36 protein-coding genes and 2 tRNA genes are annotated in these 41901 nt (G+C 68.5%); 22 read left to right on the top strand and 16 right to left on the bottom strand.

Going from position 1 to position 41901, the window contains the following annotated elements; all coding sequences use genetic code 11:
• Positions 1-580: 580 nt before the first annotated feature.
• The 10 genes from ABTU82_RS04715 (at position 581) to ABTU82_RS04670 (ending at position 11639) form a co-directional block, all read left to right on the top strand.
• Positions 581-1390 carry an inositol monophosphatase family protein gene (locus tag ABTU82_RS04715; RefSeq protein ID WP_407172037.1) on the top strand — a complete coding sequence of 270 codons (810 nt, stop codon included), beginning with the start codon at positions 581-583 and terminating at the stop codon, positions 1388-1390.
• Between the two features lie 236 nt (positions 1391-1626).
• Entirely contained in the window at positions 1627-2901 is a 1275-nt protein-coding gene (locus ABTU82_RS04710) for a M23 family metallopeptidase (RefSeq protein ID WP_407172035.1), read from the top strand.
• Between the two features lie 64 nt (positions 2902-2965).
• A tRNA-Thr gene (locus ABTU82_RS04705) sits at positions 2966-3037 on the top strand.
• A 34-nt stretch (positions 3038-3071) separates the two neighbouring features.
• Positions 3072-3148 (top strand) — tRNA-Met (locus tag ABTU82_RS04700).
• Positions 3149-3700: 552 nt separating this feature from the next.
• Complete coding sequence (locus ABTU82_RS04695) at positions 3701-4750, top strand: LacI family DNA-binding transcriptional regulator (protein WP_205781291.1); 1050 nt, start codon at positions 3701-3703, stop codon at positions 4748-4750.
• A gap of 104 nt (positions 4751-4854) precedes the next feature.
• Complete coding sequence (locus tag ABTU82_RS04690) at positions 4855-6159, top strand: ABC transporter substrate-binding protein (protein WP_407172034.1); 1305 nt, start codon at positions 4855-4857, stop codon at positions 6157-6159.
• A gap of 75 nt (positions 6160-6234) precedes the next feature.
• On the top strand, positions 6235-7119 hold the full coding sequence (locus tag ABTU82_RS04685; protein WP_407172031.1) for a carbohydrate ABC transporter permease: 885 nt from the start codon (positions 6235-6237) through the stop codon (positions 7117-7119).
• Positions 7120-7123: 4 nt separating this feature from the next.
• Positions 7124-8029: a carbohydrate ABC transporter permease gene (locus ABTU82_RS04680; protein WP_407172029.1), complete on the top strand. Its 906-nt coding sequence runs from the start codon at positions 7124-7126 to the stop codon at positions 8027-8029.
• The gene (locus ABTU82_RS04675) at positions 8026-9060 is read left to right on the top strand and encodes an NAD(P)-dependent alcohol dehydrogenase (protein ID WP_407172027.1); all 1035 of its coding nucleotides are present in this window, start codon (positions 8026-8028) and stop codon (positions 9058-9060) included. The genes ABTU82_RS04680 and ABTU82_RS04675 overlap by 4 nt, the downstream gene beginning before the upstream one ends.
• The gene (locus tag ABTU82_RS04670) at positions 9057-11639 is read left to right on the top strand and encodes an alpha-L-rhamnosidase (RefSeq protein ID WP_116648615.1); all 2583 of its coding nucleotides are present in this window, start codon (positions 9057-9059) and stop codon (positions 11637-11639) included. Before ABTU82_RS04675 ends, ABTU82_RS04670 begins: the two co-directional genes overlap by 4 nt.
• Before the next feature lie 118 nt (positions 11640-11757).
• Here the strand turns inward: ABTU82_RS04670 and ABTU82_RS04665 are convergent, their stop codons facing one another.
• The gene (locus ABTU82_RS04665; RefSeq protein ID WP_407172025.1) at positions 11758-13275 is read right to left on the bottom strand and encodes an amidase; all 1518 of its coding nucleotides are present in this window, start codon (positions 13273-13275) and stop codon (positions 11758-11760) included.
• A gap of 305 nt (positions 13276-13580) precedes the next feature.
• Here ABTU82_RS04665 and ABTU82_RS04660 point away from each other — a divergent pair, with 305 nt between their 5' ends.
• Positions 13581-14519 (top strand): helix-turn-helix domain-containing protein, encoded by a 939-nt coding sequence (locus ABTU82_RS04660; protein ID WP_407172023.1) that lies wholly within the window; start codon positions 13581-13583, stop codon positions 14517-14519.
• 10 nt (positions 14520-14529) lie between these two features.
• Here the strand turns inward: ABTU82_RS04660 and ABTU82_RS04655 are convergent, their stop codons facing one another.
• The 11 genes from ABTU82_RS04655 to ABTU82_RS04605 form a co-directional block, all read right to left on the bottom strand.
• On the bottom strand, positions 14530-15579 hold the full coding sequence (locus tag ABTU82_RS04655; protein ID WP_407172021.1) for an amidohydrolase family protein: 1050 nt from the start codon (positions 15577-15579) through the stop codon (positions 14530-14532).
• Positions 15576-17369: a thiamine pyrophosphate-requiring protein gene (locus tag ABTU82_RS04650; protein WP_407172019.1), complete on the bottom strand. Its 1794-nt coding sequence runs from the start codon at positions 17367-17369 to the stop codon at positions 15576-15578. The genes ABTU82_RS04655 and ABTU82_RS04650 overlap by 4 nt, the downstream gene beginning before the upstream one ends.
• Positions 17366-18850 carry an aldehyde dehydrogenase family protein gene (locus tag ABTU82_RS04645; RefSeq protein WP_407172017.1) on the bottom strand — a complete coding sequence of 495 codons (1485 nt, stop codon included), beginning with the start codon at positions 18848-18850 and terminating at the stop codon, positions 17366-17368. The genes ABTU82_RS04650 and ABTU82_RS04645 overlap by 4 nt, the downstream gene beginning before the upstream one ends.
• Before the next feature lie 35 nt (positions 18851-18885).
• The gene (locus tag ABTU82_RS04640; protein WP_116648621.1) at positions 18886-19692 is read right to left on the bottom strand and encodes an ABC transporter ATP-binding protein; all 807 of its coding nucleotides are present in this window, start codon (positions 19690-19692) and stop codon (positions 18886-18888) included.
• 8 nt (positions 19693-19700) lie between these two features.
• The gene (locus ABTU82_RS04635; RefSeq protein WP_116648622.1) at positions 19701-20531 is read right to left on the bottom strand and encodes an ABC transporter permease; all 831 of its coding nucleotides are present in this window, start codon (positions 20529-20531) and stop codon (positions 19701-19703) included.
• On the bottom strand, positions 20528-21340 hold the full coding sequence (locus ABTU82_RS04630) for an ABC transporter permease (RefSeq protein WP_116648623.1): 813 nt from the start codon (positions 21338-21340) through the stop codon (positions 20528-20530). The genes ABTU82_RS04635 and ABTU82_RS04630 overlap by 4 nt, the downstream gene beginning before the upstream one ends.
• Before the next feature lie 46 nt (positions 21341-21386).
• A complete protein-coding gene (locus ABTU82_RS04625; protein WP_116648624.1) occupies positions 21387-22403 on the bottom strand; it encodes an ABC transporter substrate-binding protein in 1017 nt (338 codons plus the stop codon).
• Positions 22400-23467, bottom strand: a complete 1068-nt coding sequence (locus tag ABTU82_RS04620) for an amidohydrolase family protein (RefSeq protein WP_407172013.1) — start codon at positions 23465-23467, stop codon at positions 22400-22402. The genes ABTU82_RS04625 and ABTU82_RS04620 overlap by 4 nt, the downstream gene beginning before the upstream one ends.
• A gap of 128 nt (positions 23468-23595) precedes the next feature.
• Complete coding sequence (locus ABTU82_RS04615) at positions 23596-24450, bottom strand: IclR family transcriptional regulator (RefSeq protein ID WP_407172011.1); 855 nt, start codon at positions 24448-24450, stop codon at positions 23596-23598.
• Between the two features lie 75 nt (positions 24451-24525).
• Positions 24526-25863 carry a D-alanyl-D-alanine carboxypeptidase family protein gene (locus ABTU82_RS04610; RefSeq protein ID WP_407172009.1) on the bottom strand — a complete coding sequence of 446 codons (1338 nt, stop codon included), beginning with the start codon at positions 25861-25863 and terminating at the stop codon, positions 24526-24528.
• 98 nt (positions 25864-25961) lie between these two features.
• Positions 25962-26462, bottom strand: coding sequence for a MarR family winged helix-turn-helix transcriptional regulator (locus ABTU82_RS04605; RefSeq protein WP_407172007.1), 501 nt, complete (start codon positions 26460-26462; stop codon positions 25962-25964).
• Between the two features lie 100 nt (positions 26463-26562).
• Between ABTU82_RS04605 and ABTU82_RS04600 the strand changes: the two genes are divergently transcribed.
• Together ABTU82_RS04600 and ABTU82_RS04595 are read left to right on the top strand one after the other, a co-directional pair.
• A complete protein-coding gene (locus ABTU82_RS04600; RefSeq protein ID WP_407172005.1) occupies positions 26563-26916 on the top strand; it encodes a DUF7882 family protein in 354 nt (117 codons plus the stop codon).
• A complete protein-coding gene (locus tag ABTU82_RS04595) occupies positions 26916-27251 on the top strand; it encodes a hypothetical protein (protein ID WP_116648630.1) in 336 nt (111 codons plus the stop codon). Before ABTU82_RS04600 ends, ABTU82_RS04595 begins: the two co-directional genes overlap by 1 nt.
• A gap of 70 nt (positions 27252-27321) precedes the next feature.
• Here the strand turns inward: ABTU82_RS04595 and ABTU82_RS04590 are convergent, their stop codons facing one another.
• Positions 27322-28275: a manganese catalase family protein gene (locus tag ABTU82_RS04590; protein WP_407172003.1), complete on the bottom strand. Its 954-nt coding sequence runs from the start codon at positions 28273-28275 to the stop codon at positions 27322-27324.
• 127 nt (positions 28276-28402) lie between these two features.
• Here ABTU82_RS04590 and ABTU82_RS04585 point away from each other — a divergent pair, with 127 nt between their 5' ends.
• Complete coding sequence (locus tag ABTU82_RS04585; protein ID WP_407172001.1) at positions 28403-29293, top strand: aldo/keto reductase; 891 nt, start codon at positions 28403-28405, stop codon at positions 29291-29293.
• A gap of 15 nt (positions 29294-29308) precedes the next feature.
• Here ABTU82_RS04585 and ABTU82_RS04580 read toward each other — a convergent pair whose 3' ends face one another.
• Complete coding sequence (locus ABTU82_RS04580) at positions 29309-29470, bottom strand: hypothetical protein (protein WP_407172000.1); 162 nt, start codon at positions 29468-29470, stop codon at positions 29309-29311.
• 146 nt (positions 29471-29616) lie between these two features.
• Between ABTU82_RS04580 and ABTU82_RS04575 the strand changes: the two genes are divergently transcribed.
• From ABTU82_RS04575 to glmM, 4 genes are all read left to right on the top strand, one after another.
• Positions 29617-30789: an alcohol dehydrogenase catalytic domain-containing protein gene (locus ABTU82_RS04575; protein WP_116648632.1), complete on the top strand. Its 1173-nt coding sequence runs from the start codon at positions 29617-29619 to the stop codon at positions 30787-30789.
• 350 nt (positions 30790-31139) lie between these two features.
• The gene (gene rplM, locus ABTU82_RS04570) at positions 31140-31586 is read left to right on the top strand and encodes a 50S ribosomal protein L13 (RefSeq protein ID WP_116648633.1); all 447 of its coding nucleotides are present in this window, start codon (positions 31140-31142) and stop codon (positions 31584-31586) included.
• A 27-nt stretch (positions 31587-31613) separates the two neighbouring features.
• On the top strand, positions 31614-32084 hold the full coding sequence (rpsI, locus tag ABTU82_RS04565) for a 30S ribosomal protein S9 (protein ID WP_183042348.1): 471 nt from the start codon (positions 31614-31616) through the stop codon (positions 32082-32084).
• Positions 32085-32098: 14 nt separating this feature from the next.
• Entirely contained in the window at positions 32099-33457 is a 1359-nt protein-coding gene (gene glmM, locus ABTU82_RS04560) for a phosphoglucosamine mutase (protein ID WP_116648635.1), read from the top strand.
• Between the two features lie 72 nt (positions 33458-33529).
• Here the strand turns inward: glmM and ABTU82_RS04555 are convergent, their stop codons facing one another.
• The gene (locus tag ABTU82_RS04555) at positions 33530-34225 is read right to left on the bottom strand and encodes a hypothetical protein (protein WP_116648636.1); all 696 of its coding nucleotides are present in this window, start codon (positions 34223-34225) and stop codon (positions 33530-33532) included.
• 463 nt (positions 34226-34688) lie between these two features.
• On the opposite strand from ABTU82_RS04555, the gene ABTU82_RS04550 reads away from it, so the two are divergent.
• Positions 34689-35231, top strand: a complete 543-nt coding sequence (locus ABTU82_RS04550) for an NADPH-dependent FMN reductase (RefSeq protein ID WP_116648682.1) — start codon at positions 34689-34691, stop codon at positions 35229-35231.
• The gene (locus tag ABTU82_RS04545) at positions 35228-35743 is read left to right on the top strand and encodes a flavin reductase family protein (RefSeq protein WP_116648637.1); all 516 of its coding nucleotides are present in this window, start codon (positions 35228-35230) and stop codon (positions 35741-35743) included. Before ABTU82_RS04550 ends, ABTU82_RS04545 begins: the two co-directional genes overlap by 4 nt.
• Positions 35744-35755: 12 nt before the next feature.
• Here ABTU82_RS04545 and ABTU82_RS04540 read toward each other — a convergent pair whose 3' ends face one another.
• Positions 35756-36688 (bottom strand): Ppx/GppA phosphatase family protein, encoded by a 933-nt coding sequence (locus tag ABTU82_RS04540; RefSeq protein ID WP_116648638.1) that lies wholly within the window; start codon positions 36686-36688, stop codon positions 35756-35758.
• A 70-nt stretch (positions 36689-36758) separates the two neighbouring features.
• On the opposite strand from ABTU82_RS04540, the gene coaA reads away from it, so the two are divergent.
• Positions 36759-37712: a type I pantothenate kinase gene (gene coaA / locus ABTU82_RS04535; protein ID WP_116648639.1), complete on the top strand. Its 954-nt coding sequence runs from the start codon at positions 36759-36761 to the stop codon at positions 37710-37712.
• A 363-nt stretch (positions 37713-38075) separates the two neighbouring features.
• A partial coding sequence (locus ABTU82_RS04530; protein WP_407171996.1) for a choice-of-anchor G family protein occupies positions 38076-41901 on the top strand: 3826 nt, incomplete at its 3' end.

The following is a 41901-nucleotide window of genomic DNA, read 5'->3' as shown; positions in this document are numbered from 1 at the left end:
GGTTCCGGCGGTACCGCCGGGTCGTGCTGCTCCAACTCAGGATGGATCGCGCGGCTCGGCGAAGGGCCCGCGGAATCTCGGGGGTGTGACTCCGCGGCGGGTCTGCTCATCCTGAGTTCGGGCCGGGGGCCGGGGCGCGGGCTAGGGCGGCAGGGCCCCGGGGGGAGTGAACCGGGCGGGGCGGGGGCTGGGGCGGCAGGGCCCGGGGTAGGGGGACGCGGTCCGGGGGTGTTGCTATTTCGGTTCCGGCGGTACCGCCGGGTCGTGCTGCTCCAACTCAGGATGGATCGCGCGGCGCGGCGAAGAGCCCGCGGAATCTCGGGGGTGTGACCCGGCGGCCCGTCTGCTCATCCTGAGTTCGGGCCGGGGGCCGGGGGCCGGGGCGAGGGCTAGGGCGGCAGGGCCCGGGGGGTCCGGAGGCCCGGGGGTCCGGAGGCCCGGGAGGAGTGAACCGGCCGGGGGTGGGGCGGGGGCTGGGGCGGCAGGGTCCGGGGGAGCGGCCGAGGGTAGGAGGGGACCGGGCGGGTCGCGGGGAGGGATGAACGAGGACGGATGCTGCGCGCCGCACTAGCGTGGAGGCATGACCTCTCCGAGCGAGCTGCTGAGCCTGGCCGTCGACATCGCCCTCGAAGCGGGGGAGCTGGCGCACCGGCGCCGCACCGAGGGCGTCACGATCGCGGCGACTAAGTCGGCGCTCGCCGACATCGTCACCGAGGCCGACCGGGAGGTTGAGACGCTCGTGCGCGACCGGATCGCCGCCGCGCGCCCGGATGACGGCTTCTTCGGCGAGGAAGGCGGCGCGGGGCGGGGCAGCACGGGGATCACCTGGGTCGTCGATCCGATCGACGGCACCGTGAACTACGCCTACGGCATCCCGGCCTGGGCCGTCAGCATCGCCGCCGTCGAGGTGGCGGACGGCGACGGCGAGCCCGACACGGCGACCTGGACCGCCCTTGCCGGCGTCGTCTACAACCCGGTCGTCGGAGAACTCTTCCGCGCCTCCCGCGGGGGCGGCGCCTGGCTGGGAGAGCGCCGACTCCACGTCAACGACGAGGTCGGCCCGGCCGGGGCGCTGCTGGCGACCGGTTTCGGCTACGACCCCGCCACCCACGCAGCGGCGCTCGAGCAGCAGGCGCGCATCATGCCGATCGCGCGCGACATCCGCCGCATCGGTGCCGCCTCGCTCGACATCGCCTACGTCGCCGCGGGGCGTCTGGACGGCTATTACGAGCGCGGACTCCAGCCCTGGGACCACGCTGCGGCCGCGCTGCTCGCCACCGAGGCCGGCGCCGTGGTGGCGGGGAGTCCGGGCGGTGTTCCGGGGCGAGAAATGACGATCGTCGCCGGACCAGGGCTTTTCCCGCGGCTCGACGCCCTGATCGACTACTGAGCCCGTCGGCCGGGGTCGCCCACATGGCATTCCCAGGGCGTCCGATGTAGTGTTTACCCGATCGTTATCTTCGTCGCCCGAACGGCGGAGACGCCCCGAAAAGCCCGATTCCGTCGCGCCTGCGACACGACCCGAGAGCACTCTGCGCGTTGTCCGAAACCCCCGAAGTCGAGCCCGCTCGCACGCGACGGTCGACTCGCCCCTCCGCGGCGCCCGCGGCCGCCGAGCCGCGGCAGTTGACGCGAGCCGAGCTGCGTCGCCTCGCCCAGGGTTCGCCCGCGGCTGAGACCGCGATCGAGCCCCGACCCGCCGCATCCGCCCCTCTCGCCCCCGCGCGCCGTCGTGTGGCCCGCGCCGCCGAGGCTCCGGCCACACCCGTTTCCGCCTCGGAGGCCGTCGTCGCCGTCACGGTCGCGCCGACGCCCACGCTGCTGCCGACGTCACCGATCGTCTTGCCCGCCGCATCGCGTCGCTCACGCGTGCGGCCCCCTCGTGAGACCCCCGCGGTCTTCGAGCTGCTGACGCCGGGCGACGCGTCGAACGGCCCCATCGCCTTCGCCGCCGCCGCAGCCGATGAAGCGCTCGCCGCCGATGAAGCCCTCGCCGCCGACATCGCCTCGGCAGAGGCCGCCGCCGAGGCCCAGGCGCAGGAGGCGCTCGACGAGTTCGAGGCCGCTGCCCGTCTGTTCGCCTTCACCGGCGAGACTCCCGTGCAGGTCGCCGCCGAGGCTCTCGCCGATGACGTTCCCGTCGAGGCCCCGCGCGTGCCCGCACGTCGCCAGGGGCTCCTGTCATTCAAGCGCGTCGCGACCGCCTCTTTCTCCATCGGCGTCTTCGGCGTCGTCGGGCTCATGGCCGTCGGCATGACGACCCCGGTCGGGGCGGTCGCCGCGGCCCAAGGCTCGTCGTTCACCAGCGCGAACCTCCTCGTCGCCTCGGACCTCGCGCGCGAGCCGGGCGAGATCCAGGCCTATGTCGCCCCCGCCGACGTGCAGGCCGGTTCGCTGGAGCGCACCGACGGCTACGAGGCCGCGTCGATGGCGAAGATCGCCGCCGACTCGGGCATCACGAACTTCTCCGACTTCTTCGTCAATGACCCGACGGCGGCCATCCAGTGGCCGTTCTCGGTGGGCGTGCCGATCACCTACGGCTTCGGCATGCGCTCGGGCAAGATGCACGAGGGTGCCGACTTCGTGCCGGGCGCCGGCTCACCGGTGCAGGCGATCGCCGACGGCACGGTGCGGATCGCGACCGAGTCGGGCGGCGCGTACGGCGTCACGGTCGTCATCGATCACATCATCGACGGCGAACTCGTCTCGAGCCGCTACGCCCACATGCAGTACGGGTCGCTGAAGGTCTCGGCGGGCGAGAAGGTCACCGTCGGAACCGTCGTCGGCAACACCGGCAACACGGGCCGTTCGTTCGGCGCGCACACGCACTTCGAGATCCTCGCGGGCGGCACGACCGCCATCGACCCGATCCCGTGGCTCCGGGAGCACGCCGGAGGCTGACTCGATTTCTTGAGGATGCCGCGGCTCTGGTATTCTCTTCTAGTTGCCCAGCATCGCTGGGTACGCCCCGATAGCTCAGTGGTAGAGCACTTCCATGGTAAGGAAGGGGTCGACAGTTCAAACCTGTCTCGGGGCTCGAAGCATCCATGTCACTCCACCGGATGCTGTGCGGCGGGGTAGCTCAGTTGGTGAGAGCGCACGACTCATAATCGTGAGGTCGCGGGTTCAAGCCCCGCTCCCGCTACCAAGTTGGTTTTACTCGAACGAACGACCTGAAGATGAAGGTCGGAGCGTCCCGTCTCAACGGCACTGGAGATCGATCCGGTGCCGTTTTTGTTTCGTCTCCTGCCGGGGCCGCGGCCCGTGGCTTGCGCTCGGTGCGTCGTGTCCTCGTCTAGATGACTTCTGCGAAGCGTCGTCCCGGGAGCATCGATTCGACAGCGTCCAGCGGAAGTCGAGCAGCAACGGCGATGCATCGCTGTCGGATGCCCCGTCGAATCGCGAATCTGCTCCTTGCTCATCTGCACGCATGATGACTTCCTCTCTCGTGGTCGGTCGTCGCTCGTTCCCAGCGGGTCGGGAGCGTTCAGCCTCACCGGCATCGGATATTCATCCGGTGCCGTGTGATTTTCTCGCCTTCTCGCACATTCCTCGCCGCCATCCGAGAGTCGCGTGCGTTGAAGCGCTTCAGTCTCGAGCGTTGCGAACGGTATTCTCGGGTTCGAGAGGGTGTCGACGACCGTGCCGCGTGGCTCCGGCGTCACCCCGGCCACGCCAACGCGGAGGGTACATTCGGCTCATGACGATGCCACGGCTTCGACCGCCGAGTATGACCGACGTCGCGCGCCGCGCCGGCGTCGCACTCGGCACCGTCTCCAACGTCCTCAACTATCCCGAGAAGGTCAGCCCCGAAACGGTTCAGCGCGTACGGGACGTCATCGACGAACTCGGCTTCGTGCGCAACACCAACGCCCGCGACCTCGCGGGCGGCCGATCTCGAACGATCGGGCTCTCCGTCATCGACATCAGCAACTCGCTCTTCGTCGACATCGCTCGCGGCGCGCAGAACTTCGCTGAGGAGACCGGCCTGAACGTGATGATCGCGAACAGCGACAACAAACTCGAGTCGCAGGACGCAAGCCTCAGCTTCTTCGACGGGTCGCGCGTCGCCGGCATACTTCTCGCGCCGATGCAGGATTCGCGGGCATCGATCGACCGCGTTCGGCGGCACGGCCGGCCCGTCGTGGTGTTGAACTACGACGACGGCGACGACGACACGTGCCGGGTCCTCGTCGACAACGAGCTCGTCGGCTACCTCGCCGCGCAGCATCTCATCAGCCTCGGACGTACCAGGTTGGCCTTCATCGGCGGGCGGGACAATCTCCAGCCCGTGCACCTGAGGCGCGCGGGCGCGCGACGCGCCGTCGAGGAGGCGGGCGGTCGTGTGACGCTCGAGGAGATCCCCACCGAGACCCTCGACCCGCCCAGTGGCGCCGAGGTGGGTCGGGCCATCATCGGGCGCCCCCCGGCGGATCGACCGGACGGCGTCATCGCCGTCACCGATCTGCTCGGGATGGCGATCATCCAGGTCTTCAACGGGGCCGGCGTCGCGGTTCCCTCCGACATCGCCGTGATGGGATGCGACCACAACTCGGCGGCCTGGGGTGGCACGATCTCCCTCACCTCGGTGCAGATGCGTGGACTCGAGATGGGGCGCGAAGGCTTGCGTCTCCTCATCGACGAGATCTCGACGTCCCGCGACGAGCATGTCCACCAGACCGTGATGCTGGAGCCGGCCATCGTCGCGCGGGAGAGCACGGTCGGTCGCAGCGCCGTGGTGCAACGCTAAACTGAAGCGCTTCAATTCTGTCTTGACAGGGCAGGGTCGCGGCATCCATACTCTCCAATTGAAACGCTTCAATGTTCGGAGCGTGGCCCTTTCAAGGAGGAACTGTGACCACAGCATTCGCACGCCGCTCGACCCGACGGGTGGCCTTCATCGCAACGGGAGCCGTGACCGCTCTCGCGCTCACCGCCTGCGCCGGCGGCGGCGGCACCGGGGGAGCGGACGCCACCCAGTTCGGCTTCCTCGTCAACACCGAGAACACCACCATCCCGGATCTGCTGACGAACCTGAGCGAGAACGCCTGCTCGGCAGAGAACGAGGCCCTCCCGCTCACGGTGGAGACCGTCCCGCAGACGCAGCTCGACCAGCGACTGCAGCTCCTGGCCGGCCAGAACGCCCTCCCCGCGCAGTACGCAGCCGGCAACGCGCCCGCGCTCACGAAGGAACTCGCCGCCGGCGGACAGGTGCTCGACTTCGAAAAGACGCTGACCGACCTGGGCGTCATCGACCAGGTGGAGCCGGCGGCGGTCTCGACGATCGAGGCGCTGTACGGCGGGTTCAACGTGCTCCCTTACCAGTACAACATCGAGGGGATCTGGTACAACAAGCAGATCTTGGCCGACAACGGTATCGACGTCCCCGCGACGTGGGACGAACTCACCGCTGCCGCCGCGGAGCTCAACGGTGCCGGTGTGCAGCCCTTCTCCGCCTCCGGTGAGCAGGGGTGGCCCATCACCCGCCTCATCAGCGGCTACATCTTCCGTGACCTCGGACCGGACGCGCTGCAGAAGGTGGCAGACGGCGACGCTCAGCTGACCGACCCGGAGTACGTCGCCGCGGCGCAGGCGGTCGCCGACCTGGGCGCGGACGGATACTTCGGCCAGGGCGTCGGATCCATCGACTACGACACGGCCTTCAACACGTTCCTCACCGGCAACGCCGCGATGTTCTACATGGGCAGCTGGGCGCTGGGCGACTTCGCCAACGAGGAGCGCAACCAGATCGGCTCCGAGAACATCGGCTTCATGCCCTTCCCCGCCGTCGATGGCGGCGCGGGAGACGCGAGCCAGACCCCCGCGAACGTCGGGCTCCCGATGACGTTCAGTGCGAAGGCCTACAACGACCAGGTCGGTGACTGGCTCACGTGCATCGCGAACAACTACGGAGCCGCCTCGCTCAGCGAAGCGAGCACCATCTCGGGGTTCAAGGTCAACGGTGACGTCGAGGTCGACGAGCTCACGCAGGTCGTGCAGGACCAGATCGCCGACACCGACCAGTCGGTGCTGTGGTTCGAGGCGCTGTTCAACTCCAAGGCGACCGAGACCAGCCAGAAGAATGCGGCGCAGCTGGTGACCGGTGCCATCTCGGCCGAAGACTTCATGAACCTCGTTCAGGCGGACCTCGGCAGCTGACACGCGGCGGGGTGGGGCGGCGGTTCGCCGCGCCCCACCCCGCATCCCGCACCGCGAGCAGAAAGAACTCCCGCAATGCAAAACATCCTCGGCGACCGGCGCGCCATCGTGACGCTGCTCGGCCCGGCCCTGTTGGTCTACACCCTGGTCATGCTGGTCCCGGTGTTCTGGTCGCTCGGCTACACCCTCTTCGATGGCAACGCCATCTCTGGGTTCACCTTCGTCGGCTTCGACAACCTCGCCCGATTGTTCACCGACCCGCGGGTGGCCGACGCGCTGCGCTTCACCATCCAGTACGCACTGGTCATCACCGTCGGCCAGGTCGCCCTCGGCTACCTTCTCTCCCTCTTCTACGTCTTCATCCTGAAGAACCGGGGGTCGGTCGTTCGCACCCTCGTCTTCTTCCCGGTGGTCGTGCCGACGGTGGCCGTCGCGCTGCTGTTCCAGAAGATGTTCGAGGTCGCTCCTCAGACGGGTCCGGTCAACCTCCTCCTCAACGTCTTCGGAGTCGAATCCGTCGACTGGTTCGGAAGTGCCGGCTCGGCATTCGCCGTCCTCGTCATCATGGACCTGTGGAGGTCGATGGGCTTCTACGCCGTTCTGCTCTACACCGGGCTTCTCGACATCCCCGATGACATCCTCGAGTCGGCACGCATCGACGGCGCCAGCACCTGGCGGGTCATCCGCTCCATCGTGCTGCCGCTTTCCCTCCCGGTGCTGCTCTCCTCGCTGATCTTCTCCATCAACGGCACCTTGAAGGTCTTCGACTCGATCGTCGCACTGACCAACGGCGGTCCGGGCACGGCGACGACGCCGCTCACGCTGTACATGTACTCCACCTCGTTCAGCTACGGCGAGTACGGGTACGGCGCGTCGATCGCGCTCGTCCTCACGATCCTGTGCCTTCTGGTCACCGTGTTCATCTTCCGCTCCTCGCGTCGCGACCTGACGAAGGGCTAGGACCATGGCGACGATCACTGTTACAACCACTCCGAACAGCCGCCCGCCCCGTGACCGGGCCATCCGCGGAGGGTCCCGCTCGCGACGCTTCCTCCGCCGGCTCCCCGGCAACATCGTCATCGTCGTCCTCGTGGCGATCATGGTGCTGCCCCTGCTGTGGCTGCTCGTGAACTCGTTCAAGACCCAGGACGAGTTCCTCAACGCACCGACTCTGTCGCTCCCGTCCTCGCTCAATTTCGACAACTACGTCGAGGCCTGGACCACCGGCAACCTCGGGCAATACCTGCTGAACAGCGTCATTGCCGTCTTCCCCTCGCTCTTCCTCATGCTCCTGCTGGGAATCGCGGCCGGATTCGTGCTCGAGGTGATGGTGTTCCGCGGACGAGGGGCCATCCTCCTGATCTTCCTGGCCGGAATCATGGTGCCGGGCCAGATGATTCTGCTGCCGCTGTTCTCCGTCTACTTCCAGGCCGGCCTGACCGGCACCCTGTGGCCGCTGATCATCACCTACACCGCGACGGGGCTGCCGCTGACGGTGTTCATGATGGCCACCTACTTCCGAGCCATCCCGCGCGAAGTCTTCGAAGCGGCGACCCTCGATGGCGCATCGGTCATCCGCGCGTTCTTCTCGATTGCGCTCCCGATGGCACGCAACGCCATCTTCACCGTCGCGCTCGTGCAGTTCTTCTTCATCTGGAACGACCTGCTGATCGCCCTGACCTTCACGAACTCGAGCAGCCTGCGCACCGTGCAGGTCGGATTGCTCAACTTCACCGGACAGTTCGGCGCGACACAGTACGGACCGCTCTTCGCCGCGATCTGCATCAACGTGTTCGGCATCCTCGCGATCTACCTCGTCCTGAACCAGCGCATCATGGCGGGACTGGCCAGCGGCGCGGTGAAGGGATGACCCGGGCCACCCGCGTCGCGATCATGACGGGGGTCGAGACGACCTCGATCGAGGACCGGATGCTTCGGCCCCTCGATCGCGGAGAGGTGCTCGTCCGCGTCGCGTCCGTCGGCGTCTGCGGATCCGACGTGCACTGGTACCGGGACGGTCGCATCGGAGACACCGTGGTGACCGACCCGCTCGTTCTCGGGCACGAAGCATCCGGCACCATCACCGAGGTAGGAGCCGGAGTCGATCCCTCGCGGGTCGGAACCCGCGTCGCCATCGAACCGGGCATCCCGTGCCGGGAGTGCGACCAGTGCTCGGCCGGTCGGTACAACCTCTGCCCTTTCGTGCGGTTCTTCGCGACGCCACCCGTCGACGGCGTATTCGCGACCCACGTGATCACGCAAGACGCGTTCGCGCACGCCGTGCCCGATTCCCTCACCGACGACGAGGCGGCACTCATAGAACCGCTCTCCGTCGCGGTGTGGGCGAACCGAGCCGGCCGCGTCTCACTCGGCGACCGGGTACTGGTGACCGGCGCGGGGCCGATCGGCCTTCTGGTGCTCCAGGTGGCTCGCAGCGCGGGGGCCGTGGTCACCGTCACCGACATCTCGGATGATCGGCTCGCTCTCGCATCCGAGCTGGGTGCGGATCGAACGGTGAACGCGTCGACGCCGTCGGACGCGAACCGTTACGACGTGCTCATCGAGTGCTCGGGGGCGGCATCCGCCATCGATTCCGGGATCCGTGCCCTCGCACCGGCGGGGCGTGCCGTTCTGGTGGGCATGGCCGCGAGTGCGTCGGTCGCGGTGCCTCTCGACGTCATCCAGTCGCGCGAGCTCCAGATCACGGGCACGTTCCGGTACGCCAACGTCTATCCGGCCGCCATCCATCTGGCCGCGAGCGGTCGTGTGCAGCTGACACGACTCGTCACCAGCGTGCACGACCTCGACCACGTCGATGACGCGCTGATGGCCTCCTCCCGAGATCCGCTCGCGCTCAAATCCATTGTTCGACCCCAGGCTCAGGAGAGTCCTTCAGCATGACCGTTCTCGTCACCGCCCCGACCTTCGACCATCTGCCCGGTGCCTTGGGCATCGGCAACCCGCGGCCCCGCATCTCATGGAAGACGTCCGCGCCGGCAGGGTGGCGGCAGGCCGGGTACGAGATCGAAACGCGGCGTTCCGACGAGGACATCACCGTGACCCGCGTCTCGAACCCTGACTCGGTGCTGGTGGAGTGGCCGGGGGCTCCGCTGCGGTCACGCGAGCGTGTCGAGGTCCGCATCCGTGTCACCGGTGCCGACGGAGTCGCGTCGCCGTGGTCCGAGTCGGCCGCTGTCGAAGCGGGGCTCCTGCACAGCTCGGATTGGGAAGCCGCGCTCATCGAAGCGCCGTGGTCGGACGACCCGGAAGCCCTCCGGCGACCGCCACGGATGCGGCGCGACTTCCACATCGCCGACGACGTCGTCTCGGCGCGGCTGTACGCGACCGCCCACGGCCTCTACGAAGCGGCGATCAACGGCGAACGGGTCGGAAACGACGCTCTCGCCCCCGGGTGGACGGTGTACGGCTCCCGCCTCCGGTACTACACCTATGACGTGACCCACTTGCTTCACGCCGGAGACAACGCGATCGGCGCGTGGCTGGCGGACGGATGGTTCCGCGGACGGATCGGATTCCACAGCGGCTATCCGAACTGGTACGGGTCGGAGATCGGGCTCATCGCGCAGCTCGAGATCACCCTTGCCGACGGCACACGTCAGATCGTGACGTCCGATGGCGAGTGGACCGCTCAGCGCAGCCCGATCCTCACTTCCGGGCTGTACGAGGGCGAGGAATACGACGCGCGAGCGGATCACGCCGACTGGGCGCGGGCAGGTTTCCGCTCCGACGATGCGGTCGCGGTCCGCGTCGCCACGCATGACGCGACGCTGCTCGTCGCGCCCGAGGGCCCGCCCGTGCGCTGCACGGAGGAGTTCCTCCCCCTCAGCGTCACGCCGACCGCGAGCGGCGCGCTGCTGTTGGACTTCGGACAGAACATCGCCGGACGACTGCAGATCCGCGTCGCAGGCGACCCGGGGCGCCGCATCACCCTGCGCCACGCCGAAGTACTCCAGGACGGCGAGCTCTACACCCGGCCCCTTCGTCGCGCCACCTCCACCGACGTCTACACGCACGGCGGCGGCGAGGCGACGTGGGAACCGAAGTTCACCATCCACGGTTTCCGCTACGCCGAGGTCAGCGGCTGGGAGGGTGAGATCGCCCCCGGCGATGTCGTCGCGCGGGCCTACCACACCGACATGGAGCGAACAGGATGGTTCGAATCATCCGACCCCCTCGTGAACCGCCTGCACGAGAACATCGTCTGGTCGATGCGGGGCAACTTCGTCGACATCCCCACCGACTGCCCGCAGCGCGACGAGCGCCTCGGCTGGACGGGCGACCTGCAGGTCTTCGCCCCCGCCGCCTCGTTCCTCTACGACTGCTCCGGCATGCTCAGCTCCTGGCTTCGCGACGTCGAAGCGGAACAGCTCCCCGACGGCACCGTGCCATGGTACGTCCCGGTGATCCCCGGTGGTCCCGAGTGGACGCCGATCCGCCCCGGCGCCGTGTGGGGCGACGCGGCCGTTCTCACCCCGTGGACCCTCTACCAGCGGTTCGGCGACGCGAAGGTGCTCGCCGATCAATATGCCAGCGGCTCGGCGTGGATCGACCTCGTCGAGAAGCTCGCCGGTCCCTCTCGTCTGTGGAACACCGGCTTCCAACTCGGTGACTGGCTCGACCCGGACGCTCCGCCGAACGACCCCGCCGACGCCAAGACGGACCGCTACCTGGTGGCTACCGCCTACTTCGCGTGGTCGTCCGAGCATCTCGCGAAGACAGCGGGCGTGCTCGGCAAGGACGACGAAGCGGCCCGGTACGCCGACCTGTCCGCGCAGGTGAAGGCGGCCTTCCGCGCGGAATACGTGAACGCCGAGGGAATGCTCACGAGCGACGCGCAAACCGCGTACGCGTTGGCGATCGAGTTCCACCTCTACGCCGACGACGCCGAGCGCGACCGGTGGGGCGCGCGGCTCGCGCACCTCGTGCGCAAGAGCGGCAACCGGGTCTCCACGGGCTTCGCCGGAACGCCGGTCGTCACGGACGCGCTTACCCGCTCGGGCCACACCGATGTCGCGTACGACCTGCTCCTCGAGCGCGAATGCCCGTCGTGGCTCTACACCGTGCTCAGCGGGGGGACGACGATCTGGGAGCGGTGGGACAGCCTCATGCCGAACGGCAGGGTCAACCCGGGCGGTATGACGTCGTTCAACCACTACGCGCTCGGCGCCGTCGCCGACTGGCTGCACCGCACCGTGGCGGGGATCGGTCCGCTCGAGCCGGCGTATCGCTCGATCCTGTTCCGTCCGCGTCCCGGTGGTGGTCTGACGTCCGCGAAGGCGGAGCACGAGACGCCCTACGGCCGCGCGTCGATCGAGTGGGTGGTGCAAGACGCGACGATCAGCGTGAACGTCACCGTTCCCACGGGGGCCACCGCGGTGCTCGATCTCGAAGGCGACGTCATCCGGCACCTCGAGTCGGGATCTCACGCGTTCTCGGCGGCAGTGGCCACGCGCGTCTGAACGGGAGGGCGGCCGGTGCCGCCCGCCCGTTCAGACGAGCACGTCAGGCGGAGCGTTCGAGGTGGTCGGGTTCCCGGCGACTCGTTCGTTCGCGAATCGCCGGGAACCCTGTCGGGCACTACGGTGTCGTGCTGGGGCGCACCCTCTGGGGGTGTGCGGCCTCGTAGGCGTACGCGAGGCCGATGATGGTCGCCTCATCGAACTGCTTGCCGACCAACTCCGCACCGACGGGGAGGCCCTCGCTCGTGAAGCCCGCCGGGAAGCTGATCGCCGGTGCCCCCGCGGATGAGGCGAGGAAGGCATTGACGGCGCCCCAGTTCGAGACGCCGAGGGCCGAGGGCGCCTCCTTGGCGCTCGGGTAGAGGAGCGCGTCGATGTCGTTGTCCTCCATGAAGGCGGAGAACGCGTCGATGAACGCCGTCGTCGGCTGAACGACCTCACGCTCGTACGAGGGGTCGGTCGTGTCGGGCCCGCCCACGAGCGCCTGGAGAGAGGCGCTCACGTCGGTGACGATGCCGCCGTTGCGGGTCATCTCCGCGAACGTGACGCCCTCCTGGTCAGGCCCGTAGTCCTGCAGATACGCGTCGAATGCCGCTTCCATCTCCCAGTCGTTCTGCATGGCGGACTCCGATGTGAAGCCGAGCTCGGAGATGTGCGACACAACGGCTCCCGCCGCGACGAGGTCGGCCTCCATCCGCGCCATGACCTCGTTGACCTCCTCCGCTTCCGGCGATTCGCCGAACGCGTCGTCCAGGACGACGATGCGAGCGCCGTCGAGAGCGTCGGGGTCGAGTGCGTCGAGATAGGAATCCGGGCGCGTCGCGTCGGAGCCGAGGGCGACCGGGTCATCCGGGTCGTCGACACCGGCGATGAGATCGAGCGCGCTGGCGATGTCGCTCACCGAGGTCGCCATCGGGCCGACGGTGTCGAGGCTCGTCGAGACCGGCGCGATCCCCGACCGACCGATCAAGCCCTTGGTCGGACGGATGCCGACGCTCGATGTCGCCGACGCCGGCACTCGAATGGAGCCGCCGGTATCCGTACCGAACGCCAGTGGTGCGAAGTTGGCCGCAACGGCCACCGCGCTTCCGCCACTGGAACCGGACGGGTTCTTGGACAGGTCGTACGGGTTCAATGTCTGACCGCCGAAGGAGCTCGTGGTGGCGAACCCGTACGCGAACTCCTGGAGGTTCGCCTTGCCGAGAATGATCGCCCCGGCATCCCGGAGCTGCGTGACGATGAAGGCGTCCTCATCCGGCGTCGACCCGCCCAGCGCTACCGACCCGACGCTCGTGGGCATGTCGGCCGTGTCGATGTTGTCCTTGAGGATGACCGGGATGCCGAACAGCGGTCCTCGTGAACCGGACTCACGACGTTCCTCGTCCAGAGACGCCGCCGTGTCGACGGCATCCGAGTTCACGTACACCATGGCGTTGAGCGCAGGGCCTTCGTCGTCGTACGCGTCGATCCGATCGAGATAGGCGCCGACGAGCTGCTCGCTCGTCACCTCACCCTTCTCGAGCGCTGCCTGGATCTCGACGATCGTGGGCTCGGTCGTGATGTACGCCGCGACCTCCTCCGTCGACATCGCCGGGTCGGTCGTCTGTGCCGCGGTGCAGCCGGCGAGAACCGCCATGCTCCCGCATCCCAGCGCACACAGCACGATCCGCAAGCGTCTCTGCTGAGACTTCGTCTTGTTCATTCTTCTCCGCTCCCTCTTTCGCTCGTCCGAGGTCTGGCGTCCGGTGGACCCTGCTCGCCGACGAGCGGCGTGCGGACCACGTTAGGGAGCGACGGTGCGGCGGCGGATGACGATTCCTGCAGCCCATATGACGCTGTCTGCATGAATCGGATGCTGCGGTTCTCGCCGGCTGCCGTCCGGATACACGCCCGGGACATCCGCGACATCACGGCGAAACAGCCATGGGCGAAACTCTCAGCGTGCGCCAGATCCGAGTCCAGACCGTCGACGCCTGGCACCAGATCGCCAGCGAGCGCATCGTCGCGCTGTCGTTCACCCCTACCGAAGAGCGCTTCCGCGCGACGTTCGCGCAGACCGTTCTGAGCGAGGACGTGTCCATGCACGACCTGTCGACGACCGGACTGATCGTGGATCGCTCCGAGAAGTCCGCGGCGGCGGATCCGCACGAGGACGTGTTGTTCGTCCTGCAGCGCAGGTCGTCGGGTGTGCTCGCGCAGAACGGCCGCGACGTTCACCTGACGCCCGGATCGCTGGCGTTGTTCGATCCCTCGTGCGCCTACTCGTTCGATCACTCGGCGGGCAACCAGCGTCAGCTCACACTGCGCATGAGCCGACGCCGTCTGGGCGTCGACGATCGGACGATCGCGCGACTGTCGGCAACCCCCATACCGGGGGACCACCCGCAATCCGTGCTCGTCCAGGCGTACATGCGTGCGCTGTGGAAACGAGGCGCCGCCGCGTCACGCGATGTGGCGAGTGCGAGCGGGGACCTTGCGATCGAACTGATCGGTTCGCTCCTGAGCTCACTCCTGTCCTCCCACATGGAGGCACCCCGAGCGTCGGAGTACGAGCGCATGATCCGGTATATCGATGCGCACTTCGAGCGCCACGACCTCGACGTGGCCGCGCTCGCCGATGCTCACCACGTCTCGGTCCGGAATGTCTACAACGTGTTCGCGAGGAGGAGAGAGACGCCCGCGGCCGCTATCCGCTCCCGGCGGCTTCAGCACGCGGCCCAGCTCCTTCACGACCACCCGCGCTCGACCCTCGTCGATATCGCCATCCGATCGGGGTTCGGTGACGCGGCGACCTTCGCCCGGGCCTTCCGCCGACAGTTCGGTCACAGTCCGTCGACATGGCGACGAGAACCCCCCGCACGTCGCGCGACCAGCACCTAGAGCGGCGGCGTCAGAAGTCGAGCGAGAACACCTTTCGCGCGGTCCGTTCGAAGAAGTCCGCCTTCTCGTCGTCGCTGATCGGCAGGGCTTCCTGCGCGTCCACCTCTGCGGCGTCGTACTGGTAGGGGTAGTCCATCGCGTACATCACGCGGTCGGCGCCGATGACGTCGCGCGTGAACATGATCGCCGGCGCCCAGGGCATTCCCGACGTGGTCAGCCAGATCTGGTTCGAGAAGTACGCCGACGGCGCCTGGCGGAGCGGTTTGATGCTCTCGTACCTCCCCGAGGCGACCTGCTTGGCGTGCATGTGGTCGATCCGGTGCAGCCAGAACGGGAGTCCCTCGCCGAGGTGCCCGACGACCACGCGGAGACCGGGGTGGCGGTCGAGCACGCCCGAGGTGATGATGCGCAGCAGGTGCAGACCCGCGCTCGCACCGAATCCGTGGACGGCGCCGTCCAGCCCCGCCTCTCGATAGGGCGCGATCATGCTGTCGGGCGGCGTGTTCGGGTGCAGGTACAGCGGCACGTCCAGTGACTCCAGCTCGGAGAGCAGCGGAGCGAAGCGGGGATGGTCGATGTACGAGCCGCGGATGTGGTCGTTGAGGATCAGCCCTTTCAGGCCCAGCTCGGTCACCGCGCGCCTCAGCTCGATCACCGCCGCATCCACGTCTTCGAACGAGACCGCCGCGAGCGCGGAGAACCGGGTGGGGTGCTCTCGGCTCAGTGTCGACAGGCGGTCGTTGCTGAGACGGGCGATGTCGATGCCTTCCCGCGCATCGAGCACCTGGGTGCCTGGTGCGGTGAGGGCGAGCACCTGGTGGTCGATTCCCGTAGCGTCCATGTCGGCGATCCGTTCTTCGGCCGCGCTCTGCAGCCGCGCCACGACCGCCTGCGGCTGCTGATGCGTCGACCCGAGGAAATACCCCATCAGGCTCGAGAATCCGATGTCGTCGATCGTCCGCTCCGACAGATGCCGGCGGTAGAGGGAGATGAGCTCGGGGGGTGCCCAGGCCTCCTCGGTCGCGATGCGCAGGTGGGTTCGGCGGTTGTCGTCGGTCACGTCGTGTGCCCTTCCCCGAGCGGCGAGGTGTCGGCGCCCGGTGTCGTGTTCTCGTGAGTCGTCGTCGGCTCGGATGCTTGGTCGGAGATCGCGTGCATGCGCACCGTCACGACCGCCGAGATGCCCTCGGCGGTCTTCGCAAGGCCCGTGCGGAGCACCACGTCGAGTTCCAAGATGTCGGTGACGAGCCCGCTCCAGGCATCGCCTGCCGCCGCGGCGACACCGCCGAAGTCGGCGCTCTGCTGCAGGTTCACCCACAGCCGGTCCGTCCGGGCGGCCACTCCGTCCGGGTGCAGGCGCTCCAGATTGCGTTTCGTCGCGTTCCACCCGCCGTTGTCGAGCACGACGGTGAGTACCGGCAGACCGTAGTGACGGGCGATCCAGTAGGTCGATGACGGCGCGCTGAAGAAGAAGGTGCCGTCTCCGACGATGCTCACCACCGTGCGATCGGGCGCGGCGAGCTTCACCCCGAGCGCCCCGCCCCCCGACCAGCCGAGCGACGTACCGCGGTTGCCGTACAGCGTTCCGGGCAGCTCGCGGGGCAGGTGCTTCCACACGGCGGGTGCCGCGGAGATGGCTTCGTTGACGACGATCGCCTCGTCGTCGAGCAGGTCGTGGAGTGCGCGGGCGACGGTTGCGGCGGTCAGCCTCCGGGCGTCCCGGTCGGCGTCGGCCTCGTCGTCCCATGCCTGGCGTATGCCTCGGCCGGCATCGGCGCCGCGGGCGGCGCGGAGCTCTGCGGCTTCGTCGGGTGACGGCGGACAGCGATCGAGCAGCTGTCGTAGAACCAGCCCGCTGTCGGCCCCGACGAACCGCTCGGCGGGCACGTACCAGAGGGGCAGTGACTCCTGCAGCGGGTCTTCGTTGACCACGAACACCCGGGCGTCCGGGCGCGGGCGACCGATCGCGTCGACCCAGGGCACGTCGGTGTCGATCGCGAGGATCACGTCGGCCTCGCCCAGGAGCCGGTGGGGGTCGTCGCCGCCGTGGAGCGGATGCTGCCGGGGGAAGCTGAGCACCTCCGCGTTGTGTTCGACGACGACGATGCCGAGCCTCTCGGCCAGGTCGACGAGCGCGGCGACGGACCCTCGATCGCGACCGAGGTAGGTCGTGATGATCACCGGTGCGGTCGCCGCGGCCAGCGCCGCGAAGATCTCGTCCGCCGCATCCTCGGATGCGGGGTTCGGGGCGACGGGTGCCCACTTCGCGGCATCGATGGGCGCCGGGAGGGCGCGGTCGGCCAGCGCCTCGCGAGCGGCGGTCACATACACCGGGCCGGCGGGGGCGCTCCGGGCGATCTGCAGCGCGCGGTGCACGATCTGGCCGGTGTTCGCCGCGGTGCGGATGTCGTAGCTCCACTTGACGTAGGGCCGGACGATCCCGTGCTGATCGGCCACGTCCTGCAGGTGGTTGACGAAGGAGTTCCGGCTGCCGGGGAGCTCCCCTTCGAGGGTGTAGGGGGTCAACCCGGCGAACACGAACACCGGCACTCGCGACCTCGCGGCGTTGTGCACGGCGCCACCCAGGTTCGCCGTGCCGACGTCGGTGTGCACGAAGACGGCCTGCGGCTCACCGGTGACGAGCGCGTACCCGTGCGCCGCGCTCAGTGCGCTGTACTCGTGAGGACACAGGATGACGACGGGCGTGTCGATCCCGTTCTCCCGGTCCTGCGCCAACGCCTCGATGATCGCGGGGTGGTCGCTGCCGAAGTTCGCGAACAGGTGCGTCACACCCGCGGCGCGCAGCGCATCGACGATGAGCGCGCCGGCCGTGCTCGTCTGCGGCGTCATGAGGCGGCCGCGACGGGGATCGGCTGCACATCGACGCTGTGGAACTGCAGGTACTCGTCGATTCCGTGAGGGGATCCCTCCCACCCGATGCCGCTCTGCTTCCATCCGCCCATCGGGATCTCTCGCGTCCCGGTGTGTGAGAACATCGCACTGTTGACGAACGTCACCCCCGCCTCGATCCGGGCGGCGACGGCGAGAGCGTGCTCGCGCGACGTCGACCAGACCGATGAGCACAAGCCGTACTCCGTGTCGTTCGCGAAGTCGATGGCCTGCTCCTCGGTATCGCAGACGACCACCGGGAGGATCGGTCCGAACTGCTCCTCGCGCACGATCTCGTCGCCCTGCTGGGCGTCCAGCACGAGCGCGGGCAGGAGGAAGTTCCCCTCATCCCAGGTGGAGGGGTCCAGCGGCGAGCCGAGCACGCGCACGTCGCGCCCCGCCGCACGCGTGCGCTCCAGCAGCTCGCTCACCCGCGCGAACTGCCCCGGGTTGTTCACCGGCCCCATGTCGGAGCGCTCGTCCTGGGCGTCGCCGACGGTCATGGCCGACACCCGAGCGACGAGCAGCCGTTCGAACTCCTCGGCGACCTCGCGCTGCACGTACACGCGCTTGGTGGCGAAGCACACCTGCCCGGCCCGCCGGTAGGCGGACTGCGCGATGCGTTCCGCGGCGAGGGGCAGATCGGCGTCGGCGAGCACGATCGCCGGGTCGTTGCCGCCCAGTTCGAAATGCACGGGAAGCAGCGAGTCCGCCGCCTGGCGCATGATGTGTCTCGCGGTGGCCCCGCCGCCGGTGAACGAGATCTTGCGTACGCGTCGGTCGTCGACGAGGGCCCGCACCACCGGGGCGTCGCCGTTGACGATGGCGATGACGCCCTCGGGGAGCTCTGCCGCGGCCAGGGTCGCGAGAAGCGAGACGGCCAGCGGAGCGAACGGTGACGGCTTGAGCACGACGGCGTTTCCCGCCGCGATCGCCGGGGCGAGTTTGTTGGCCGTGAGCAGCACGGGCGCGTTCCACGGCACGACGCACGCCACGACCCCGTAGGGGCGGCGTTCGACGCGCACGAACTCGTCGGTGCGCGGATCGCCGATCGTCTTCGACGCCACGGCGTCTTCGAGGTAGTCGGCCACGTCGCGGAAGGAGCCGGCGGATGCGGCGACCTCGCGCCGGATGGTCGAGACGATGCTGCCGTTCTCGCGCGTGGCGAGATCGATGAGCCGGTCGGCGTGGGCGTCCACGGCGTCGGCGATGCGGCGGAGCCGCTCGACGCGATCCGCGACCGTCGTCGCCGCCCATCCGGGCGCGGCCGCGGCTGCGGCGTCGACCGCCCGCGCGGCATCCTCCGCCGTTCCGTCTGCGACGACCCCCACCAGGTCCGACGCGCGCCCCGGGTTGCGCACCTCGAAGGTCGCCGCCCCGTACGTCGCGATGCCGCCGATCAGGTGGCCCTGCACAGCATCCTGGGTCGTCGTGTGGATCATGGTCGTCTCTTCCTCGCTCTTCGTGTGACCCCGCATCAGGAGCTCGCCGGCATGACGAGCGACAGCAGATGGCTGCGCAGATCGAGGAACGGGCGGCTCGCTCGCGTGTCGACCTGGGAGCGCTCCGCCCCCAGCTTGACGTCGACGACCTCCCGCACCACGCTCGGGTTCTTCGAGAGCACGACGATGCGATCGCTGAGGTAGATCGCCTCGTCGATGTCGTGGGTCACGAGCACGACGGTGATGCCGAGCTCGCGGCGCACCTTGAGGATGAGGTCTTCCAGGTCGAACCTCGTCTGCGCGTCGACGGAGGCGAAGGGCTCGTCCATCAGCAGCAGCTCGGGGCGGTACGACAGTGCCCGCGCGATGGCGACGCGCTGCTGCATGCCGCCGGAGAGCTCCCACGGGTACTTCTTCTCGACATGGCCGAGTCCGACGCTCTCGAGCGTCGCGGTCACACGCGCCGCGCGCTCGGAGCGCGCGACACCGCGGGCGGCGAGCGGCAACGCGATGTTCTCCCCGTTGGTGAACCAGGGGTAGAGCGACCTGCTGTAGTCCTGGAAGACCAGACCGAGCTGCTCGGGCACCTCGGTCAGGGTGCGCCCCTCGAAGCTCACGGCACCCGAACTCGGGGAGGCGAGGCCGGAGATGCAGCGCAGGAGCGTGGTCTTGCCGGCACCGCTGGGGCCGACGATGCAGACGAACTCGCCCTTGTCGACCTCGAACGACACCGAGTCGATCGCCATGTTGGCGTGATCGGTGCCCTCGTCGTAGATCTTGCGGAGGTTGTCGACGGCGAGCACCGTCTCGGTGGCCGTGGGAAGCGCTGGTGCGATGGTCATGGTGCTCCTTAGGAAGAACCGAGCGCGCGCGACCGGTAGTACCAGCGCAGCGCACGCCTCTCGATGAAGACGAACAGGAAGTTGAGGCTCGTTCCGATCAACGCGAGCACGAGGATGCCGGTCCACATCTTCTTGATGGCGAACTCGGCCTGAGCCTGCAGGATGAAGAAGCCGATGCCGGAGTTGGCGGCGACCATCTCGCTGACGACCATCAGCACGATGCCCACCGTCAGGCTGGCACGGAGCCCCGCGGCGATCTGCGGTCCCGCGCCCGGGAGGACGAGCCGGAAGTACGTGCGCCAGCCGCCGAGGCGAAGCGCCTTCGCCGTGTCGAGCTTGACGGTGTCGACCCCGCGCATGCCGTCGAGGGTGTTCAGCAGGGTGGGCCAGATCGAACCCAGCGCGATGAGGGCGACCTGCCGGGCGTCACCGATGCCGAAGATGGCGATCATGGCGGGCAGCAGCGCCGGCGCCGGCAGCACGTAGAGGAAGTAGATCAGCGGGTTCGCCGCCACCCGGAGGTACTTCAGGCGCCACATCAGAGACCCGCCGATGATGCCCAGCAGGGTGCCGAACAGGTAGCCGATCAGGAGGTTCCGCAGGCTCACGACCGCGTTCGTCCACGCGCCGAAGACCACCCACTGGTTCCACGTGTCGGCGAGGATGGCGCTGAGCGGGGGGAAGAACGGCGATGTGGAGTTCGCCGTCGCGATCCACCACGCGGCGATCAGCAGCAGGGGGAGCCACACGGGGGTCAGCGCCTGGCCCACCCGTCGCCATCCGTTGTTCGTGCGCCGCGGGCGCACCGTCGGTACGACGCTCGTCGTCATCCTGGTCATGCCGCACCCACCTTGTTCGACGCGCGGATGTTCCGCTGGGACTCGTGCCAATGCATGACGCGTTTCTCGAGGAGGAAGAACGCGCCCGTCAGAGCGATGCCCAGCACCCCGGCCACGATGATGTACGCGTACATGGTGGGGTAGGCGACCACGCCCGAGTTCTGGGCGAGCAGGATGTTCCTGCCGATCCCCGCCGCCCCGCCGACGATCTCCGCCACGATGCAGAGGATGAGCGCCTGCGCCGACGCGATGCGCATACCGGTCACGAGGTACGGGGCGGCACTGGGGATGCTGATGGCGAGGAACCGTCGGGGTCCGCGGATCCCGAGCGCCTTCGCGGTGTCGAGCACGATCGGATCCATCGACCGCACCCCGTAGATGACCTGGATGAGGAAGGGCCAGAACGCCGCGAAGCACACGAGGAACACCTTCATCGGAAGGGTCGACCCCGCCACCAGGATCACCAGCGGCAGGATCGCGATGGCGGGGATCGCCTTGAAGATCTCGATCACGGGCGCCGCGCTGCGCTGCGCGAACCCGTTGAAGGCGAGCGCCGTGCCGATGATCAGCCCGAGACCGATCGTGATCAGCATGCCGATCACCCAGCCGATGAGCGTCGCGCCGATCGCGGGCCACACCCGCCCCGACGCGAGCTCCGACCCGAGAGCCGCCATCGTGCTCGACATCGTCGGGAACTGCGCGGGACTGACCACGCCCCCAACGGTGACGGCCTGCCAGAACAGCAGCACGATGCCGACGGTGACGACGGGCAGTGCCCAGTTCAGCCATGCATGCGGGTTCTTGCGCATCTGCCTCTCCTCTCCTCGGTGCGTGATCGCCTGCAGGAATCGCGGATCACTCGACAGCGCCGGGCCAGACCACCGTGCTGACGTCCAGGGCCTCCAGCGCCGCCTGCGCCGACTGGTCGGTGCTGAACTTCACCAGGAGGTCGCGTGCGGTCTCGAACGCGGTCAGGTTCAGCGCCGGGTCGCCGCCGACGTTCCAGCGGGCACCTTCGGCCTGCTCGGCCGTGATACCGAGGCCGTCGACGAGAGCGGCTTTCGCCGCATCCGGATCTTCCGTCGCGCCGAGCATGGACTCGGTCATCGCATCGGCGAAGGCGCGGACAGTGCGCGGGTTCTGGTCGATGAAACCCTGCGACGTGTTGAACAACGTCGTGGCCGTATCGACGAAGAGCTCGCGGTTGTTGTACCCGAGCTCGACGCCGCCGGCCGCGAGGGCCTCGGCGGCGAAGGGCCACTGCATGATGGCCGCGTCGACGTCTCCGTTCTCGAGCGCCGCCGCCATCTGCCCGAACGGCAGCTGCACGAGCTCGATGCTCGACGTGTCGGCGCCCGCGCGGTCGGCGAGCTCCCACATGGTCAGCGTGTTGTGCGAGGAGAGTCCGATGGTGGCGACCCGCTTCCCCTCGAGGTCGGCGAAGTCGGTGATCCCGGAACCCGGCGCCGCGATCGTCAGCGTGCCGTCGTCGTCGGGCTGGATCTGGCCCTCGATGGAGGTGATCGCCCGGATGGGGATGCCGTTCGCGTTGGCCGTCACCACGTGCACGACCGTGGCGAAGCCGACGTCGTACGTACCGCTCGCGAGGCCCGAGACGATCGCGGCGATGTCGGTCTGGGGTGTGATCTCCAGTTCGAGCCCGTGCTCGGCGAAGATGCCCTCCTGGATGCCGTAGTACAGCGGCGCGAACTGCGTCGACGGGTTGATCGCGACGGTGAGCGTCGCTTTCTCCGGGGCACCCGACTCCTCGCCGGATCCCGGCTGCGCCCCTGCGGAGCAGGCGACGAGGGATGCGGCGGCGATGAGCCCGATGGCGGCGGCGGCGAACTTTCGTGCGGTGGGTCTGCTCATGAGGAAACCTTCGATCCGTAGGTGCGGGGGTGAGAAGCGTCGCCCAGTCGGAGAAGGGCGGTGACGTTGCCGTGATAGATCCGTTCGCGATCCGCGTCGTCGAGGATGTCCATGTCCTGGAGGTTCGCGATGGTGTCGCGGATGTACCCGGGGCCCTTCTCCGGGTCGAACGGGGTGTCGGAACCGAAGAGCGTGTGATCGACCCCGAAGAACTTGATCGCCGTGCGCATCGAGTCGCCGGCGCCGAAGTAGGCGGTGTCGACGTAGAACTTCTTGAAGTACTCGATGGGCCGAAGCGTCAGGGGGTAGCCCTCGATGTCGGCCGCCTGGTCGGCGGGCGTACGGGCCCCGAGCTGGTCCCATCCCGGCCCGACCCGTCCGGCGAAGTGGGGGATCATCGCTCCGCCGTGGTGGATGAGGATCTTGATGTCGGGCAGCCGGTCGAAGACCCCGGAGAAGACCAATCGCGACATGAAGGCGGACAGGTCGTACTCCCAGCCGAGCGTCCACCAGATCTCGAACTTCGAGCGCTCCTCGGTCTTGTAGTCCGACCAGCTCGCGTCGCGGCAGGGGTGCACCTGGATCATCTTGTCGCCGCGTCGGGCGATCGCCTCGTAGAACGGGAAGAAGCGTTCCTGGTCCATCGGACCGCCGTGCACGTGCGTGTAGATCTGCACGCCGACGGCCCCGAGTTCGTCGAAGGCGCGCTCGGCCTCGGCGATGGCGTTGTCGACGTCGTCGAGCGCGACCGCCGCGCAGAACCCCTCGAAACGATCGGGGTTGTCGGCGACCAGCTCGGCCATCCCGTCATTGGCGATCCGGGCCAGCTCCGCCGTCCGCACTCGCGGGCCGAGATCATCGAGCGGCGGCGCGGCGGTGTTGATGATCTGTCGGTAGTCGCTGCCGAACATGTCCATGACGCGGAAGCGCTCGTCCATGTCGAAGAGTGCGGGGACTCCGCTGACCCGTTTCTGGATGTTCCGAGCCACCGCGCTGTCGGAGATCGCGAACAACCGCTCGGCGTAGGCGGCCGGCAGCACGTGGCAGAAGGCATCGATCTTCATCGAATCGGTCCTTTTCTTCCCCGTGCGTCGGTGCACCGGGATAGTCAGCGAGCTAAGCAACCTCGCCGGGGCTGGTAAAGGCAGAAGGCCCGCGGATTCCGTGATGCGGAATCACCGGGCACGCGGCATCACCGGGTGAGGTCGGACCGGATGCCGGCGGCGCACCCGCGGAGCGCGATGACCATCTCGCGGACGCGGCGGGCAGGCAGACGCGGGCTCGGCGCCGACATCGCCACTGCGGCGATCGTGGCGCCCCCGCGATCGCGCAGCGGAACGGCGACGGCGCTGAGCCCTGACACGCTCTCTTCTTGGTTCACCGCGTATCCGCGCATCAGGATCACGGCCAGTTCGTCCAGCAACTGCGTGAAGGTGCGGGTGCGCGGGGTGAATCGCCGCAGGCCCCGCGGGTACAGCTCTCGCAGGGTCTCCTTCGGAAGCTCCGCGAGCAGCAGCTTCCCGCCCGACGTCGCGTAGGCGGGGAGGAGCGTCCCCGTGAGCACGTGCGTGCGCACCCGCTGGTCGGCTTCGAATCCCGCCACGAACCTCACCGACGCGCCCTGCAGCACCAGCAGATTGACGGTCTCGCCGAGCTGCGCGGTGAGACGGGCGAGGTGCGGTTCGCTCACTTCTCGAAGGTCGATGGCCCGGGTGCTCGAGAAGCCCAGTTCGATCAGCTCCGGTCCGACGCGATAGGCGCGCGTGATGCGGTCCTGCGTCACGAATCCACGGTGCTCGAGGGTGCTCAGAATGCGGTGCGCTGTCGACGCTGCCACCCCGAGCCGGCGAGCGGCTTCGGTGACGCGCAGGTCGGGGGAGTCGCGCAGAAGAAGGAGCAGCTGCAGGGCGTGATCGACGGCGCCGACGGGATGGCGCGGTCCGGGGGTGCGCTCTAACGTCATCGTCGTGCTCGTCTCATCATCGATCTGCGAGAGCCGGTCGGGGTCCACGGTCGTCGGTGATCGCGCGGTCAGGCTGTCGCCCACGAGGGCGGTGGCGTACGGGTCGGAGGATGATACCAGTCCACCCCGCGCGACGGTGTGGGACCCCGCTCGCTGCGCTCAGCCGAGCTGGTCGGGGTGCGTCAGACGCCACCACTCGCTCGGGGGGTCGATCTCGCCCTGGATCGTCACGGGTGCGGTGGCGGTCTGCGGCCCGGCGGTCCACGTGACGGTGCCGACGACCTCGCCGTCCTCGTAGGTGACGGGCGCCGTGGTGTCCATCGTCACGGTGATCGGTGTGTCCGACCACGTGAAGATCGCGGCGTCCTCGGCGATGACCATCCGCGCCGACGATCCCCACGCCGTGGTGAGCGAGCCGACCTGCTCGCCGGCCGTGGCGACCGGCACGGTGTGGAACCCCTTGCGAAGGCTCTCGAGCGTCGCGACCACGCTCTCGTTGATCGCCGCGCTGGAGTAGCCGCCGAGGGCGACGCCCGTGACGCTGAGCGGCGCAGCGGCCCCGACGTCGAGGCTCGCCGTGTACAGGAGGTTGTAGGTGCCCTCGCCGAGGTTGCCTGTCTTGAGACCGGTGATCCCGGCGGTTCCGAGCAGCCCGTTCGTGTTGTGGACGGTGCCCGCTCCGCCCAGAGTCATCGACGGGGTCGCCGCGATCCGGGCGATGACGGGGTTCGCCGCCGCGATCTTGCCGAGAGCGAGCAGGTCGGTCGGCGTGCTCGTGTTGCGGCGGTCGAGGCCGGTGGGTTCGACGAGGGTCGTGCGGTCGAGGCCGTTCGCGGCGAGCCATCGTCGTGCGGCGCCGACGAACGCGCCCTGCGATCCGAACGCCCACGTCGACACGACCTCGGCGTAGTTGCTCGCCGAGGGGATCAGCATCGTCGCGAGGGCGTCGCGCAACGACATCTCGCTGCCGGTCGGCATCGCCGCGATCGTCGCACCGCGAACGTAGTACTCGTCGTAGAGGTCGTTGTCGGCCTCGTCGAAGGTGAGGGTCGGCCCGACGTCGTCGGCGCCGTCGAGGGGCCACGCGTCGAGCACGACGAGCGCGGTGACGAGCTTGCTGATGCTCGCCATCGGTCGAACGTCGTCCATGCCGCTGGTCAACCACACGCCGCCGGTGTCAGGACCGAGGTACTCCTCGGCCCCTGAGACGCTGATGGCTGCCGCGCCGTCGCGAAAGAGCTGGATCGCGGCGGCCGACCCGGCGGAGGCGGTCGGCGTCTGCGAGGTCACCGTCGGCGACGCCACCGGAGCGTTCAGCGCCCAGCCGACGTACGCCGTCGGCGTGCCGATCACGATCACGAGAACGGTGAGCGCGGCGACCAGGCCCCACCGTCGGCGCCTGCGTCTGCGCTGCGGGTCGATGTCGTGCTCGGAGGCGGCGGGATCACGGTTCCACAGCTCGTCGAGTCCGACCAGTCCGTCTGGCGGCGTGGTCATTGCGGGCCCCCGTCCGTCACGCTGCTTCGATCATGCACCACGTCGGCGGCGAGGGGGAGGCGCGGATCATCGCCGAGGGCGAGTGCGGGCTGCTCGGGTCAGTGGGGCTCGGCCGAGACCTGATCGACGGCGTCGGTCATCCGCTCCAGGAAGGCGACGATCGCCTCGGCCTCGGGTTCACCGACCTCGCGGGTTGCGCGCATCATCCGCTCGTGCATGTCGCCCAGCGTCGCCCGCACCGCGTCGTCGGCGCTTTCCGTCGCCGCGATCGTCACACTGCGGCGGTCGGTCGGGTGCGGACGGCGGGTGATGTAGCCCGACGACTCCAGCCTGTCGAGAAGAGCTGTCGTAGACGCCGTGGATACGCCTAAGTACTTCGCTACGTCGGTCGGGGTCGCCGCGCGCCCCTGCGTGTGGCGTCTGATGATGAACCGCAGGGCCGCGAGTTCGTTCTCGCCCATCGACATCGCCGCGCGCGTACGCCGTCGCATCGCTACTTCGGCCGCCTGATAGAGCCGAAGCGCGTGAAGCAGGCGGCGACCACGCGCGACCTGCTCCTCACTCGAGTACCAGAAGGCGCCCGTGTCGTTCAGCGTCATGGAACCATCCTCGAAATCGGCTTTGCCTAATTGCTAGCCTAACTAGTAACGTAATCAGCGAGCAACAAGCAGGGCGAGATAGCAGGGAGAAGGGTCAGTCATGGCGAAGCTTTATTACGGCAACAGCGCCGATCCGATCGAGATGCCGGACAGACTCCTGGCGCACGTGAAGGTCGTCCTGGCGACGAAGCTGCGTCGCAGCGAGAGCTTCACCCTGTCGTGGCAGCACCCCGACGACTCCGTCGGCGCACGGTCCACCGTCTGGATCCAGCCCTCCATCCCCCTGCGTTTCGTCTTCTCCTCCGCCGAGCCCGAGGCACTGGATCCCTCCTTCCTCACAGAGCTCGCGACTGCCGCCAACTCCTCGGGTGGTCTGACGATCGACACGAGCATCGAGGTGCCGGCCGCTCAGATCGCCCCCGACCGGCCTCGCGCCGTCGTGCGGGCGGCCTGATGACCACCGTCGCTCCTTCCCTGCGCAGCTTCGCCGCCCTGCGGTGGTCGGAGGTGGAGCCCGACTTCCACGTCGGCGCGCGGGACGGTGAGTTCGTCGGGTACGTCGACACGAACGCCGACGGCACCTTCGTGGCCTTCGACGGCCACTCCACGGCTGTGGGCCGGTTTCGAACGCTCGCCGACGCGAAGGCCTCGCTGCTGACGACCGACCACCCCGCCAATGTGCGTCGAGACAGACTCGCGCGCCACGTCATGCTGGGCGTCGCCACAGGCGCCGGATCGATCGCCGCCGGCCTCGCGCTCACCGCAGGAGTTCTCGCACCTATCCTCTGATCCCCCTCAGGTCACGCGACACGAGACCCGGTCTCCCTCACCAGGGCGACCGGGTCTCGTGTCGTCGGGGTCAGCTCTTCATCGCCCCGAACGTCATGTCGATGTCGGCCATCTCCATCGCGGCGGTCGCCTCGATGAGGTCGCGCAGTTCCTTGTCGGCGCCGGGAGAGAACTCCTCCGGGCGCTCCGGGGCGATCTCCAGAGGGGCTCCCTCGGGAGCCTGCTGCGACGCATCCAGGTCGGTGCCGTCATTCGACGGCGACATGCCTTGGAAGATCTTGCCGGCCTCGGACTGATCGCCCAGATCGAACGAGAACTGCTTGCTCTGCAACCCGAGGTCGACGAGGCGTTTGACCTCGGGGAACTGCTCGGCGTTCGTCTTCGGGATCGGCAGCGATGTGCGCCAGTTGACCCCCAGCGTCTCGAGGGCCTTCGCGTAGGCGTTCTCGTGAGCCTGGTCTCGCACGATCAGATACGAGATCGTCGAGCGGGCGGTCTTGTTGTCGGTCATCTCGTACATCCGGCACTTCTGCAGACGCCCGGTCGACTCCAGCATGAGGTTGTAGAGCAGGTCGAGCACGAGGTTGCCGGAGTTGTAGACGTAGCTTCCGCTCCAGGGGTTCCCGGCGGAGTCGACGGGGAGGGCACCCTGCGCCCCCACGAGGTAGTGATGGATGTTGCCGTGGTCGAGTGCGATGTTCAACGGCGTCGCCCCGGCAGCCCCGGGCTTGTCCACCGGGTCGGACTTCTTACCGTTGTACTGCGGTGAGCCTTCGAGCAGCCGGGAGATCGTGGTGCCGATGAGCTCGACGTGCGAGATCTCCTCTGTGCCGATGCCCTGGATGAGGTCCTTGTAGGGCTTCCCCGACGGTCCGCGGAAGTTGATGCTCTGGAAGAGGTACTGCATCATGGTGCGCATCTCGCCGAACTGACCGCCCAGGCCCTCCTGCAGCGCGTTCGCTGCGGCGGGGTCGGGCTCATCCTGCTCGATGGGATTGATCAGGCGCTGGAGGTGGAAGTACACGATGTTTCCTTTCGCAGGGGGAGGAAGCCAACGATCCGCTTCTTTCCCGGATCGTTCAGCCGCCTAGCCGAGCCCCCCTGTGGTCGACTACTGTCAACGGGCCGATCGGGCGATGAAGGAGAGTGCGATGAAGACACGGATGCTGGCGCGACGCGAGGTCTCGGCCATCGGTCTGGGCGCGATGCCGCTCTCGATGAACAACGACGACGTGTACCCCACCCCCGATGAGGCCGTGGCCACCGTGCATGCCGCTCTCGACGCCGGCGTCACGCTGATCGACACCGCAGACATCTACGCGCCGGCCTGGAACGAGATGGGGCACAACGAGCGCGTCGTCGCCGAGGCCGTCCGCACGTGGGCGGGCGACGCATCCGGAGTCTTCCTCACCACGAAGGGCGGGATCACCCGCTCGGACGGCGAGCGGTGGGGGCGCAACGGTTCCCTCGACTACTTGCGCTCCGCCGTCGAGGCGTCGCTGCAGAACCTCGGCGTCGACACGATCGAGTTGTACCAGTACCACCGGCCCGACCGGTCGCTCGTCTACGCCCGCATCATCGAGAACCTCGCGACGCTGCGCGACGAAGGACTCATCGGGGCGATCGGCATCTCGAACGCCAGCGTCGAGGAGATCGAGATCGCACAGGACGTGCTCGGGGAGGGAGGGCTCGCGAGCGTGCAGAACGAGTTCTCGCCGCGGCATCCCGGGAGCATCGACGAGCTGCGCCACTGCTCCGATAACGGCATCGCCTTCCTGCCGTGGAGCCCGCTGGGCGGAACGGGCGGCGGCGCACGCCGCGTCGGCGACCGGTTCTCCGCCTTCGCCGAGGTCGCTCGTGCCCACGATGTCAGCCCGCAGCGGGTGGTGCTCGCCTGGGAGCTCTCTCTCGGCGAGACGGTCATCCCGATCCCCGGTGCGCGCCGCGCCGCGTCGATCGTCGACTCGGCCGCGGCGGCCGACCTCGTGCTGAGCGACGAAGAGATCGCGCGCTGCTCGTTCTCGGTGGGTATCGACGCCTGACCGCGGCGTCTGCCGTCAGATGAGGCTGTCGGTGGCGTCGTCGTCGGTCTGATCGGCGCGCTCGCGGATCTCGTCCTCGTCCAGGGGGATGGGCGAGGTCGCGGGCGCTTCCGGCGGCTCGACGTCGGGCCCAGGGAGGCGCTCGTCGTCGCCGGCGGGCGAGGTGCTCTCGGTCATCGTGCTTCCTTCTCTCGGGTCGTGCACAACAGCCGCGTGAGCGGCCGGGTGTTTCCGACACGGCGCGGGCTGTCAACCCCCTGGGGGCTTCGTGTGCCCCGGCAGAGGGTGAAGACACACCCCCCAACGAATGGATGTGCCCTGACATGAAGGCTCTCACGTGGCAGGGGCGTCGCGACCTCGCCGTCGTCGACGTTCCGGATCCTCGGATCGAACACCCCACCGATGCGATCGTGAAGATCACCTCATCGGCCATCTGCGGATCGGATCTGCACCTCTACGAGCTGTTCGGTCCGTTCCTCGACAAGGGCGACATCCTCGGTCATGAGCCGATGGGCGTCGTCGTCGAGGTCGGGACCGCCGTGACGAAGCTCAAGGTCGGTGACCGCGTCGTCGTGCCGTTCAACATCTCGTGCGGCGAGTGCTTCATGTGCCGCCACGGTCTGCAGTCGCAGTGCGAGACGACGCAGGTCACCGAGTACGGCAGCGGGGCCTCGCTCTTCGGGTTCACCAAGCTGTACGGCCAGGTGCCCGGCGGGCAGGCGGAGCTGTTGCGCGTTCCTCTCGCCGACTACAACTCGGTCGTCGTCGGCGGCGACCTCCCCGACGAGCGATACCTGTTCTTGAGCGACATCCTGCCGACGGCCTGGCAGGGCGTGCAGTACGCCCAGGTACCCGACGGAGGAACGCTCGCGGTCGTCGGCCTCGGCCCGGTCGGCCAGTTCGTCGCGCGCATCGGCGCGCACCTCGGTTATCGCGTCATCGCGTCCGACCCCGTCGCCGAGCGCCGCGCGCTGGCCGAGAAGTACGGCGCGCAGGTCGCCGAGCCCGACGACATCGCGGCCTTGGTGAGCGAGGCCACCGAGGGCCGTGGCGCCGATGGCGTCGTGGATGCCGTCGGAATGGAAGCGCACGGCAATGCGATGGTCTCGGCGTTCCAGAAGGCGACGGCGCTGCTTCCCGACGCCATCGCGCAGCCGCTCATGGACAACGCCGGTCTCGACCGGCTCGCCGCGCTGCACTCGGCGATCGATCTCGCTCGACGCGGCGGAACGGTCTCGATCAGCGGGGTGTACGCCGGTGATGCCGACGTCATGCCGATGAAGACGATGTTCGACAAGCAGCTCACCCTCAAGATGGGTCAGTGCAACGTCAAGCGGTGGGTCGATACCCTGCTCCCGCTCGTCGAAGACCCGGCCGACCCGCTCGGTACGGCCGATCTCGTGACGCACACGGTGGGGCTCGACGACGCGCCCCACATGTACGAGGTCTTCCAGAAGAAGGAGGACGGATGCATCAAGGTGGTGGTGAAGCCCTGAGCGGGCGGTGGGCGCGCAGCAGCTCGACGCGGCCCATCGAGATCGCGCACCTGCCGCCCCTTGCGCCGCGCCAGCCGGACGCGGGCGCGGAGGGCGGGGGAGCAGAGCCCGCGACGGAGGGTGAGGAACGCGGCACGCTCCGAGACGGACCGCGGTGACGTCGCGTGTGCCGATGAGGTTTGGATGCTGCGGACGAATGCCGTAGTCTGTCCCTTTGGTGCCTCCGCCTGTCGGAGGTCACTGCGAACGTGAGCCCTCCACCGGCCTGTTCCCCGCGTTTTCGCGCGAGGCAACGACCACCGGAGCGGGATTCACGAACTCCTCCGTTCGATCCAGAAAGCAGTATCACTGTGACGCGCACATTTACCCCCAAGGCTGGCGAAATCCAGCGCGAGTGGCTTGTCATCGACGCGACCGACGTCGTGCTCGGTCGTCTCGCCTCGCACGCGGCGGTCCTCCTCCGCGGCAAGCACAAGGCCACCTTCGCCAACCACATGGACGCCGGTGACTTCGTCATCGTCATCAACGCCGAGAAGGTCGCCCTGACCGGCCAGAAGCTCGAGAAGAAGAAGGCGTACCGCCACTCCGGCTACCCGGGCGGCCTCAAGTCCGTCACCTACGGCGAGCTGATCGAGAAGAACCCCGAGCGCGCGGTCGAGAAGGCCATCCGCGGCATGCTCCCCAAGAACAGCCTGGGTGCGCAGCAGCTCCGCAAGCTCAAGGTCTACCGCGGCGCCGAGCACCCCCACGGTGCACAGCAGCCCAAGACCTACACCTTCGACCAGGTCGCCCAGTAGGCGCGAGAGACTTAGAGGATAACTATCGTGTCGGACATCGACCCCACCAACTACTCCACCGAGACGCCGCTCGACCAGGCGGCAGCCGAGGCCCCGCGCCCCGTGCTCTCCGTCCCCGGCGCGGCCGTCGGTCGCCGCAAGCAGGCCATCGCCCGCGTGCGCATCGTGCCCGGATCGGGAACGATCACGGTCAACGGCCGCTCGTTCGAGGACTACTTCCCGAACAAGCTCCACCAGCAGCTGATCAACGACCCGTTCACGGTGCTGAACCTCACCGACGCCTACGACGTCATCGTGCGCGTCTCCGGCGGTGGCCCCTCGGGCCAGGCCGGTGCCGTGCGTCTGGGTATCGCTCGCTCGCTGAACGAGATCGACCTCGAGAACAACCGCCCGGCTCTGAAGAAGGCCGGCTTCCTGTCGCGCGACGCTCGCGTCAAGGAGCGCAAGAAGGCTGGTCTCAAGAAGGCCCGTAAGGCGCCTCAGTACTCGAAGCGCTGAGTCCGGCTGCCCGTATGCCGCTGTTCGGCACGGACGGGGTGCGGGGGCTGGCCAACGGCCCCCTCACCGCCGATCTCGCACTTCACCTGGCCCAGGCGACTGCCGTCGTCCTGGGCCAGGGCCGTTCTGCCGAGGCGCGCCGCGCCGAAGGCCGCCGGCTCACCGCCGTGGTCGCACGCGATCCGCGGGTCTCGGGGGAGTTCCTCTCCGCCGCCGTGGCGGCCGGCCTCGCATCGTCGGGTGTCGACGTCCTCGACGCCGGTGTGCTTCCGACACCGGCTGCCGCCTACCTCATCGCCGACATCGATGCCGACTTCGGCGTCATGGTCTCGGCGTCGCACAACCCTGCGCCCGACAACGGCATCAAGATCTTCGCGCGCGGGGGAGTGAAGCTCCCCGACCTCGTCGAGCAGCGCATCGAGGCCGCGCTCGACGCCGAGAAGCTGCAGCCCACCGGTGCGGGTGTGGGCCGTATCCGTGTCTTCGCCGACGCGGAAGACCGCTACGTCGTGCACCTGCTCGGTTCGCTTCCGCACAGGCTCGACGGCATCCACGTCGTGCTCGACTGTGCGCACGGAGCGGCCTCGGGGGTCTCGCCCGAGACGTTCAAGGATGCGGGCGCGACGGTGACAGTGATCGGTGCCGACCCCGACGGCTTGAACATCAACGACGGCGTCGGCTCGACCTACCTCGACCACCTCGCTGAGACCGTCGTGCGCCTCGGCGCCGACGTCGGCATCGCGCACGACGGCGACGCCGACCGCTGCCTCGCCGTCGACGCGCAGGGCAAGCACATCGACGGCGATCAACTCATGGCGATCCTCGCGGTCTCGATGAAAGAACGCGGCGTCCTCGCATCCGACACGCTCGTCGCGACGGTCATGAGCAACCTCGGCCTCCACCGCGCGATGGAGGATCACGGCATCCGCGTCTTGCAGACCGCGGTGGGCGACCGCTACGTCCTCGAGGCGATGACCGAGGGGTCGTACTCGCTCGGAGGCGAGCAGTCGGGACACGTCATCATGAGCGAGCACGCGACGACCGGTGACGGTCTGCTGACCGGCCTGCACATCGTGGCCGAGATGGCGCGTCAGAACAAGACGATGGCGGAGCTCGCGTCGATCATGACGGTGTATCCGCAGGTGCTCGTGAATGTCCGCGGTGTCGATCGCACCCGCGTGGCTACGGATGAGGAGCTGCAACGCTCGGTCGAAGAGGTGCGCGCCGAACTCGGCGACACCGGGCGCGTGCTGCTGCGCGCCTCGGGCACCGAACCGCTCGTGCGCGTGATGGTCGAGGCCGCCGACGAGAAGTCCGCTCGCGAGTACGCCGACCGTCTCGCGGCCGTCGTCAGCGACCGACTGGCTCTCTGAGTCCCGCGCCAGATCCGCCGGCACCCGACGACCGTCGGGCTCCGGCGGTTCTGCGCGTTTCGGCGCCTGTCGCTAGTCGACCGGCTCGGTGAGCCCCTCGATCATGGCCAAGTAGGCGAGAGCGGCCAGCGTCCACTCGACGGGCTCGCCATCCATACCCGGCGCGATGAGGACCTCCGACGCCGACGGAGCGCCCATCCGGCGGTGCGTGACGATACCCTCGACGATCGCACCTCCCGCCGTGGCGAGGTGCTGCCAGTGCACCCCGGGTCGCGTCTGGCGACCGAGGCGCTCGCACGCGTCGGCGTAGAACTCGGTCATCGTCTCGCGGAAGGCGCGGTCCGACTCGCGCAGGGCCTCCGCGACGCGCTCTCTACGCCCCGGGGGGAGGCTCGGAAGCGTCGCGGCCAGGGCCTGGCAGGTCTGCCAGCGGGCAGAACCCGCGGTGTCCTCGACGTTCTGACGCAGTGTCAGCCGGACCGTCTCACGGAGCACCGCATACGATCCGTCGCGGTCACGCGACCCGTCGGGGCGCAGCATCCGATGCCCGTGCTCGGCGATGGTGCGCTCGACGACATCGAGCGTGGCTTCGAAGATCCCCTCCGATCCGTCGCTCTCGCTCAGCAGCTGCACCATCAGACTCGTGAGCAACTCTTCTTTGCCGCCGAACGCGGCGAAAGCAGAGCTGCGAGGCACCCCGACCTGCCGGATGAGTTCCTCCATGTTGAGGTGATGGAGGCTCACCGTGACGCCGCCCTCCGACAGCATCGCGCTCCCCGCGCGAAGCACGCGCGACCGGAGCTCGGCCCGGGGGAGACGTCGGGAGCGCGAGTTCTGGACTGTGAGTCCTGAGTCTTGTCTTGTCGCGCTCTCTCCCATATCGTCGAGACTACCGACGGGATGCGCACCGTGCTCCGCACACGAAATCGCATCGCACCGGGGGGTCGTCGGTGTTCGCACCGCGTGCCCGGGAAGCTCGCGGAAGACGCGACTCCCGGGCACGTGCGGGTGCGCCCGAGAGACCCGAGGATGACGTCGTGTTTCGCGTCTGGCCCGTCGTCGCCCCGACGTGCTTATAGTGGAGGGGCAACGTAAGCCGTTGTGGGCCACCGGGCCAAAAGATCTCGGTGGAATGTGAGAGACGTCGACGTCGTCGAGTCCGCATGGTCCTCGGCTTCGATCTTCTCGTCGTCTCCTTTCCTGTTCCTCCGGCGGAAGTGCGAGATTTCGAATGACGGTAAAAGTAGCGGTGGTCGTGGGCAACCCGAAGCCGCAGTCCAGAACACTGAAAGTGGCGACCACCCTGGTGGACCGCCTGCTCGAGCCCGGGTCGTTCGACCTGACGGTGATCGACCTCGTCGATCACCAGGCCGAGATCTTCGCGTGGCCGAGCGACGAGCTCGCGCGGCTGAACACCCTGGTCGCCGAGAGCGACCTCGTCGTGTTCGCGTCTCCCACCTACAAAGCCACCTTCACGGGCCTGTTGAAGTCGTTCCTCGACCGCTACCCGGCCAACGGCCTTCGCGGCGTCGTGGCGATTCCCGTCCTGACGGGGGCCGACCAGACCCACTCGATGGGGCCGACGTACACGTTCGCTCCGCTCCTCGCCGAGCTCGGAGCCGTCGTTCCCGGCCGGGGCTTCTACTTCGTCTCGAGCCAGATGGACCGGCTCGACGAGCTGGTGGAGGCCGCCGCCGAGGAGTACCGATCCAATTTCGGCCGCGTCGCCGCTCTCGCGACGTCGGCATCTCGGAAGGAGGAGGTGGCACGATGACGATTTCGCCGCATCCGTCCGCCGCCATCGATCAGCGGACTCTCCGCGACACGCTCGGGCACTTCGCGTCGGGCGTCACGATCATCAGCGGGATCGACGACGCCGGACCCATCGGCTTCACCTGCCAGTCGTTCTACAGCGTCTCGATGGACCCGCCTCTGGTGTCCTTCAGCGTCATGAAGACGTCCACCACCTACCCGCGCATCCGCGAGACGGGCGCCTTCGCCGTCAACGTGCTCTCCGACCACCAGCACGGGATCTCGTCGCAGTTCGCGCGCAAGGGGACTGACAAGTGGGCCGGGGTCTCGTGGCGTCCGACCGCCGCGGGCAACCCGGTCATCGACGACTCGTCGATGTGGCTGGACTGCGAGATCTGGGCCGAGCACGAGGCCGGCGATCACCTCATCGTGATCGGCCGGGTGGTCGAGACGAGCCCCGCCGAATGGCATCGGCACGAGCCCCTGCTGTACTTCAAGGGCGCGTACCGGCATCTGCGCGGCCTCGCCAGCTGAGACCGGTTTCGCTCAGCCCTGGGCGAGCGATTCGATGTAGCGCAGCAGCACTCCCTCTCGAAGCGCCCAGGGCGACACCTCGAGCTCGTCGACGTCCATGGCCTTCATCGCCTGGTGCAGCACGACCGCGCCGGCGACGATCTGGAACGTGCGGTCGGGGGTGATCCCGGGAAGCTCTTGGCGCGCCTCGGCGGGGATGCGCGCGAGACGGGGGATCCAGTCCTTCAGCGCCGTGCGCGGCAGCACCATGCGTTCGATGCCCGACCAGCCCGGCACGGGGAATCCGGCGAGCTTCGCGAGCGAACGGATGGCCTTCGACGAGCCGACGACATGGTCGGGGCGGGGGAGTGCGGCGAACCTCTCGGCGACGGGGGCCAGGACGGATGCGGCGTGGTTGCGCAGCGCCTCGATCTCGCCGTCGCGAGGCGGGTCGTCGGGGAGGAACTGCACCGTCATCCGCCCGGCGCCCAGGGCGACGGACTCCGCGAGGTCGGGCAGCTCGTCGGCGCCGCCGGCGATCTCGAGCGAGCCTCCGCCGATGTCGAAGAGCAGGATCTGACCGGCCGACCACCCGAACCACCGACGCACGGCGAGGAAGGTGAAGCGCGCCTCGGTCTCGCCGCCGAGCACCTGCAGAGGCTGTCCCAGCGCGGCCTCGATGCGCGCGATCACCTCGGCGCCGTTGACGGCGTCGCGGACGGCGGAGGTCGCCGTGGCCAGCAGCTCGTCGACGCCCTCGGTCTCGGCGCGAAGACGTGCCCGGGTCACGGCTTCGACGAGGGCGCTCACGCCCTCTTCGGAGATCGCGCCGTCGGGAGTGAGGTACCGCATCAGGCGCAGGACCGTGCGGTCGCTCGTCCGAGCGGTCGGGCGCCCTCCGGCCCGGGCCGTCGCGACGAGCAGATGGACGGTGTTCGAACCGATGTCGAGAACCCCGAGACGCACCCTCCGACCTTACCGGCGCCGCGTCGGCTCGCCGCGCAGCGCGTCGGCCGGCCGGGGGTAGGGTCGGAGGGTGTCCGCCGCCGAGACCGCTGCACCCGCGCCGTCGCTGAGCCCGTATCGCGACATCGCCCGCGCCGAGTGGGCACGGATGGCCGCCGGCATGCCGCAGCCGCTCACCGAGACCGAGGTCGTGCAGCTGCGCGGAATCGGAGACCGGCTCGACCTGCGCGAGGTGCGCGAGGTGTACCTGCCCCTCAGCCGACTGCTCAGCCTCTACGCCACCGCCACCCGACGGCTCGGCGCGGCGACGAGCGACTTCCTCGGCGAGCCCGATGCCACCACTCCGTTCGTCATCGGCGTCGCCGGCTCGGTCGCCGTCGGCAAGTCCACGATCGCGCGCCTCCTGCGAGAGCTCATGAGCCGATGGTCGGACACGCCCCGGGTGGAGCTCGTCACCACCGATGGCTTCCTCTACTCCAACGACGAGCTCGAGCGCCGCGGCATCATGCACCGTAAGGGGTTCCCCGAGTCGTACGACCGCCGCTCCCTCGTCGACTTCGTCCGTCGCGTCAAGAGCGGCGATCCCGTGGTGCAGGCGCCGTTCTACTCGCACATGCGGTACGACATCATGCCCGACGCGCACGTGACGGTGAACCGACCCGACGTGGTCATCGTGGAGGGGCTGAACGTGCTGCAGCCGCCGCCCTCCCCGAACGAGGTGGCCGTGAGCGACCTGTTCGACTTCTCCATCTACGTCGACGCGCAGGCGGCCGACATCGAAGCCTGGTACGTCAGCCGGTTCCTCGCACTGCGTCAGGGAGCTTTCGCCGATCCCACGTCCTATTTCCGTGTCTTCGCCGAACTCAGCGACGACGAGGCCGTGCAGACGGCCCTGAAGTACTGGAACGAGATCAACCTCCCCAACCTGGAGGAGAACGTTCTGCCGACTCGTCATCGGGCGACCCTGGTGCTGCAGAAATCCGCCGACCACTCGGTCGAGCGCGTGCTTCTGCGCAAGGTCTGACGGCGCAGCATCCGCTCGACAGACAGCGGCGCGCGCGAGGCTGCGACGCCCGTCGAGGGCCCGCGCGCCCGCGGGATTTCGCCGCGACCCAGTAGTCACTACGGGGATGACGGATGCGGCGCGCCTCAGTAGTACCGGGACTCGGGATTACCTACGGGCCTGCCCCGGCTGCTGTTCAGGTCGCTCACAGCTTCACCTACGTTCGGGGCTAACGCCGCGCGCTCGCCCACACAGATGCGCGGAGACCGTCGATGACGACCGGAGCCGGGAGCAGCACACATGAGTCTCGATCGCACACGCGTCCCCAAAATCAGGCAGAAAGTCCGCGCCCGCACTCGGAGCCTCGCTCTGCGGGCGACCGCGATGGTCGGCGTCAGCGCGCTGGCCGTGTTCGGTGGAGCCACCGCGGCGCAGGCCGCGCCGGGCGATTCGTCGAACGCCAGCGGCACCTTCCTCGGCGGCTCGATCCTCGACCTGATCGATCTCGACGCTCTGGTCAACCTCGAAGGCGCGCAGGCGAGCAACGACGGCACGCCTCCCGAGGTGGTCGACGTCAACACGCTCGATCTCGGTGCCCTGGGCGTGGTGAACGTGACGGCGGAGGGCGGGATCCAGATCCCGATCAGCTTCGCCGACGCGGGTGTTCTCGGGCAGTACGCCAGCGCCGACTCGGACGGTTCGTCATACGGTTCGTCCGGCGCCGTCGGCTCCGACGGTGTCGTCGGCGCCGGCCCGGTGCCCGGCTCGCCTCCCGGGCCCCTGACGCTCGACCTGACCGCAGCGGCCGGTGCGCTGGGGCTGCCGCCCGCGCTCGTCAACGATGTCGCCGACGTCGACCTGTCCGTCGGCGTCGTGTCGGCCCAGGCCGAGCTCGTCGGCGCCACGGGCGTCACCCGCGACTACACGATCGCCGACACGACGCTCACGCTCCAGAGCAACACCGTCTCCGGCCTCGCGGGCACCGTCAACTCGGCCATCACGCCGGTGCAGACGACCGTCGACGGGCTGCAGGCCACGATCAACGATCTCGTGAACGGGGTTGCCGGGTTCGCTCTCTCTTCGGACCTCACGGTCGATACCGCGAGCCTCACCGGCGCCGTCTCGAGCCTGTTGACCGGCCCGATCACGAGCCCCGACTACCCCGGGGTGGTCGTCAACCTCTCGACCGGGGTCATCTCGATCGATCTCGAGCAGATCGTCGATCTCAACAACCTGGGTGTCGGGCAGGAGATCCTCAGCGGCGCAACCGTCCAGTACATCGAGGAAGCGGTCTTGGATGCGATCGACGGCACGCTCGCCGACGTCACCCAGACCCTCGTGGAGGCGATCCGCGGTTTGACCGTCACCGGCGGCGTCGACATCGATCTCGGCTTCCTCGGCACGCTGGACGCGCTCGCCGTGAACACGACGGTCGGCGCCCTCGCCGACGGCAGCACGGCCGGCATCACCCTGCTCGGTCTCCCCGTACCCGCCCCGGGGCTGATCGGGGCTGTGGTCGGCGTTCTCACCGCGCCACTGGACGCCGTCATCGACTCCGTCGCAGGAGTGGCCACCGCAGCGCTCCAACCCGTCAACGACGTGCTGCTCGAGGTGATCGATCTCGTCCTCCCCGGAGTCATCAGCCTGACGGCGAACAACCAGTCGGAGGCGGCGGGCGAGTACTCCATCACCGCGCTGATCCTGACGGTGCTGCCGGCGGTCGGCGGCGGCGTGCTCACGATCGACCTCGCGAATGCAACGGTCGGCCCGAACGCGATCGACGCCAACCCCGACGTCACGATCACCGCGCCCACCCCCGGTCAGGTCTTCACGGTTCCCGACGCGGACGACACGGCGGACGTGACCGTCACGGGTACGGGAGCGGACGGCGCGACCATCAGCGTCGCGATCCCCGGCCAGACGACGCAGCCCGCCGACGTCGTCGACGGCGTCTGGACGGCGACCTTCCCCGACCTGCCGGTCGGCACCTACACCGCTACGGCGACGCAGGACGTCGACGGTTCCGTCGCATCCGTCTCCTTCTCGGTGGCTGCGGCTCCCGACGTCGTCATCACCGCTCCGGTCGACGGAGACCAGTTTTCCGTCGCCGGCCCCCTCGACACGACCGACGTGGTCGTCTCGGGCACCGGCGCGGTCGACTCCATCGTCGAGGTCGAGCTCAGCAACGGCGACAGCGAGCCCGTCACCGTGGGTCCGGAGGGCACCTGGACGGTGACCTTCGAAGGCCTCCCGGTCGGGGCTTACACCGCCACCGCCACCCAAGAGATCGACGGCTCGACCGACACGGTCGACTTCTCCGTCGTCGAAGCGGCCGACGTGCAGATCCAGCAGCCGGTCGACGGCGCGGAGTTCGTCGTCGACGGCCCCGGTGACGTGACCGACGTGACCGTGTCGGGCATCGGTGCCCCGGGAGCGTCGATCGAGGTGACGATCCCCGGTATCGGAACGGAGACGGCCGAGGTCGACCAGGACGGCGAGTGGGAAGTGGTCTTCGAAGACCTTCCTGTCGCCGAGTACACCGCGACCGCCGTGCAGGATGTCGACGACTCGACCGATTCGGTGACGTTCGAGGTCATCGCGGCCATCGACGTGACGATCCTCGCTCCGGTCGACGGCACGAGCATCTTCGTGGACGACGACGGCGACACCATCGACGTGACGGTCTCGGGTACGGGCCAGCCCGGCGAGACGGTCACCGTGACCATCCCCGATCAGGCGACGCCCGCAGCGGTGACCGTGCTGGCAGACGGAACGTGGTCGGTGACCTTCCCGAATCTCCCCGTGGGCGACTACACCGCCACGGCGACCCAGAGCGACGGATCGACCGACACGACCTCGTTCGCGATCGCGCCCGAAGACGACGTGGCCATCGCCACGCCGACCCCCGGCCAGGTGATCGTGGTGCCCGACGCGGGTGACACCACCGACGTGCTCGTCTCGGGAACCGGACAGCCGGGGGCGACCATCACCGTCGTCCTCGACGGTGGCGAGTCTCTCACCGACGAGGTCGATGGCGACGGCAACTGGAGTGTCCTCTTCGACGACGTGGGCGAGGGCGGACACACCGCGGTCGCGACCCAGGACGTCGATGGATCGACCGACAGCGTGGACTTCTCGATCGAGGAGGCCGACGACGTGGTGATCGAGGAGCCGGCGGACGGCGAGACGATCCTCGTCGACGGACCGGCCGACATGGCGGTCGTCGAGGTCTCGGGCATCGGGCAGCCGGGTGCGGTCATCACCCTCACCGGCGACATCCCGACGCAGACCGCGACCGTGAACGAGCAAGGGGTATGGACGGCGACACTGCCGGCTCTCGGGCTCGGCGAATACACGGTCACCGCGACACAGGACATCGACGGGTCGACCGACACGGTGACCTTCGAGATCGACGACCGCGCCGACGTGACGATCATCGATCCGGATGACGGCGACGTGATCCTGGTGCCGGACGCGGGCGATACCACCACCATCACCGTGACAGGAACGGGCAACCCCGGCTCCACCGTCACCGTGACGATCCCGGGTCTCGACCCGGTGGACACCGAGGTGGGAGAAGACGGCACGTGGACGGTCGATGTGCCGAACGTCCCCGAGGGCGAGCAGGTCATCACCGCGACCCAGGACGATGGGTCGTCGACGACGGTGACCGTCTCGGTCGAGGCCGCGGACGACGTCACCATCACGTCGCCCGACCCCGGTGAGGAGTTCACCGTCGACGGTGTCGACGACACGACGGACGTCGTGGTCACCGGAACCGGGCAGCCGGGAGCGACGGTCACCGTCGCGCTCGAGGGCACCGATCTCGAAGAGGTCGCGGTCGTGCTCGAGAACGGCACCTGGACCGTCACGTTCGAAGATGTCGAGGTCGGTGACTACACCGTCGTTGCCACGCAGGACGTGGACGACTCGGAGGCCGAGGTCGACTTCTCGGTGGCCGCCGAGGGAGCGGTCGACGCGATCGACGCCGACGCTGACGGTATGGATGCCGACGGTGTGGACGCCGATGGCATGGATGCCGACGGTGTGGATGCTGACGGCATGGACGCCGATGGCATGGATGCTGACGGCATGGACGCTGACGGTATGGACGCTGACGGCGTGGATGCTGACGCGGATGCTGACGGCATGGACGCTGACGGCATGGACGCTGACGGCGTGGATGCTGATGCGGATGCCGATGGCATGG

Origin of the sequence: Microbacterium deferens (genome assembly GCF_045517775.1) — a bacterium.
GTDB lineage: Bacteria > Actinomycetota > Actinomycetes > Actinomycetales > Microbacteriaceae > Microbacterium.
Note: the sequence above shows the minus strand (reverse complement) of the source record. Positions and strands in the feature narration are given on the sequence as shown.

What these genes read in the sequence shown, in the direction of transcription:
- ABTU82_RS04555 (WP_116648636.1), bottom strand. Translation starts at nt 34,225, where the DNA reads ATGCTGTCGGAGGGCGGCGTCACGGTGAGCCTCCATCACCTCAACATG.
- ABTU82_RS04575 (WP_116648632.1), top strand. Translation starts at nt 29,617, where the DNA reads ATGAAGGCTCTCACGTGGCAGGGGCGTCGCGACCTCGCCGTCGTCGAC.
- ABTU82_RS04665 (WP_407172025.1), bottom strand. Translation starts at nt 13,275, where the DNA reads ATGGCGGTTCTCGCCGGCTGCACCGCGGCACAGACGACCGACCCGGCG.
- ABTU82_RS04680 (WP_407172029.1), top strand. Translation starts at nt 7,124, where the DNA reads ATGGCGACGATCACTGTTACAACCACTCCGAACAGCCGCCCGCCCCGT.
- ABTU82_RS04600 (WP_407172005.1), top strand. Translation starts at nt 26,563, where the DNA reads ATGGCGAAGCTTTATTACGGCAACAGCGCCGATCCGATCGAGATGCCG.
- ABTU82_RS04695 (WP_205781291.1), top strand. Translation starts at nt 3,701, where the DNA reads ATGACGATGCCACGGCTTCGACCGCCGAGTATGACCGACGTCGCGCGC.
- ABTU82_RS04580 (WP_407172000.1), bottom strand. Translation starts at nt 29,470, where the DNA reads ATGACCGAGAGCACCTCGCCCGCCGGCGACGACGAGCGCCTCCCTGGG.
- ABTU82_RS04605 (WP_407172007.1), bottom strand. Translation starts at nt 26,462, where the DNA reads ATGACGCTGAACGACACGGGCGCCTTCTGGTACTCGAGTGAGGAGCAG.
- ABTU82_RS04640 (WP_116648621.1), bottom strand. Translation starts at nt 19,692, where the DNA reads ATGACCATCGCACCAGCGCTTCCCACGGCCACCGAGACGGTGCTCGCC.
- ABTU82_RS04550 (WP_116648682.1), top strand. Translation starts at nt 34,689, where the DNA reads ATGACGGTAAAAGTAGCGGTGGTCGTGGGCAACCCGAAGCCGCAGTCC.
- ABTU82_RS04635 (WP_116648622.1), bottom strand. Translation starts at nt 20,531, where the DNA reads ATGACCAGGATGACGACGAGCGTCGTACCGACGGTGCGCCCGCGGCGC.
- ABTU82_RS04685 (WP_407172031.1), top strand. Translation starts at nt 6,235, where the DNA reads ATGCAAAACATCCTCGGCGACCGGCGCGCCATCGTGACGCTGCTCGGC.
- ABTU82_RS04650 (WP_407172019.1), bottom strand. Translation starts at nt 17,369, where the DNA reads ATGACGCCGCAGACGAGCACGGCCGGCGCGCTCATCGTCGATGCGCTG.
- glmM (WP_116648635.1), top strand. Translation starts at nt 32,099, where the DNA reads ATGCCGCTGTTCGGCACGGACGGGGTGCGGGGGCTGGCCAACGGCCCC.
- ABTU82_RS04630 (WP_116648623.1), bottom strand. Translation starts at nt 21,340, where the DNA reads ATGCGCAAGAACCCGCATGCATGGCTGAACTGGGCACTGCCCGTCGTC.
- ABTU82_RS04610 (WP_407172009.1), bottom strand. Translation starts at nt 25,863, where the DNA reads ATGACCACGCCGCCAGACGGACTGGTCGGACTCGACGAGCTGTGGAAC.
- ABTU82_RS04670 (WP_116648615.1), top strand. Translation starts at nt 9,057, where the DNA reads ATGACCGTTCTCGTCACCGCCCCGACCTTCGACCATCTGCCCGGTGCC.
- ABTU82_RS04620 (WP_407172013.1), bottom strand. Translation starts at nt 23,467, where the DNA reads ATGAAGATCGATGCCTTCTGCCACGTGCTGCCGGCCGCCTACGCCGAG.
- ABTU82_RS04645 (WP_407172017.1), bottom strand. Translation starts at nt 18,850, where the DNA reads ATGATCCACACGACGACCCAGGATGCTGTGCAGGGCCACCTGATCGGC.
- ABTU82_RS04625 (WP_116648624.1), bottom strand. Translation starts at nt 22,403, where the DNA reads ATGAGCAGACCCACCGCACGAAAGTTCGCCGCCGCCGCCATCGGGCTC.
- ABTU82_RS04595 (WP_116648630.1), top strand. Translation starts at nt 26,916, where the DNA reads ATGACCACCGTCGCTCCTTCCCTGCGCAGCTTCGCCGCCCTGCGGTGG.
- ABTU82_RS04545 (WP_116648637.1), top strand. Translation starts at nt 35,228, where the DNA reads ATGACGATTTCGCCGCATCCGTCCGCCGCCATCGATCAGCGGACTCTC.
- ABTU82_RS04675 (WP_407172027.1), top strand. Translation starts at nt 8,026, where the DNA reads ATGACCCGGGCCACCCGCGTCGCGATCATGACGGGGGTCGAGACGACC.
- ABTU82_RS04715 (WP_407172037.1), top strand. Translation starts at nt 581, where the DNA reads ATGACCTCTCCGAGCGAGCTGCTGAGCCTGGCCGTCGACATCGCCCTC.
- ABTU82_RS04585 (WP_407172001.1), top strand. Translation starts at nt 28,403, where the DNA reads ATGAAGACACGGATGCTGGCGCGACGCGAGGTCTCGGCCATCGGTCTG.